The sequence below is a fragment of the Streptomyces formicae genome, from assembly GCF_002556545.1.
Taxonomy (GTDB): Bacteria; Actinomycetota; Actinomycetes; order Streptomycetales; family Streptomycetaceae; genus Streptomyces; species Streptomyces formicae_A.
The window spans coordinates 4,671,199-4,728,129 of sequence record NZ_CP022685.1 but is presented as its reverse complement, the minus strand read 5'-3'; the positions used below and the strand labels follow the sequence as shown (position 1 = coordinate 4,728,129).

Here is a 56,931-nt window from a genome sequence, read left to right as displayed (position 1 = left end):
GACGATCCAGGAGATCCGTACGGCGATCTTCGCCCTCCAGCAGGGCCCTGCCGAGGCCCCGTCCGGGCTGCGTACGCGGGTGCTCCGCGAGATCAACATGGCCGCGGTGCCGCTCGGCTTCAAGCCCTCGCACCACTTCGTGGGGCCCGTCGACACCGTGGTCGGCGAGCTCGCGGGCAAGAACCTCATCGCGGCCCTGCGGGAGGCGCTGTCCAACGCGTTCCGGCACGCGCGGGCCGCCCGCATCGACGTCGTCGTCGACTCCTCGGTGATCCTCCCCGACGGGCAGCAGGGGGTGCGCCTGACCGTCGCCGACGACGGCGTGGGCATCGCGGAGGGCGGCCGGCGCAGCGGCCTGAAGAACCTCAAGAGGCGGGCGGAGTCGCTGGGCGGCGACAGTTGGTACGGGCCCGGCATCGGCGAGGACGGCGGCGGCACGACGGTGGTGTGGCAGGCGCCTTACTGAGTCGCGCCTCTCCGTAGTGCCGAGTGGAGCCTGTTCGGCGGTATGCGCGTGGGCCGTACGGGGCACCGTGCCCCCCGAGTGCACGAGTCGCGCAGGAACCATGCCGCCAGGGCGGGCAACGATCCCTGACATGCCCTTGAGCCCCCCGAGCCGCCACCGCCGTCCGCACCCGCTCCTCAGCGTGTCGGTGCTGCTGTGCGCGCTGCTGGGCCTCACGACGCCCGCCGCCGCGTCCGAGGGCCCGAGCACGAGCGCCGAGGTGGCACGCCTCTACGAAGAGGCGTCCGCCGCGACCGCCCGCTACGAAGAGGGCCGTCGGACAGCCGGTCTGCAACGGGCGAGGATCCGGAGACTGGACCGGCTCCTCGCCGACGAGCGGCACGACGTGGCCGTGCTCCACGGCGATCTGGGCCGGATGGCCCGCGCCCAGTACCGCTCCGGCGGCGGCCTGCCCTACACCGCCCAACTGCTCCTCGCCGACAGCCCCGACGACCTGATGCGCGGCAAGCAGGCCCTGTTGCAGGCGGATCTCGCCGTGAACAGCGCCGTCGCCAAGACCCGGCGGGCCGCGGCGAGGCTCGCGGTCGCCAAGCGCAGGGCGGACCGCGCCAAGCGCTCCCTGGACCGGCGCAACGTACGCCTCGCGCGGCTGAAGCGCGGCATCGAGGCCAAGCTGGAGTCGGCGCGCTGGACCCTCCAGGGCGAGGCCGACCGGTCCGTCACCGCGGGCAAGTGCCGGGGCGCCGTACGCATGGAGCAGCCCGCGACACGTCCCACGCGCGCGTGGGTGACGCCCGTGGAGACGTACGAGCTCTCCGCGGGCTTCGACAGCGCGGGCGAGCGCTGGGCGCACCGGCACACGGGGCAGGACTTCGCGGTCGGCATCGGCACGCCCGTGCGGGCGGTCGGCGCGGGCCGGGTGGAGAGCGTGTCGTGCGGCGGGGGCTTCGGGATCGAGATCGTGGTGCGGCACAAGGGCGGCTACTTCACGCAGTACGCCCACCTCGCGGCCGTCGGCGTCGACCAGGGGGACCGGGTGCGCCCCGGGCAGTGGATCGGGCAGACGGGCACGACCGGCAACTCGACGGGGCCGCACCTGCACTTCGAGACGCGGCTCACGCCCTATCTGGGCTCGGGCGTGGACCCGCGCGCGTGGCTGGCCGAGCGGGGCGTCAGGATCTAGCCGTGCCTCCGGTGTCCAGCCGGTCCACCAGGACCTAGCCGTGCCGCCGGTCCGCGAGGATCTGCTCGATGACGACCGCGACGCCGTCCTCGTTGTTGGCGACGGTGCGTCCCGACGCGGCGGCGACGACGTCCGGGTGGGCGTTGCCCATCGCGTACGACGTGCCCGCCCAGGTGAGCATCTCGATGTCGTTCGGCATGTCTCCGAAGGCGACGACTTCCTCGGGCGTGATGCCGCGCTCCGCGCAGCACAGCTCCAGGGTGCTGGCCTTGGAGACGCCGGGGCCGCTGATCTCCAGGAGGGCGCTCGGGCTCGAACGGGTGACCGTGGCGCGGTCGCCGATGGCCGCGCGGGCGACGACCAGGAACTCGTCGGGCGCGAGCTCCGGGTGGTGCGCGAGGACCTTCAGGACGGGCTGGTCCGCGACGGCGGAGTCGTCCGGGTCCGCCGCGAGCAGCTTCTCGGCGGGCGCGACGCTCTCGCCGGGCTCCATGTGCAGCGGGGGGTATGTCTCCTCGTGGTGGAGCCCGCCGGTCCGCTCGATCGCGAAGGACGTGCCGGGTGCCGCGGCCCGCAGCCGCCGCACCACGTCGAGGGCGGTCTCCCGCTCCAGTTCGCGCAGCTTCACGAAGCGGTGCGCGCCGGGGCCGCCGTGCAGATCGACGACCGCGGCGCCGTTTCCGCAGATGGCGAGGCCGTGACCGTGGACGTGGTCGCTGACCACGTTCATCCAGCGGGCCGGGCGGCCGGTCACGAAGAACACCTCGATCCCGGCCTCCTCGGCGGCCGCGAGCGCGGCGACGGTGCGGTCGGAGACCGACTTGTCGTCGCGCAGCAGCGTGCCGTCCAGGTCCGTGGCGATCATCCGGGGCCGCGGCCGCGGACCGGACGGGGCGAAGGCGTCCGGGGCGGTGGCGGCCGGGGGCTGGGGCCGAGGGGTAGCTGAGGTCACGCCACGGATTGTCCCGTACCTCTGTGCACGGTCGTGCGCTGGGGCGCACAGGTGAGTGCGGTCAGGCCGCTGTGGCGCCGCCCGACACCTGGGCGGGCGCCTCCATGGCGATCCGCTCGAACACCTTCTCGTCCGCCCCGAAGTACGTGCCGGGCAGCGGCCAGTGGATGACGATCTCGTTGAACCCCAGCTCGGCGTGGCGGCCCGCGAAGTCGACGAAGGCGTCGAAGGAGTCGAGCGGGCTGTCCGGGGTGAAGCCGGTGAGCAGGACCTTGTCGAGTTCGGCGACGTCGCGGCCGATCTCGTCGCAGGCCGCGGCGAGCTTGTCGGCCTGTCCACGGATGGCTTGAAGTGACTGCTCCGGAGTGCCGTTCTCGAAGAGCTTCGGGTCGCCCGTGGTCACCCACGCCTGTCCGTGGCGGGCGGCGAGCCGCAGTCCGCGCGGTCCCGTGGCGGCCACCGCGAAGGGCAGCCGGGGGCGCTGGACGCAGCCGGGGATGTTGCGCACCTCGCTCGCCGAGTAGTGCGTGCCGTCGTGGGAGACGACGTCCTCACAGAGCAGGCGGTCGAGGAGCGGCAGGAACTCGCCGAAGCGGTCGGCCCGCTCGCGCGGGGTCCAGGGCTCCTCGCCGCTCGGGCGCAGCGCCGTGGCGTCGAAGCCGTTGCCGCCCGCGCCGATGCCGAGGGTGATCCGGCCGTTCGAGACGTCGTCGAGCGTGATCAGTTCCTTGGCGAGCGTCACCGGGTGCCGGAAGTTGGGCGAGGTGACGAGCGTGCCGAGGCGGAGCCGCTCGGTGGCGGCCGCGGCGGCGGTCAGCGTCGGGACCGCGCCGAACCAGGGCCCGTCGCGGAAGGTGCGCCAGGAGAGGTGGTCATAGGTGTACGCGGTGTGGAAACCGAGCTCTTCCGCGCGCTGCCAGCGTTCCCTGCCGCCCTCGTGCCAGCGGAGTACGGGAAGGATCACGGTGCTCAGGCGCAGGTTCATGTGTCCGAGCGTAAGTCCGCCGGTGGCGTGCCCGCTCAGCGGACCCTGGCGCTGAGCCACGGTGTCAGGGTGACCATCGGGATGAACTCCTTGTACGTCTCGTCGCCGGGCAGCGGCACGATGAAGTAGTAGCCGGGCGGGAAGCGCCTGCCCTTGACGTGCGCGAGGCCGGAGAGGACAGACCGGACGAAGGCGGGCACGGAGTCGCGCGGGATGTCGTGGCACGCGACGTGCTCCACGGTGATCAGCGCGTCGGCGTCGTCCCCCGAGCCCTCGCCCGAGCCGTCCCCGGAGCCGTCGCCGGGGTAGAGCCGCACCGAGATCCGGGGTGATCCGGTGAACTCCACGTACGCCTCGTGGGGCAGCGAACCGTCGGGGTCGGCGGTCACGCCGATGCCCGCGGCACCGCGGCGCGAGGTCTGGTCGGCGCCGATGTCGTGCGTGACCTCGATCTCCCTGTCGTACTCACGGGCGAGTTCGCGCAGGGCGTTGAGGGCGGCCTCGGTGCTGTGCAGATGCTCCATGCGGCCGATCATGCCCGCTCGGTAGGGGCCGGGAAAGCGCGGCTAACCTTCCGTTCCTTTTCGATCGCCCACTTTTCATCCGGCAATTTCAGTCCACAGGTTTGATCCACAGCCAAGTCCAGTTATCCACAGGCTACTTGGCGATTCTGTGGACAACTCACAGACGATAGGCGGCATTTGGCCAACTTACTTCTGTTCTCGGTGATTTGCCGCAAGTGCGTCCAATGTCCTGGCCTGGACCTCCCGTTCGGCGGCCGCTGAGATGAACGCCGGGGTGTTCTCCTCGCCAACCAATGCCTGAACAGCCCGCATTGTGGCGGCCGGCAGGGCCACGTTCTGCGGCAGATCCGCGTACTCGGGCGGACGCTCGGGGTCGAGGTGGCGCCGCAGATGCAGGGTGGCGAACAGACGCATGGCGCGCGCCAGTTCGGCATCGACTGTCTGCTGGGCCAGGGGCCGCAGTCGCCGTACGAGAGCGGCCGCCTCGGCCGCGTCCGCCTCTGTCGGCGGGTGATGGCCGAGATAACGCGCGAAGACGTGCTCGGTGGTGAACTCGAGGAAACGGGAGGCGATGTGCTCGACCTGCCCCCTCAACTCCCGCAAATGCCCCGAGATCGCGGAAAGGGGAACTCCCGCCGCGTACAACTCGACGGCCACCGCCAGCTCCTGAGGGCTCGGCACGAGGAATTCGTCGTCGCTTCCCTGCACGGGTTCGAGGACACCGAGCGCGATGGCGTCCGCGACGGCCGCCTCGTCCGGAGTGCCGCCGAAGGCCGCGTCGAGCTCGGCGCGGGTGATCCGGTCGGCCTTCTCGTCAGTCCAGGGGCCGTCGACCTCGGCGGCGAGACCGAGGACGCCGCCGAGCCCCCGGCCCGCGTCCCAGGCCTCCAGGAGCTCCTTGATGGAGGCCAGGGTGTAGCCACGGTCGAGCAGGTCGGCGATCTGCCGCAGCCGCGCCAGGTGCGCGTCCCCGTACACGTTGGACCGGCCGCGGCGCTCCGGGCGGGGGAGCAGCCCGCGGTCCTGGTAGGCGCGGATCGTGCGGACCGTGGCGCCGCTGTGGTGCGCCAGGTCCTCGATCCGGTACTCCAGCCGGAACCGCTCCGTGGGCTCGGTGTACTCCACGCTCCCCGCCCTCCGTGTTGCCTCGTGCTAGGCGATGGCCGCCCGGCCCACCGCCGCGGCCGCGGCACGTGCCGCGGGTGACTGCGCCAGATACTCGACGGCCTTGCGCAGCGAGCCTTCCTGCGAGGGATGGTACGACCGCCGCAGGTAGCGGGGTACGGCCGTGCCGAGCTCGCGCCAGGTGGGCAGCAGGCCCTTGCCGACCGCCTTGTTGTGCTCGGCCAGTGAGTACCGCGCACGCCCCGCGAGTTGGGGATCGTGACGGATCAGATAGGCGGTGCCCCAGACCCACAGGTACAGCATCACGGGCGCCGTGACCGCCATGCCCGCGATCCTGCGGGCGTACCGGGAAGGGCCCGTGCCGCCGCAGTGCTGGTACATGTCGAAGGCGACCGCGCGGTGTTCGACCTCCTCCGCGCCGTGCCAGCGCAGCAGGTCGAGCATGACCGCGTCGGCTCCGGCGCGGTCCAGGCCCTCGGCGTGCAGCACCCAGTTCCCCAGGACCGCGGTGAACTGTTCGATCGCGGCGATGACGGAGAGACGGAAGCGCAGCCACTCCTGCGTGGGGATCGGCGCTCCCCACGGCGGCTGCTCGCCGAGGAGCTTCTCGAAGAGGAAGTCCACGTACTTCGTGAACGCCGCGGTGTCCAGGCGCTGCGCGGCCAGGTGGTCGAGCACGTGCGCGTGCTGCACGCTGTGCGTGGCCTCCTGGCCCATGAAGCCCTTGACGTCCTTCAGGAGCGCCGGGTCGGTGACCAGCGGAAGGCCCTCCTTGAAGACCTTCACGAACCACCGCTCCCCCGCGGGAAGCAGCAGATGCAGGACGTTGATGACGTGGGTGGCGGTCGGCTCGTCCGGTATCCAGTGCAGCGGCGTCTCGTCCCAGTCGAACGAGACCCGGCGCGGAAGGATCCTGTAGTGCTCCTCGGCGTGCGTGTCGGCGTTCTTCTCCGTGCTCACAACGGCGGCTCCAATCGGGCTATCGCGCGCAGGGCCTTGGGAGTGAAGCGGGACATGAGGTGGGCGCCGCGGGCCTCGGGGGTGACAGGGACCACCGCCTGGTTCTTCACGACGGCGCGCAGGACGGCGTCGGCGACCTTCTCCGGCGGGTAGTTGCGCAGTCCGTAGATCCGGGAGGTCCTCTTCTGGCGGCGCTTCTCCTCCTCGGCGTCGACCCCGACGAAGCGGGACGTCGCCGTGATGTTCGTGTTCACGAGGCCGGGGCAGATCGCGGAGACGCCGATGCCCTGGTCCGCGAGCTCGGCGCGCAGGCACTCGCTCAGCATCAGGACGGCCGCCTTGGAGGTGCTGTAGGCGGGCAGCACCTTGGAGGGCTGATAGGCCGCAGCCGACGCGGTGTTGACGATGTGGCCGCCCTGGCCGCGCTCGGCCATCTGCTTGCCGAAGAGCCGACAGCCGTGGATGACGCCCCACAGATTGACGTCCAGGACCTTCTTCCAGTCCTCGGCACTGGTGTCGAGGAAGGAGCCGGAGAGGCCGATGCCCGCGTTGTTCACCAGGACGTCCACCACGCCGTACTCCGTGGCGACCTTCTCGGCGAGCTTCTCCATGGCCTGCTCGTCGGTGACGTCGACCGTCTCGCCCCAGGCCGCGGGGGCGCCTATCAGACGGGACATCTCCGCCGTGCGGGCCGCGCTCTCCGCGTCCCGGTCGACGGCGACCACGCGCGCGCCCGCCTCGGCGAAGGCGAACGCGGTGGCCCGCCCGATGCCGCTGCCCGCGCCGGTGACCAGGACGAGCTGTCCGCCGAACCGGTCGGCGTGCTTCCCCGTGGCCACGCTGTTCTTGGCGGGCAGGCCGTCCTCGTTGGCCGTGACGAAGTCGCCGATCCAGGCGGCCAGTTGGTCGGGGCGGGTGCGCGGGACCCAGTGCTTGGCGGGCAGCGTGCGGCGGATCAGCTGCGGGGCCCACAGTTCCAGCTCGTCGTAGAGCCGCTCGGACAGGAAGATGTCTCCGGAGGGCGTGATGAGCTGCACGGGCGCGTGCGCGTAGGCGTCGGCACGCGGCCTGCGCAGCCGCGCGCGGACGTTGTCCCGGTAGAGCCAGGCGCCGTGCGCGGCGTCCTGGGGCAGCGAGGACGTCGGGTAGTCGCCGGAGGGCACCTTCTCGACGCGCTCCAGGATCTTCGGCCACCGCTTGCCGAGCGGGCCGCGCCAGGCGAGCTCGGGGAGTACGGGGGTGTGCAGCATGTACACGTACCAGGACTTGGCGCCCTGGCCGAGGAGTTGACCGACCTTGCGCGGCGTCGGCCGGGTCATCCGCTTCTTGATCCAGTGCCCGAAGTGGTCGAGCGAGGGGCCCGACATGGAGGTGAAGGACGCGATGCGCCCCTCCGTGCGCGTGACCGTGACGAACTCCCAGGACTGCACCGAGCCCCAGTCGTGCCCGACCACGTGCACCGGCCTGTCCGGGCTGACCGCGTCGACGACCGCCAGGAAGTCGTCGGTCAGCTTCTCCAGCGTGAAGCCGCCGCGCAGCGGCCGCGGAGCCGTGGACCTGCCGTGGCCCCGCACGTCGTAGAGGACGACGTGGAACTGGTCCGCGAGGCGCTCGGCGACCTCGGTCCACACCTCCTTGGAGTCCGGATAGCCGTGCACGAGCAGGACCGTGGGCCGCTCCGCGTCGCCCAGCTCCGCGTCGCCCAGCTCGGCGACGCACAGCTCGACGCCGCCCGTGCGCACCCAGCGCTCGCGTGCGTCCTTCCAGACGCCGCCGGTGCTCTTGTGGATGTCTGCGGTCGTCATGCGGCGGCCCTTTCCTCAGCCCAGCGCCGCACGTGCGGCAGGTCGTCGTCCAGCCAGAACGCGCTCTGTTCGGGGTCCTTGGAGTCGGTGACGACCAGGATCTCCTCGAACTTCGCGCCCGTACCCCGGAATCCGAGGTGCGGCTCGACCGCCCAGAGCCCCTGCCGGGGAGGGTGGTCGGAGAACTTGTAGGGGGACCACAGCGGGGACCAGCCGTCCCGGTGGCCGTGGATCGCGTCGCTCGCCAGGCCCTTCAGCGACTGCGTGCCGAACCCGAAGAGGTGCGGCGTCAGGCGCCGCTCCTTGACCCGGTCGACCTTGTGCGCGATGACGCCGAAGGGGTAGGCGCGATGGCGGTTGGCGTAGCCCTGGCGGACCATGAGGCGGTCCACGTCCTCGTATATCTCGCGCAGCGGGCGGCGCTCGCGCACCTCGCGCAGGATCAGCTCGCGGTGCGCCTCCAGATCGGCGAGGAGCTTGTCGTGCACGGGATGGAGGCCCAGGCAGCCCGAGTAGCCGATGTCGGCGGTGAACCCCTTGTAGACCGGGGCCATGTCGAGGATGAAGGGCATCCCCGGCTCCAGCTTCCTGTTGGTCGGGAAGAACTGCAGGGGGATCCGGAAGTTCACGAACGCCGTGCGGTCCCCGAACCAGGCGAAGGGCAGGTGGAACCAGTCGCGCACACCGCGCTCGCGCAGCCAGTCGCGCTGCATCCGCGCTGCCTCGCGCTCCGTCACACCCGGCTTGAGCTGGGCGGCGACCGCTTCCGCGCATGCGTACGCGAGGGTCTGCACTTCCCTGAACCCCCGCAGCTCCGCGGAGAGTTCGCCTGCAACTGCTGAGGTCATGCCACCGTCCGTCCCGTGTCCGGCCCGATCCCGCCGGGCCCCTGTCCGGTCCATCGCTGTACGCGCTCGTAACTTGACACTGATGAATGTGACAATGACCGGCGGCTACGTCAATAGTTCGGCCCAACCCCGCGGGACAGGTCCGGGAGAACCCCCAGGGGTCGACTTCAGGACGACCCTTACGGGCCCGTAATACTCCAGAGTGAGGTCGGGTCAAGCCCGTGGTCTGACGACGGGTGTGCTCTGCGCCACTAACTTCGAAGCGTGACTGTGATCGCGACCGAAAGCCTGAGCAAGCGGTTCCCGAGGGTGACCGCGCTTGACCGGCTCTCCATGGACATCGGGCCCGGTGTGACCGGACTCGTCGGAGCCAATGGAGCCGGCAAGTCCACGTTGATCAAGATCCTGCTGGGCCTGTCCCCCGCCACGGAGGGCCGCGCGTCCGTGCTCGGCCTCGACGTCGCCACCAGCGGCGGCGAGATCCGCGAACGCGTCGGATACATGCCCGAGCACGACTGCCTGCCGCCCGACGTCTCGGCCACCGAGTTCGTCGTCCACATGGCGCGCATGTCCGGACTCCCGCCCACCGCGGCCCGCGAACGCACCGCGGACACCCTGCGGCACGTGGGTCTCTACGAGGAGAGGTACCGCCCCATCGGCGGCTACTCGACGGGCATGAAGCAGCGCGTGAAACTCGCGCAGGCCCTGGTGCACGACCCGCAGCTGGTCTTCCTCGACGAACCGACCAACGGCCTCGACCCGGTCGGACGCGACGAGATGCTCGGCCTGATCCGGCGCGTCCACACCGACTTCGGCATCTCGGTCCTGGTCACCTCGCACCTCCTCGGCGAGCTGGAGCGCACCTGCGACCACGTCGTCGTCATCGACGGCGGCAAGCTCCTGCGGTCCAGCTCCACCACCGACTTCACCCAGACCACCACGACGCTCGCCGTCGAGGTCACCGACACCGACGCCCACCCCGACGGCACCCGCGCGCTGCGCGACGCGCTACAGGGTCACGGCATCGACACGGAGGCCGGTGGCGAACTGCCCGGCGCGGGACACACCATCCTGCTCACCGCCGAGGGCGAGGAGACCTACGACCTCGTGCGCGACCTCGTCGCCGACCTCGGCATCGGCCTGGTCCGGATGGAGCAGCGCAGGCACCACATCGCGGAGGTCTTCAAGGACGAGCCGCAGGAGGAGCCCGTATCCGAGCGCGCGGCCGCCTGGGCGGCCACCGCGGCCACCGCACAGCAGAAAGGAGGCGAGCGATGAGCACGGAATCCACCCGGATCCACAACATCGGGTACCGCGACTACGACGGCCCCCGACTCGGCCGCGCCTACGCCCGCCGCTCGCTCTTCTCCCAGAGCCTGCGCGGCGCGTACGGTCTCGGGCGCTCCGCCAAGTCCAAGGTCCTGCCCATGGTCCTCTTCGCGGTGATGTGCATGCCCGCCGCGATCATGGTCGCCATCGCCGTGGCCACCAAGGCCGACGACCTCCCCGTCGACTACACGCGCTACGCGATCGTCATGCAGGCCGTCATCGGCCTCTTCCTGGCCTCGCAGGCGCCGCAGACCGTGTCGCGCGACCTCCGCTTCAAGACCGTGCCGCTCTACTTCTCCCGGCCCATCGAGCGCGGTGACTACGTGCAGGCGAAGTTCGCCGCGATGAGCTCGGCCCTCTTCATCCTCACGGCGGCCCCGTTGCTCGTGCTCTACGTAGGAGCGCTGCTCGCCAAGCTCGACTTCGCCGACCAGACCAAGGGATTCGCCCAAGGACTCGTCTCCGTGGCGCTCCTCTCGCTGCTCTTCTCCGGCATCGCGCTCGTCATCTCGGCGATCACACCCCGGCGCGGCTTCGGCATCGCCGCCGTCATCGCGGTCCTGACCATCACCTACGGAGCGGTGTCCACGGTCCAGGCGATCGCCTTCGAGCAGTCGAGCACCGGCGCCATCGCCTGGCTCGGACTCTTCTCGCCGATCACCCTCATCGACGGCGTACAGACCGCCTTCCTCGGCGCGACCTCGGCCTTCCCCGGCGGGGAGGGCCCGTCCACGGGCCAGGGCGTCCTCTACGTACTCGTCGTTCTCGGCCTCATCGCGGGCTGCTACGGCGCCATGATGCGCCGCTACCGGAAGGTCGGCCTCTGATGACGATGATCAACATCGACCACACGTCCCGCTGGTTCGGCAACGTGGTGGCGGTCAACGACATCACCATGAACATCGGCCCGGGAGTCACGGGGCTCCTCGGTCCGAACGGCGCGGGCAAGTCGACCCTCATCAACATGATGGGCGGCTTCCTCGCCCCCTCCACGGGCAGCGTCACGCTCGACGGCAAGCCGATCTGGCGCAACGAGCAGATCTACCAGGACATCGGCATCGTCCCCGAGCGCGAGGCGATGTACGACTTCCTCACCGGCCGCGAATTCGTCGTCGCCAACGCCGAGTTGCACGGGCTCGACGAGCGGGCCGCCAAGAAGGCGCTCGCCACGGTCGAGATGGAGTACGCGCAGGACCGCAAGATCTCGACGTACTCCAAGGGCATGCGCCAGCGCGTGAAGATGGCCTCCGCCCTGGTCCACGAGCCGTCCGTGCTGCTGCTCGACGAGCCCTTCAACGGCATGGACCCGCGCCAGCGCATGCAGTTGATGGACCTCCTGCGGACCATGGGCGACCAGGGCCGCACGGTCCTGTTCTCCTCGCACATCCTCGAAGAGGTCGAGCAACTCGCCTCGCACATCGAGGTGATCGTCGCCGGGCGGCACGCGGCGAGCGGTGACTTCCGCAAGATCCGCCGCCTGATGACCGACCGGCCGCACCGCTATCTGATCCGTTCCAGCGACGACCGTGCCCTGGCCGCCGCGCTGATCGCCGACCCGTCGACGGCCGGTATCGAAGTCGACCTCAAGGAGGGCGCGTTGCGCATTCAGGCGGTCGACTTCGGCCGGTTCACCACGCTGTTGCCACAGGTCGCCCGTGAGCACGGCATCCGACTTCTGACGGTCTCGCCATCGGACGAGTCCCTCGAGTCGGTCTTCTCCTATCTCGTCGCGGCCTGAAGGGAGCCACCGTGTACGACCCCACTGTCGCCCGGCTCACCTACCGGGCCCTGCTCGGCCGCCGCCGCGCTCTGATCCTCTTCGCCCTGCCCGTCCTGCTCATCGTGATCTCCGCGGCCGTCCGCGGCTTCAGCGGTGCCGACGACCAAGTGGCCGTCGACGTCCTGGGCGGATTCGCGCTCGCCACGATGGTGCCGATCATCGGCGTCATCGCGGGCACGGGCGCGATCGGCCCGGAGATCGACGACGGCTCCGTCGTCTACCTCCTGTCCAAGCCGGTCAAGCGGCCCACGATCATCTTCACCAAGCTGATCGTCGCCGTCGCGGTCACCATGGCGTTCTCCGCGATCCCGACGTTCATCGCCGGAATGATCCTGAACGGCAACGGCCAGCAGATCGCCATCGCGTACACCATCGCGGCGCTGGTCGCCTCGATCACCTACGCGGCGATCTTCCTGCTGCTCGGCACGGTCACCCGGCACGCCGTGGTCTTCGGACTCGTCTACGCCCTGGTCTGGGAGGCCCTCTTCGGCTCCCTGGTCGCCGGGGCGCGCACCCTCAGCGTGCAGCAGTGGTCCCTCGCCGTGGCCCAGAAGGTCGGCGAGGGCGATCTGATCACCTCGGACGTCGGCCTGCCCGCGGCGACGATCCTGCTGGTCGCCGTCACGGTCGCCACGACGTGGTACGCGGGCCAGAAGCTGCGGACGCTGAAGCTGGCCGGGGAGGAGTAGGCCCCCCCCCCCCGCGGTCGCTCTGACGTCGCCGTTGCTTTCACCCTCCCATCAGCAGGCTGGTGGGAGGGTGCGCCGTTTTATTCGGTGGCGGTGAACTCGCCGTGTGGGCAGAGTAGTTGGTGTCACCGCGCCAGCAACTGGCGCTCACCTTCTGGGAGAGGAGCCGACGTGTCCGTCAGAACGAGTCCGTCGAGTTCCCACCAGGGCAGCCCGCGGCAGGCTCCGGAGTAGTTACTCACTCCGTAGGAGCCCCGCCCACGGGGGAGCTGCCCGGGGCGGCCGCTTCGAGCGCGCGGATGTCATTCCGCGCGGGCCGCCCACCCGGAGGATTGGCCGAGTGGTAAGGCAGCGGCTTGCTAAGCCGTCGTCGGGGTCGAAAGCCCCGCGCGCGTTCGATCCGCGCATCCTCCGCTGCACTTGGCTGAGCGGTTGGCGTTGCTCGGCACCGGGGCCGGTGTCGTCACCGGCTCCGCCGAGTTCGTCCTCAAACGCCGGACGGGCTGAAATTTTCCCCCCGGACGGGATGAAAGTCCCGGCTCAGCGCCCGGCTCACGCGCCCAGCAACCGCTCAAGCACCACCGCGATGCCCTCCGCCTCGTTCGACGTGGTCACCTCGTCGGCGATCGCCTTGAGTTCCTCGTGGGCGTTGGCCATGGCTACGCCGTGGGCCGCCCAGCCGAACATCGGGATGTCGTTGGGCATGTCGCCGAAGGCGATCGTGTCCGCCGCCTTCGCGCCCAGGCGGCGGGCCGCCAGGGAGAGGCCCGTGGCCTTGGAGAGGCCGAGGGGCAGGAGTTCGACGATGCCTTCGCCCGCCATCGTGACGCCGACCAGGTCGCCCGCCACCTGACGGGCCACGTCCGCGAGGGCGTCGTCGCTGAGGCCGGGGTGCTGGACGTACACCTTGTTCAGCGGGGCCGCCCACAGGTCGGCGACGTCCGTGAAGGGGATCACCGGGAGCGGGCCCTCCTGCACCCCGTACCCGGGGCCGACCAGGACCTCGCCGTCGATGCCGTCGCGGCTCGCGGCGAGCGCCAGGGGGCCGATCTCCGCCTCGATCTTGGCCAGCGCGAGACCGGCCAGCTGCCGGTCCAGCGTCACCGACGTGAGCAGCCGGTGCTCCCCCGCGTGGTAGACCTGCGCGCCCTGCCCGCACACCGCGATGCCCTCGTAGCCGAGGTCGTCGAGGATGTGGCGGGTCCAGGGCACCGCGCGGCCGGTGACGATGATGTGCGCCGCGCCCGCCGCGGTGGCCGCGGTGAGCGCCTCGCGCGTCCGTTCCGAAACCGTGTCGTCGGGCCGCAGCAGCGTCCCGTCCAGGTCGGTCGCGACCAGCTTGTACGGGAAGGAGGGCGTGACCGGAGCAGGGTGGCTCACTTGGCGATGGGCTCCAGGATCTCTCGTCCCCCGAGGTACGGACGCAGCACCTCGGGCACCACCACGGAGCCGTCGGCCTGCTGGTGATTCTCCAGGATGGCCACGATGGTGCGCGGGACGGCGCACAGCGTGCCGTTCAGCGTCGCGAGCGGCTGGACCTTCTTGCCCTCGCGCATGCGCACCGAGAGGCGGCGGGCCTGGAAGCCGTCGCAGTTCGAGGCCGAGGTGAGCTCGCGGTACTTGCCCTGGGTGGGGATCCACGCCTCGCAGTCGAACTTGCGCGAGGCCGAGGAGCCGAGGTCACCGGTGGCGACGTCGATCACCTGGAAGGGCAGGCCGAGGCCGGTCAGCCACTGCTTCTCCCACTCCAGGAGGCGCTGGTGCTCGTTCTCCGCGTCGGCCGGGTCGACGTACGAGAACATCTCGACCTTGTCGAACTGGTGCACACGGAAGATGCCGCGGGTGTCCTTGCCGTACGTGCCCGCCTCGCGGCGGAAGCAGGGCGAGAACCCGGCGTACCGCAGGGGCAGCTTGTCGGCTTCGATGATCTCGTCCATGTGGTACCCGGCGAGGGCCACCTCGGAGGTGCCGACCAGGTAGTAGTCGTCCTTCTCCAGGTGGTACACGTTGTCCGCGGCCTGGCCGAGGAAGCCGGTGCCCTCCATGGCGCGCGGGCGCACCAGGGCGGGCGTCAGCATCGGGACGAACCCGGCCTCCGTCGCCTGCGCGATCGCCGCGTTCACCAGGGCGAGCTCCAGGAGCGCGCCGACGCCGGTGAGGTAGTAGAAGCGCGAGCCCGAGACCTTCGCGCCGCGCTCGACGTCGATGGCGCCGAGCGCCTCGCCGAGCTCCAGGTGGTCCTTCGGCTCGAAGCCCTCGGCCGCGAAGTCGCGCGGGGTGCCGATCGTGTCGAGGACGACGAAGTCCTCCTCGCCGCCGACCGGGACGTCCGTGTGGACGATGTTGCCGAGCTTCAGGAGCAGGCTCTTGGTCTCTTCGTCGGCCTCGTTCTGAGCGGCCTCCGCGGCCTTGACGTCGACCTTGAGCTGCTCGGCCTTCGTCAGGAGCTCGGCGCGCTCCTCGGGCGTGGCCTTGGGGATGAGCTTGCCGAGCGACTTCTGCTCGGAGCGCAGCTCGTCGAAGCGGACGCCGGACGACCTGCGCCGCTCGTCGGCGGAGAGCAGGGCGTCGACGAGCGCGACGTCCTCTCCACGGGCGCGCTGGGAGGCGCGAACACGGTCGGGGTCCTCACGGAGCAGGCGAAGGTCAATCACCCCTCAAGGCTACCGTCGCGCGGTTCCGGCCCACGACTCGATATTCCATTGTGTACGTTATGCCCGGTTTGCTAGGAAATGAATTCCTGGTTCGATCCCGGTTCGATCCTGGTTCGAGGTGCGCTTAATCAAGATCGATTCGGCCGGAAAGGATCCATCCCGCAGGCGTCGGCGGCCGGTCAATAGAAAAGGTGCCAATCCCCGAAATGGGGCAGAGTGCCCCCGCCACCTTGACCCGAACCCCTTGCGGGAGGCGGGACTTGGGGCGTGGGCGTGCCCCTGTTGTCCACAGGAATGAAGCCCTCCGAAGAGTTATCCACAGGGTGTGCGAAAGATCTGTGGATGCCGGAAGTAGTCATTCCCAAAGCCGCGTGCGGGGCGAAGGATTCCCTTCCCAAACCACACCCATCCCCACTTTCGAGTGGAAATGGTTCGCTCCAAAGAGTTGATCAATGGAAAAGAGTGGACGAGGGGTGACGTGCGGGACTGTGGACGGAGTTGGGTCCTGTAGGCAGATTTGTCGACCATGTCGTGCTTCGTTGTCGACTTGTCCCCAGGTCGAGACGCACACCTGTGGATAACTTCTGTGGACAACGTAAATCTGCAGGTAGGACTGGGTCGGTTGGCTGGAAACGGCTAGAAACGGCCGTCCTGGCTGCGCGCCAGCCAGTCCGCCGCCGCCATGAACGCCTCGTCCGACGTGCCGGGCCGCAACGTCCGCACGTCCGCGGGAGCCACTCCGGCCCGCGGGTACGAGCCGAGGAAGCGCACCTGGGGGCAGATCCGCTTCAGGCCCATCAGGGCCTCGCCGACCCGGCGGTCGGTGATGTGTCCCTCGGCGTCCACCGAGAAGCAGTAGTTGCCGATGCCCCGACCGGTCGGGCGCGATTCGATCCGCATGAGGTTGACGCCGCGCACGGCGAACTCCTGGAGCAGTTCGAGCAGGGCGCCGGGGTGGTCGTCGCCGAGCCAGATGACGACGGAGGTCTTGTCGGCGCCCGTCGGTGCGGCGGGCCTGGCCGGGCGGCCGACCAGCACGAAGCGCGTCTCGGCGTTCGCCGCGTCGTGGATCTCGCTGACCAGCGGCACGAGCCCGTACGTCGCCGCGGCGAACTCACCCGCGAAGGCGGCGTCGAAGCGGCCCTCCTGGACCAGGCGCGCGCCGTCCGCGTTCGACGCGGCCGACTCCCACAGGGCGTCGGGCAGGTGTGCGGAGAGCCAGTTGCGCACCTGGGGCTGGGCCACCGGGTGGCCGGTCACCGTCTTGATGTCCGTGAGCGCGGTGCCCGGGCGCACGAGCAGCGCGAAGGCGATCGGCAGGACCACCTCGCGGTAGATCATCAGGGGCTCGCCCTTGGCGAGCTCGTCGACGGTGGTGGTGACGCCGCCCTCGACCGAGTTCTCGATGGGCACGAGCGCGGCCGCGGCCTCGCCGTTCCGCACCGCGTCGAGCGTGGCCGGTACGGACACCATCGGGACCAGCTCCCGTGCGGCCGCCTCGGGCAGCGTGCGGAGAGCGGCCTCGGTGAAGGTGCCTTCGGGGCCGAGATAGGTGTAGCGCGTCGCCGACATACCGTCACCCTAATGGCCCGTACGTGGCCTGGCTCACGCGTCTCACAGGGCGACCCCCGCCCCACGGCGGAACGCGCGGGCCCCGCCGCACCCGGGCACCCCGCTCACCCCTCCAGCAGCCGCTGCCCCACGTACTCGCCCTTCGCCGCCCCGCCCGGCACCGCGAAGAGCCCGCTCGACTCGTGCCGGACGAACTCCGACAGGGCGTCGCCCCGGTCGAGCTTGCGCTGTACGGGGACGAAGCCGCGGACCGGGTCCGCCTGCCAGCAGACGAAGAGCAGCCCGGCGTCAGGATCGCCCTTGCCGTCGAAGCCGTCGTGGTACGAGAAGGGGCGGCGCAGCATCGCGGCGCCGCCGTTCTGGTCGGGCCGCGAGATGCGGGCATGGGCGTTGACGGGGATGACGAGCGTGCCGTCGGCGCCCGTCTTCTCCAACTGCGGCTCGGTGGTCTCCGTGCCGCCGGTCAGCGGCGAACCGTCCGACTTGTGCCGCCCGATCACCGCCTCCTGGTCCTTGCGGCCGAGCTTCTCCCAGTCGTCGAGGAGCATCCGGATCCGGCGCACCACCACGTATGAGCCGTCCGCCATCCACGCGGGATCGCCGTCGGCGGGCACGAAGACGCGCTCGTCGAAGTCCTTGTCCGACGGCTTCGGGTTGTTCGTGCCGTCGACCTGGCCCATCAGGTTGCGGGTCGTCATCGGGTGCGCGGTGGCGCCGGGCGAGCGGTTGAAGCCGTTCATCTGCCAGCGCACGCGCGCCGCCCCCGCCGCGTCCCGCTGGATCGCCCGCAGCGCGTGGAAGGCGACCAGCGCGTCGTTCGCACCGATCTGCACCCACAGATCGCCGTTGCTGCGCGCCTTGTCGAGCCGGTCGGACGAGAAGTGCGGCAGTGGATCGAGGGCGTCGGGGCGCTGCTTCGCCAGTCCCGTACGGCCGAAGAAGCTCGCGCCGAAGCCGAACGTGACGGTGAGGGAGGAGGGGCCCGCGTCCCGGGCGACCGATGTGTCGTCGCCCTCCACGGGCTCGCCCGCCATCAGCCGCGCGGCAGTGCCCGACCAGCGGCGCAGCAGGGCCGCCGCCTCCTTGCGGCCCGCGCCCGCCGTCAGGTCGAAGGCGACGAGATGGCCCCGGGCCTGCGTGGGTGTGGTGATGCCGGGCTGATGTTTCCCGTGAAACATCACCTCGTCCGTGCCGAGCGACGCGAGCGCCGCCTTCGACCCGTCCGAGGACGAGCCCGAGCCCGAGGAGGCCGCGGCATAGCCGACCGCGCCGCCCCCCGCGCCGAGCGCGAGGCCGGTCGCGCCCGCGGTGCCGAGCAGCCGACGCCGCGAGATCCCGTTGTCCGCCATGGTGGTTCCGTTCAGCCGATCTGCGCGTTCTTCTTCACGGTGACCTGGTCGATGTCCGAGGTCCGCACGGTCACCGCGATCTTCCAGTCGCCCGCCATCGGGATCTGCACCCCGCTCGCACTCCAGTGTCCGGTGGCGATGTGGTCGGGAGCGACGGGCAGCGGTCCGACGTCCTTCGACTCCAGCGTGAAGGAGACCTTCACCTCGGGGATGTCGAAGGCGCTGCCGTTGGGCCGCTTCACGTAGATGTGCAGGTCGTTGCTGCCGGTGCGGCCCGGGTCGAGGTCGAGCTGCACCGTGCCCCTGCCGTCCTGGCCGCCCGTGTCGAAGGGCACCTTGAGGGTGAGCGGGCCCGAGCGCTGCTGCGCCGCCGCGGAGGTGGCCTTGGCGGCCTCCTCCTCCGTGCGGCCCGGCTCGGTGGTCGTCAGGATCGTGGTGACGGCGAGCAGGACGACGGCGATGCCCGCCTCGGTGAGCACCGAACGGCGCAGTCCTGAGCGGTGCGGGTCGGCGTCGCGCACGCGCTTCTCGCGGGCGCTCGCCATGGCCGCCCGCTGGCGGGCGAGCTGGGCGGAGCGCCGGGCGTCGGCGCCGCCGGACGGCACCGTGACGGGCTTCTGCGTGCGCTGCTCGACGACCACGGCGGCACGCTGCTCGACGACCACGGCGGCCGCGGCCTCCGGGGCGAGCCCGCCCGCCTCGGCGGCGATGCGCCCGGTCCAGCGCCGCGAGATGGAGGCGACGCCCACCAGGACGACGACCAGGCCGACCTTGACGAGCAGCAACTGCCCGTACGACGTGCCGGTCAGGGCCGACCACGAGCCGACCTGCCGCCACGACTGGTAGAGGCCGGTCGCGGCGAGGACGACGACGCTGGTGAAGGCGAGCCGCGAGAACCGCCGCACGGCCGCCTCCTCCACCGACGGCGTGCGGTAGAGCGCGACGAGGAGCGTCGCGAGCCCGCCGAGCCAGGCGGCTACGGCCAGCAGGTGCAGCACGTCGACGGGCATCGCGAGCCCCGCCTGGAGGCCGGTCGAGGCGTGCTCGGCCATCGCCCAGGTCGCCGCGATCCCGATGGCGACGACGCTGCCGCCGATGGCCAGCCCGAAGGTGAGGTCCTTCTTCTCCTTGGGGTCCGTCCGCTTCTCGTATGCCCCGAAGAGCACCGCGATGAACAGCGCGGCGGCGGCGAGCAGCAGCAGCCGGGAGACCAGGGCCGCGCCGGTCTTGGTGTTGAGGACGTCGCCGAGCTTGCCCATGTCGAAGGCGTCGGCGAGCTTGCCGGAACCGGTGTAGGGGGCGCGCAGCAGGAGGAGGGCGAGTGTGGCGCCGGTCAGCGTGACCCAGCCGTACGTCACCAGGCGCTGGACGGGGCGTACGCCCGCGCCGCGCGGCCAGCAGCCGAGCACGAAGGCGGCGCCGCCGACGACCAGGATGAACCCGGCGTACGAGAAGTAGCGCGCGATGTCGTAGAGCACGCCGACCAGGCCGCCGCCCGCTTCCTGGTCGGGGAGCGCGACCTTGGTGTCGGAGGGCGCGCCGATGGAGAACGTGAAGGCGCCGGCGACGGGGTGGCTGTCGGCGGAGACCACCTGGTAGGCGACGGTGAAGGTGCCGTCGGGCAGGCCGGGACGGAGCTTCACGCCGTAGGTGTTGGAGCCGAGGTCGGTGGTCTTCTTGGTATCGGCGCGCTTGCCGGACGGGTCGAGCACCCGCACGGAGCCGTCCGACATGGCGACCTTCTCGGAGAAGGTGAGCTTCACCTGGTCGGGCGCCTTGGGGACCACCGCTCCCTGCTTCGGGTCGCTGCCCGTCAGCGCGGCGTGCGCGGAGGCGGGTGCGGCACCGGCGAGGAACGCGCCGGTCGCGGCGACGATCACCAGGAGGAGCCGCAGGAGGCGTGGCATACCGGTCCGGGCGCGGCGAGCGGTCCTGGAGCGGGGAGCGATGGTCTGCATCAACGGTCCGTCCCTCAGTGCGACGTGTGCGAGCCGTGTGCCGACTCGCCCTGCTGCTCGGGGTTGTGCGTCGCTTCCTTGACCGGCACCTCGACCTTGATCGGGTCCGACTTCTGGAAGTGCAGTGTCACGGCCACCTTGTCGCCCTGCTTCGGCTTGCGCTTGAGCTTTTCGAACATCAGGTGGTTGCCGCCGCGGGTGAAGTCGAGCTCGCCGTCGGCGGGCACGGCGAAGGAGTCCTGCTCCTTCATCGCGCCGCCCTTGGAGCTGTGCAGCGTGACGTCGCCCGCGATGTCGCTGGTGGCGGAGGTCAGCTCGTCGGCGGCGCCCGTGTTGTCGATCTTCAGGAAGCCCGCGGCCATGTCGTCCATGGTGGGCTCGGGGATGAAGGCCCCGCTGACCTTCAGTTCGGGCTTGTCGGCCGAGTCCTTGGAGTCGGAGTCGCCGCCGCAGCCCGCCAGGGTCAGCGCCGCGGCCAGCGCTATGGCGCCGCCCGCGAGGGCGCGGCGGTGGGTGGTGGTGCGGTGGTTCACGGAGTCTCTCCCTTGATGAGCTTGGGGAGATCCCTGGTGTAGTCGGCCGCGGTGGCCTTCTCGCCGTACAGGACGTATCCCTTGTCGGTCTTGGGCGAGTACGCGATGACCGACGTGCCGTGCATCGAGACGAGCTTGCCCTTCTTGTCCTTCTTGGTCGGCTCGACGCTGATCGCGACCTGGCTGGCCCCGGCCTGGATGGTGGCGAAGTCGCCGGTCAGGCCGACGAAGTCGGAGTCCACGCCGTCCAGCCACTCCTTGAGGTGGGCGGGAGTGTCGCGGTCGGGGTCGGTGGTGACGAAGACGACCCGGAGCTTGTCCCGCTCGGCCTTGGAGAGGCCGGACTTCTCCAGCTCCTTCTTGGCGACCGCGATGTTGCCCATCGTCAGGGGGCAGGCGTCGGGGCAGTGCGTGTAGCCGAAGTAGAGCAGGGTCGCCTTGCCCTTGGTCTCCTCGCGCAGGTCGTACTTCTTGCCGTTCACGTCCTTGAGGACGAGGTTCGGCTTCTTGTACGGGTTGTCCAGGACCGTGGCGGCCTTGCCCGAGTCCTTCTCCACGGAGACATCGGCGACGGGCTTGTCGTCGCCGCCGCTGCCGCAGGCGGTCAGCGTGAGGGCGGCCGCGCTCAGCAGGGCGGCCGCGGCGAGTGCCCTGCGGCGGCCCGTGCGGACGGTGGCGGCTCCTGCCGCGGTCCGTGCGTCAGTGCGTGGTTCAGTGCTGCTGTCAGTGCTCTTCGAGCTCTTCGTGCGCATACGAAAATGTCCCAGATGTGAGGGGGCCGGGGTGCACCGGGGCAGGCGTGTGCCGGACCGGCGCACCCCGAAGGGTGGTTCTGCCGGAGGATCAGGCGGCGGTGCGGCGACGGCCGGCCAGCACGCCGAAGGCGACGCCCGCGGCACCCACGACGATGCCCACGATGCCGAGGACCCGGGCCGTGGTGTCGCTGCTGTCGGAGTCGTCGGACGCGGCGGCCTTCTCGGTACCGGCCTTGGCGTCGTCCTTCGCGGCCGCGCCGCCGTGCTCGTCGGAGGCGGCGGTCAGCTCGAGGGTGGGCGCGGGGTGCTCCGGCTCCTCCTGGCCCTTCTGCTGCGGCTCGATCCAGCGGACGACGTCCTTGTTGTCGTACGTCTGGATGGCCTTGAAGACCAACGCGTCCGCGTTCTCGGGCAGCTGGCCCATGGAGACGGGGAACTTCTGGAAGGTGCCGGGCTGGATGCCCTTGCCGTCGGCGGTCCAGGTGACCTTGGAGACGGCCTCGTCGATCTTCTCGCCGTGGATCTCCAGCGGCTTGTCGAGCTTGGCCTTGGTGACCTTCACGTTCCAGCCGGGCACGGGCTGGGTCATCACCGAGGCGAGCGGGTGGTCGCCCGGGAAGGAGACCTCGACCTTGGTGGTCGAGGCGTCGTCCTGCTCGTTCGGCACCCTGAAGTTGACCGTCGCGTACCCGCCCTTGGCGGCCTCGCCCTCCGGCGAGACGCTGACGTGCGCGAAGGCGGGCGCGGAGAGGACGAGCACGGCGGAGGCGGCGACGGTGGCCGCGGCGGCGACGCGTGACTTGGCGTTCATGGAGGCACTCCACATTCAGCAGGGGTGGTCACGACGGTGACCACAGTGGTGATCAGTACGGAGGGTGGCGCGCGGCAGAGCGGGCACGCGCGCGTGCGTGCCGACGGCACCTCTCCGTGCTGGGGAGTGCGGTGCGTCAGGCAGCGAGTGCGACGTCCTGGGCGGCCGGTGGGCCGCGCCTGATCACCGTGTCCTCCAGGGCGACCGTCCGGGGCTTGGCCGGCGGGAGCGGCGCGGTGCGCGCGGTCCGCGGTCCGGCCGTCAGGTCCGCGCCGGGCAGTCCGGCCCGCAGGGCGCGTACGAGGGTGAGGGCAGAGCGCAGCGAGCGTACGAGCGCCCCTTCGGCGAGCCCGGTCGCGCCGTCGGCCGAGAGCCGGACGAGACGGAACAGGGCGATGTCGCCGCGGCGCAGCAGCCAGCCCGCGGCGAGCGCCGCGAGGACGTGCGCGATCAGCATGGGCAGCGAGGGCATCAGCGACATGCCGCCCATACCGCTCATGCCGCCCATGCCGTGCAGGGAGGTCATCGAGTCCACCGCGGTGTCCGCCGCAGCGGCTGCCGACTGCCCGTGGTGGTGCATGGCGGTGTGGTCCACGCCGCCCACGCTGCCCGCGGCGCCGGTGCCGCCCGGCTGGAGCCCCGCCGTGCTGAGGATCCGCCGGGCCTGCGCCGGGCTGATCGTCGCGGCACCCGCCCCGCAGACCAGGCGCGCGGCCCGCTCGACGAGGGAGGCGTCACCGTTCGCCGCCGCGGCGGCCGAGCCGTGCTGGCCGAGGCCGAACAGGGCGTGCAGGCCGAGCTGGCCCGCCGTGAGCAGCGCGGCGATGCCGGGCAGCGAACGCTCGCGCCCGGCGAGCGGCAGCGTGACGGCGAGAACGGCGACGAAAGCCACCGCCAGCGTCCACAGCGGGACGGCGACGCAGGAGGCGAGCACATGACCCCCGGCGGACAGCACGACGCAGACCGCGGCGAACATCGCGGCCCTGAGCAGCCGGAGATCGGCTCCGGCGCGCGGCTGGCGCTGGTGGGGGGCAGTCATGGCCGGGCCATCATCGCACTGGACTTACCCCTCGCATACGGCAGGTCCGCTAGGTCCGGTTCGCGCGGATGAGTGCCGCTTCCGCGCTGCTGTGGTCCCCTCCTCTACACCGAGCCGAGAAGCCCGCGCATCCGCCGTATGGGCGGCATCACGTCAACTGGGCGCTTATCCACGGGCGCTTGCGGCAATACGTATCGGTATGTCGAGCCGCGGCCAGGAGGCTGGAGCATGAGCATCTGGTGGTCTCTCCATTTGCGGCGCGAAGCCGCGAGCGTTCCGCTCGCCCGTCGTCTGCTCATCGGTGCGATGGACACGGCGGGCGTGGATCCAGAAATTTCCTACGATTTGTCGGTAGCCCTCAGCGAGGCGTGCGCCAACGCCGTGGAGCACGGCGGCGCCACCGCGCACGGGGGAACGAGCGGGGCGTACCGCGTCACCGCGTACCTGGACGGCGAGAAGTGCCGCATCGAGGTGGCCGATTCGGGCCCCGGATTCCCGGGCGCCCAGGGCCACGCGGCGGCCGCTCCCTCTGCCGGGTCCGTGACGCGCGGCCGTCCCGCGCCGCCCAGGCCCCCCGCGTCCGATACGGACGAGCACGGCCGGGGCCTGTGGCTGATCAGTGAGCTCGCCGACCACGTTCAGCTCGGCACCAGGCCGGGCAGGGGCGGTGCGGTGATCAGCTTCGACAAGATCCTCAAGTGGCGTGAGGACGCGCCGCTGATGACGGCCTGACCCTGCGGTCGGCGGGATCCCCCCGCTCGTCCGGCGGCAGCGCGCGGCACAGCGCGTCGACCGCCGCCCCGTAGGCGTGTTCCGAGGGCGTCGAGTAGCCGACGACGAGGCCGTCCGTGGCCGCCATCGTGGCCTGCGGATGCCGGAACTGGGCGAGGCCCTCCAGGGCGATGCCCTGCCAGGCCGCCGCCTTGACCACGGACGCCTCCGTGCCGGGCGGCAGCCGCAGCACCGCGTGCAGACCCGCCGCGATGCCGGTGGCCGTGATGTGCGGTGCGCGTTCGGCGAGGGCGGCGACGAGCCGGTCCCGGCGGCTCCGGTAGCGCTGCCGCATGCGGCGGACGTGCCGGTCGTACTGCCCGGAAGCGATGAAGTCGGCGAGCGTGAGCTGGTCGAGGACGCTCGCCCACGCCTCGCGCTCCCCCTTGGCGGCGAGCACCCCGTGCACGAGGTGTTCGGGCAGCACCATCCAGCCGATGCGTACGGCGGGGGACAGGCTCTTGCTCACCGAGCCCAGGTAGATGACGTGCTCGGGGTCGAGGCCCTGCACGGCGCCGACGGGCTCGCGGTCGTAGCGGAACTCCCCGTCGTAGTCGTCCTCCAGGATCAGGCCGCCGTGCGAGCGGGCCCAGTCGACGGCCGCCGCGCGCCGCGAGGGGTGCAGCGGGCCGCCGGTCGGGAACTGGTGTGCGGGCGTGAGCAGCACCCCGCGCACCCGGGGCCCCGATGCCAACTCCTCGATCCGGGCGCCCTGTTCGTCGAGGCCGAGCGGAACCGTCCGTACGCCCGCGTTCGCCAGGATCTCGCGATGGAACCCGAGGCCGTACGACTCCACGGCAAGGGGGTATCCCCCGCTCGAACGAAGTCGAGAGCTCGGGGAAGGCCCGTGCAGCACCGCCCCGCCGAACAGCAGCCGCAGCGCGTGCGCGAACCCGGAGCACACCACGATCCGTTCGGGACTGACGCGCACCCCGCGCGCCCGCGTCAGATAGTCGGTGAGCGCCCTGCGCAGCTCGATCCTGCCGCGTGGATCACCGGGCCCGAAGGCCTCGTTGGGCGCGGCGCCGAGCGCGCGACGGGCGGACGAGAGCCAGGCCGTGCGGGGGAAGGAGGTGGCGTCGGGGGTGCCCTGGAGCAGGTTGTACGCGGGGGTGGCGGGCTTGGCGGGGGCGGGTTTCGGCAGCCGGGGGCGCTTGGGCGGCGCGGTTCGCTCGGCGACCCGGGTGCCCGATCCCTGCCGTGCCGTCAGCCACCCCTCGGCGACCAGTTCCGCGTAGGCGTCGGCGACGGTGTTGCGGGCCAGGCCCAGGTCGGCGGCGAGCGAGCGGTAGGGCGGAAGCCGGGTGCCGGGAGGCAGGCGTCCCTCGCGCACGGCGTCGCGGAGCGCGCGGATGAGGACGGCCCTGCGACTGCCGGGACCCGACAGGTCCACGTGCAGGTCGATGCCGATGCGCTCCGCCGAATTGACCCATGATTCCGGCATGGAAATGCACCCTATACGAGGTCTATCTGACGCCTAGATTCATGGTCATGACGAACGACACGAACGCCACCGCCGCTCCCCGAGTCAACTTCGCCAAGGCCGCCCCCAAGGCGTTCAAGGCCCTCATCGGCTTCGACGCCGCCGCCCGCGACGGCCTCGACCCGGCCCTCGTCGAGCTGATCCAGATCCGCGCCTCGCTCCTCAACGGCTGCGCGTACTGCCTCCACATGCACACCTCCGACGCCCGCAAGGCAGGCGAGGACGAGGCGCGGCTGCACATGGTCGGCGTGTGGCGCGAGGCCCGTCACTTCTTCACGGCCAAGGAGCAGGCGGCGCTCGCCCTGACCGAGTCGGTCACCCTCGTCTCGCAGGGCAGCGTCCCTGACGACGTCTACGGAGAGGCGGCCCGGCACTTCGACGAGTCGGAGCTGGCCCGCGTCCTCGCCCTGATCTTCACCATCAACACCTGGAACCGCATCGCCCTGAGCACCGCCAAGGTCGCGGGCGAGGACGAGCGGGTGGCCCACTGATGGCCACTCTGAAGACGGCGGCCGGGCACGTCCCGGCCGCCGTGGCCCCCGCCGCCATGCGCGGGTGACTCAGCCCTTGACGCGCGCCATCCACGCCTCGACGTCGTCCGAGGTGCGCGGCAGCGAGGCCGAGAGGTTCCGGTTGCCGTCGGCGGTGACGAGGATGTCGTCCTCGATCCGGACGCCGATGCCCCGGTACTCCTCCGGCACCGTCAGGTCGTCCGCCTGGAAGTACAGGCCGGGCTCGACGGTCAGGCACATGCCGGGCTCGAGCGTGCCGTCCACGTACGACTCACGGCGCGCGGCGGCGCAGTCGTGGACGTCCATGCCGAGCATGTGGCCGGTGCCGTGCAGCGTCCAGCGGCGCTGGAGACCCAGTTCGAGCACGCGCTCGACCGGACCCTCGACGAGGCCCCACTCGACCAGCTTCTCGGCGAGCACGCGCTGCGCGGCGTCGTGGAAGTCGCGGTACTTGGCACCCGGCTTGACGGCCGCGATACCGGCCTCCTGGGCCTCGTACACCGCGTCGTAGATCTTCTTCTGGAGCTCGTCGAAGCGGCCGTTGATCGGCAGCGTCCGCGTGACGTCCGCGGTGTAGTACGTGTGCGTCTCCACACCGGCGTCGAGCAGCAGCAGCTCGCCGGAGCGCACGGCGCCGTCGTTGCGCACCCAGTGCAGGGTGGTGGCGTGCGGGCCCGCGGCGCAGATCGAGCCGTAGCCGATGTCGTTGCCCTCGACGCGGGCGCGCAGGAAGAACGTGCCTTCGATGTAGCGCTCGCTCGTCGCCTCGGCCTTGTCGAGGATCTTCACGACGTCCTCGAAGCCGCGGGCGGTCGAGTCGCACGCCTTCTGGAGCTCGCCGATCTCGAACTCGTCCTTGACCAGACGGGCCTCGGAGAGGAAGACGCGCAGCTCCTCGTCGCGCTCGGCGGTGACCTTGTCGGTCAGCGCCGCCTCGATGCCCGCGTCGAACCCGCGGACGACGCGGACGGGACCGGTCGCCTCGCGCAGGCTGTCGGCCAGCTCGCGCACGTCGGACGCGGGGATCCCGTACAGCCGCTCGGCCTCGGTGAGCGAGTGACGGCGGCCGACCCAGAGCTCGCCCTGGCCGTCCAGCCAGAACTCGCCGTTCTCGCGGTCGGAGCGCGGCAGCAGGTAGATGGTGGCCTCGTGGCCGCCGTCCTTCGGCTCCATGACCAGGACGCCGTCCTCGGTCTGGTTGCCGGTGAGGTAGGCGTACTCGACGGAGGCGCGGAAGGCGTACTCGGTGTCGTTCGAGCGGGTCTTCAGGTTGCCCGCGGGGATCACCAGGCGCTCGCCGGGGAAGCGCGCGGAGAGCGCGGCGCGGCGGGCAGCGGTGTTCTCGGCCTGTGCGATCGGCTGCAGGTCGTGCAGCTCGGTGTCGGCCCAGCCGGACTTCATGCTCTCGGCGAGCTCGTCGGAAACGCCCGGGTACAGCCCGTTCTTGCGCTGCTTGATCGGCTCTTCTTCGGACTCGGCTTCCGGGGTCTCCGGGTTGAGCGCCTCCGACACGATCTGCCTCCTATGTACGACACTGGACCACCCTCCATCGTACGGCCGTACGGAAGGGGGCCCAGGGGCGTAGGACCACTTACAGCGCGTGCCCGGCACCTCACTCGGCCCGGGCGGACTACGCGAAGCGCGCCGCCAGGATCACCACGTCCTCGTCGCTGTCCACGGCGTCGAGCCCGTCGGGCAGCACGGTGTGCAGCACGTGGTCGGCGATCGCCCCGGGGTCGTCCCTGATGCCCTTGGGCACGCTCGCGGCCGCCGCGTGCAGCCGCGCGAAGGCCCGGTCCATCGGGTCGCCCGTGCGGTGCAGCAGGCCGTCGGTGTACAGAAGCACCGTTTCTCCGGGCTCCGGACTGATCTCCACGCTCGGCGCCTCCCAGCAGGCGAGCATCCCGAGCGGCGCCGAGAGGGAGGTCTCCACGAACTCCGTGCGCCGCTCCCCGACGATCAGCGGCGGACTGTGCCCGGCGCCCGCGAGCACGACCTTGCGCAGCGCGGGCTCGCAGTACGCGAAGAGCGCCGTCGCCGACCTGGCGGGCTCGGTCAGGCGCAGCAGCAGCTCCAGATCGGACAGGACGGCGACGGGGTCCTCGCCCTCCATCACGGCGTACGCCCGAAGGCTCGCCCGCAGCCGCCCCATCGCGGCCACCGCGCTGGGTCCTGAGCCGGTCACGGAACCCACCGCGAGCCCGAGCGCGGCGTCCGGCAGCGGCAGTGCGTCGTGCCAGTCGCCGCCGCCGCGCGGCCCGGTGCGGTGCCGCGCGGCGAGCTGCACCCCGGCGACCCGGGGCAGCCGCGAGGGCATCAGCTCCTCGCGCAGGGTGTCGACGGTGGTGCGGGCGCGGTCGAGTTCGATGAGCCGCGCCAGGTGCTCGGCGGCGTGGCGCGCGTAGAGGCCGACGAGGTGGCGCTGGCGTTCGGTGGGCTCGGCGGGTTCGTCGTACAGCCAGACCGCGGCGCCGATCCGGCCCGCGTCCTCGGCGGCGAGGGGCAGGGCGTAGCTCGCCGCGTAGCCGATGCGGGCGGCGACCTCGCGGTGGCGCGGGTCCAGTCCGTCGTCGGCGAGCAGGTCGGGCTGCGCGATCTCGGCGGGCGGGTCCTGGCTGCCCGCGGCGTCCAGGATCCTGCCGTACGAGGTGGCGCCGCGCGGCACGGTCTCGATGTGCCCGAGGTCGGCGCGCGCGAGGCCGAGACCGACCGTGGTGGCGGGGCCGAGTCCGTCGGCCGGTTCGATGACGACGAGTCCGCGCCGGGCGCCGACCAGCGCGGAACCGGCGCGCAACAGCTCGCGCAGCGCGTCGTCGAGCCCTGCCGTGCGGGTCAGGCGCTCGGTGAGTTCGTGCAGCGTGGTGAGATCCGAGACCCAGCCCGCGAGCCGGTCCTGGATCAGTGCGCCGGGCGGGGCCGGTACGGGAGAGTCGTCCGCTGAGGGTGGGACGGCTGCGCTGGGCGCGACAGTGTGCGCGGGCGACGGAACAGTGGAGTCGATTCCGGCCACTTTCGGAAGGTGCGGGGCGTTCATGGCTGACGGCTTTCCGGCCGGTGCGTAATGCTCGATAGCATCGCAAACCCCCATGTCATTCTGCGCCGCTAGCAATGTCTCCAGATGTACACGCACTGGTGAGGGGATGTCCAGCATTGTCCTGCTGGGATTCCTGGTGTCCGTGGTAATTCGGTGAACTACTGACGATCTTGAGAACTTGGCCGAAAACCGTGCCAGGGAAGGGCATATTGCGGTCGACTGAGGTTGTTCGGCAGAGCGTTACAGCGGTCGTGATGGGTACGTACTCGGTGATGGCCAGGGGCAGTTGGGATCCGTCCGGAACCTGGCGAACGACCGGGGCGTCTTAACTCACGACGACCGTGCCCCATCCTCCCGTGGCGGAGGCGGCAGAAATATCGCGGGACGGCAAACGCCAGGCGCCGCCACCCCACGCCACGTCAACGCTCGGTTCAGAGTGGTTCCCCATGCCGCAGGCTGGGATCGGATGTGCCAGTTCGTACGTACAGCGAAGTGATCCACACATGGTGTGATGTGGCCCGCAGTCTCCCCGGCGTAAACGCCGGCGTGCAACGGAAAGGAACGAGCGCTCATGCGCGAGATCCTCGGAAGGCGACGCAGGCTCCTGTCCTGGCGAACGGGAAGGAAGCCCGGCCGTAGCGCAGGACAACTCGGCGCGGCCCTGACCTTCGCGACCGCATGGCGGTGGCCCGTACTGCCCGGCGTCGGACTCGACCGACGCGACGGCACCCGGTGCGCCTGCCCCGACCCCGACTGCGTGGTGCCCGGCGCGCACCCCCTCGACCCCGGCCTCCTCGCGGCCACCACCGACGAGCGCATGGTGCGCTGGTGGTGGACCAACCGCCCCGGCGCCCCCGTCGTGCTCGCCACCGGCGGCAGCGCCCCCTGCGCCGTCAGCCTGCCCGCCGACGCGGGCCTGCGCGCCCTCGCCGCACTCGACGAGGCGGGCATCAGGCTCGGCCCCGTGGTCGCCACCGAGGCCCGCGTCCACGTCCTCGTCGCCCCCTACTCCATGGCCCAGTTGGGCGAACTGCTGTACGCCAAGGACTGGGTCCCGGGATCCCTGCGCTTCCACGGAGAGGGCGGCTACCTCGCGTTGCCCCCCTCCGGCACGGGTCAGGGACAGGTCCGCTGGGAGCGCGCGCCGCTGCCCGGCTCCGCGGCCCCCTGGGTCCCCGACGTCGAAGCGGTGGTGGACGCCGTCGTGGACGTCCTCACTCGTACGGGTGTGAGCGCGCCCGAGTTGTAGGGGAAATGGGCGCGCGGCGGACGGACCGCGCGCCAACTGTCGTTATCTTCGGGCCATGCAACCCCGCCTCATGGTGCTCCTGGGCGTCGTGGCCGTCGCGGCCCTCCTGCCGCTCGCCGGCGCCGCCGCGGGGCCGGTGGGCGACGGTGACGCGAAGTCGCCCCCTTCCACCCCCTCGACCGCCCCCTCGGCGCCCCCCACGCCGTCGCCGTCGGCGAGCCGCGCACCCTCGCTGCTCGCCGGACTCGGTGTCGCCACGGCCGCCCGCTGCGGCCCCGAACTCTCCTCGCCGGACGGCGTCGAAGCCCAGACGTGCGTCCTCAGACAGGGCCACGACACCTGGGCGCGTACCTATTACCGCAACGCCACCGGAGAACAGCTCGCGGCCGTCCTGACCGTGATGGGCCCGGCCGGACGCACCGTACAGATGCACTGTGCGGTGGGTACGGAGGACGAACCCGCAGCGTGCGAGACGCCGCGCGAGCGGTCGGCGGGAGCGGCCGCGGAGTACTCGGCGGTGGCGGAGTTCGCGGCGGGGGACTCGGGCTCGCTGCTGCTGCGCTCGGGCAGCAACTCGGCGGCGCCTCAAGGCAGTTGAGACCTGAACCGGTCCCGGACATGGAAGGGCCCGGTTGCTGGCGACGGGGGATGCACCAGCAACCGGGCTACCTGAACGGTAACAAGAGATCGGCTCCTGGCAAATTCGATCTCAGTTATCCGGACAGTGATTCACCTGCTGCTACGGGGAGTTGTGACAGGAGTCACGCGTTCCTCACCGACTGACTGGTGGGTCAGCCGCGGACGGGCGTCCCGGCTGACCCGGGGGTCAGCTGAGCGTCACCTGGCGGTTGGTGAGACCGCCGCGCGCGCGGCGCTCGTCGGCCGTCAGCGGGGCGTCGGTGGCGAGCGCCGCGGCGAGCCGCTCGGCGAACTCGGCCGCGGGCTTCTCGATGTCGTCGGCGCCGACGCCGCTCGGCAGGTCCCACACCGGCACGGTCACGCCGTGCGCCCGGAAGGAGCCGACCAGGCGCGTGCCCTCACCGAGGCTCGACGTGCCCGCCGCGTGCAGCCGCGCGAGCGCGTCGAGGAGCTGCTCCTCGGGGTGCGGCATGACCCAGCGCAGGTGGTTCTTCTCCGGCGTCTCGCACCAGTAGGCGGCGTCCACACCGGTGAGCTTCACCGTCGGGATGGCCGCGGCGTTCGCCCGCTCCAGGGAGGCGGCGACCTCCGGCGAGGCGTTCTCCGAGTCCGGCACCCAGAACTCGAATCCCGCGTGCACGACCGGCTCGAAGGCGCCCTCGGGGTCGAGGACGTCCTGCAGCCTGGGCCCGTCGGCCGGCGCGCGGCGGGCCTGCACCGGCGTACCCGGCTCGGCATCGAGGGCGCGCCGCAGGGTGTCGGCGAGGTCGCGGCTGATGTCGCCGGACGAGGTGTCGTTCTGCAGACCGAGCAGGACCGAGCCGTCGTCACGGCGCAGCGCGGGCCAGGCCATCGGAAGGACCGTCGCGAGGGACACCGAGGGCACGCCCTCCGGGAGCCCGCCCTTGAGGGGCAGTGCGACAGTGGCCGCGGGCACCAGCTCGCGCAGCGCGACCCAGTCGCACTCGCCGGGCAGGCCCTCGAACGGGCGCTGCACCAGCTCGGTCACCGCGTGCGCGGCGCTCCGGCCGTGGCAGGCCTTGTAGCGGCGGCCCGAGCCGCACGGGCAGGGCTCGCGGGCCCCGACCACGGGGATCTCTCCGTCCCTGAGCTGCGGCTGCTGCTTGCCCTTGGTCTGAGGGCGCTTCTTGGCCATCTTGGGTGTCTCCCGGCTACGGCTCTCTTGCGTGTCTCTTGCGTACGGCCGCGAGCCTAGCCGTTGGCGCCGGGGCCGCCGGGACGCAGTCCAGGTCGTCGAACGGGATTCAGTCCAGGCCGTCGGACGGGATTCAGTCCAGGTCGTCGAAGGGGTCCGCGAAGGCGAGCTCCGGCAGCGCGGCCGCCGAGGGGGCCGCGACGCGCGTAGCGAAGTCCTCGTGCCGGTGCCCCGCGTGGACGACCACCCAGACCGTGACCTCGCCGTGCACGTCGTCGCGCACGCCCCAGGCGTCGGCGAGCGCCGTGATGATGTTGAGCCCGCGGCCGCCGCGCGCGGTGACCGACGGGGTCGCCGGCACCGGCCGCGTCGGACCGCCGCCGTCCGTCACCTCGACCGTCAGCCTGCCCGTCTTGTCGACGTGCCAGGCCGCTCGCACGTCGCCGTCGCCGACCAGGCCCCGGCCCAGCGGCCTGCCGTGCCGGTAGGCGTTGCTGAGCAGTTCCGACAGAACCAGTACGGCATCGTCGATGACCGTCTCCGACACCCCGCGGACGCGCAACTGATCACGCATCCGGTGTCTTGCTTCCCCCACGCCCGCAGGGCCATGGGGTACGGCCATGCTCGACGACGTGGGCACCTCCTGTGCCACCACCAACGCCACCCCCGAGACCTCCTTCGCCCCACGCCACGGTGTGGATGCCCCAATGGACTGGACCGGAAACCGGCCAATCCACGTGCGGTGACGCACTCGTAACGATCGAATACGGACCGAACGCGCCGGTGCACTCCCTGTAACGGAAGTCAGCGGTGTCCCAGCTGTGACAGCTGGGACAGGATTTGCTTGGGGCGGTTGGTGATGATCGCGTCGACACCCAGTTCGGCGCAGAGCTCGACGTCCTCCGGCTCGTTCACGGTCCAGACGTGCACCTGGTGGCCCGCGCGCTTCAGTTTGGCCACGTAGGCGGGGTGGTTGCGGAGGATCCGCATGCCGGGGCCCGCGATTCCCACGCCCTCGGGCAGCCGCCCGTCGCGGTGGCGCGGCAGGACGAACTGCATGAGGAAGACGGTCGGCAGGGTCGGCGACGCGGCCCGCACGCGGTGCAGGGAACGCGCCGAGAAGCTCATGACGCGTACCGGCGAAGGCCCCTGCGCGGGCGGCGCGTCCAGGCCGAAGCGCTTGAGGAGCAGCAGGAGGCGCTCCTCCACCTGACCCGCCCAGCGCGTGGGGTGCTTGGTCTCGATGGCGAGCTGTACGCGGCGCCCCGACGCATTACTTTCGGCCACCAGCTCCAGGAGCCGCTCCAGCGTCAGGACGGAGGTGACCTCGTCGCCTGCCGAGCCCTCCCAGTCCGGGCCCTCCCCCTCCGCGACCTCGTCGTGGTCCTTCTTCCAGGAGCCGAAGTCCAGGGCGGCGAGCTCGGCCAGTTCGAGTGCGGAGACGGCTCCTCGGCCGTTCGACGTACGGTTCACCCGTCGGTCGTGGACGCAGACGAGATGGCCGTCCGCGGTGAGCCGGACATCGCATTCGAGTGCGTCGGCGCCGTCCTCGACGGCCTTCTTGTACGCGGCCAGCGTGTGTTCGGGAGCGTCCTCGGAGGCTCCGCGGTGGGCGACGACCTGGATCCGGTGCTGTCGTGCGAAGGTCACCGCGTCATCGTGCCATCACGCGGCACCCTCGGGCTCGCCCGAGGGGGGCGTCCCGGGACGCCGGACACACAGGATCGGCTTATGGTGCCCTGACAGCCCATGGGAAAAGCTGACTGCAGACAGATGCACAGTCGGCACAGCCAGGCCGTGACCGAGAACGGCAGTAACGACAGCATGGACCGAGGAGAAGAGCTGTGAGCACCGAGAACGAGGGCAACGAGGCCAACGCGGTACCTCCGGCCCCGTCCGCGCCTCCCGTGCCGGTGGACACTCCCGCTGCTGCTTCCGCCGAGTCCGCTCCCTCGGGGGATCCGTACGGCGAGCCTGTCCGGGATCCGTACGCGGCGCCCGCGGGGAACGCGCCAGGAGAGGTGCCCGCGGCTCCCGCGGCGCCCCCGGCCACCGGGGCGCACCCCGTCGCGGCAAGCGCCCCCGCGCACCACGAGGGCGCTCCGGCGCACGCCGCGCCCGCGGCGGGTTCGGGGAGCTGGCCGCCTCCGCAGCCGCCCGCCATGCCGTCGTACGCGTCGGGGGGCGGATCCGGCTCCGGCTGGGGCGCCTCGTACCACCCCGAGGAGCCGAAGCCGGGCGGCAGGCGCGGCGGACTCGTCGCCGCGGTGCTCGCGGCCGCGCTGATCGCCGGCGGGGTCGGCGGCGGCATCGGCTACTGGGCGGCGGAGCGGAACGACGACGACACGGGGTCGACCACGGTCTCCGCGTCGGACATGCCCTCCGACCTCAAGCGCGAGCCCGGTTCGGTCGCCAACATCGCCAACAGCGCGCTGCCGAGCGTCGTCACCATCGAGGCGCAGAGCGGCGGCGGCGAGGGCGGCACGGGCACCGGCTTCGTCTACGACACCCAGGGCCACATCCTCACCAACAACCACGTGGTGGCATCGGCGGCCGAGGGCGGCAAGCTCCAGGCGACGTTCTCGAACGGCAAGAAGTACGCCGCGGAGGTCGTCGGCAGGGCCGAGGGCTACGACGTGGCGGTCATCAAGCTCAAGAACGCTCCCGAGGGCCTCAAGCCGCTGAAGCTCGGCAACTCCGACCGGGTGGCCGTCGGCGACTCCACGATCGCGATCGGCGCCCCCTTCGGCCTCTCGAACACGGTGACGACGGGCATCGTCAGCGCCAAGAACCGCCCGGTGACGTCGAGCGACGGCGGGCAGAGCGGCAAGAGCTCGTACATGAGCGCCCTGCAGACCGACGCGTCCATCAACCCGGGCAACTCCGGTGGCCCGCTCCTGGACGCGCGCGGCGCGGTCATCGGCATCAACTCCGCGATCAAGCCCGCCGACAGCGGCGGCGGCCTCGGCGGCTCGGGCCAGTCGGGCTCCATCGGCCTCGGCTTCGCGATCCCGGTGAACCAGGCGAAGAACGTCGCGCAGCAGCTGATCAAGACGGGCAAGCCCGTCTACCCGGTGATCGGCGCCTCGGTCGCCCTCCAGCAGGACGGCACGAACGGCGCGACGATCCCCGAGGACGGGACGAACGGCTCGGCCGCGGTCACTCCGAACGGCCCCGCGGACAAGGCGGGACTCAAGCCCGGCGACGTCATCACCAAGCTGGACGACACGGTGGTCGACAGCGGCCCGACCCTCATCGGCCAGATCTGGACCCACAAGCCGGGCGACAAGGTCAAGCTCACCTACGAGCGCGGCGGCAAGGAGCACACCGTCGAGGTGACCTTGGGCGAGCGCAAGGGCGACAGCTGACCCGCTAGTCTTGTCCCCGCGCCGTCCCGGATCTCCGGTGGACGGCGCGGGGTGGGTTGCCCGAGCGGCCTAAGGGAACGGTCTTGAAAACCGTCGTGGCGCGAGTCACCGTGGGTTCAAATCCCACACCCACCGCAGCAGGTCAGCGTATGGGCTGGTCAGAAGGGTGTCTCTCACTGAGAGGCACCCTTTTTCGTGGGCGGCTGTCTCACCTTGATCCGCGTCTGTCACGCCGTGGATCAGCGTGTGTGGACCAGGTGTGGACCGAGCTCGCCCCCTGAAGGAGGACTCTGACCAGGGGTTTCGGACCAGTGGGTGTACGTCGCTCGTTGCTTACCGCGCGAGGTTGCTACACGTGGGGCCCCTCGTCACTCTCACGCGGTTTCCACCACGCAACCACAGCCCCCTCCTTGCCGCGGCCCCTGGCAGGCCGTCCGTCTCTGGTTCATAGAAATCCTTCCCAAAGGCGGGTCTTTCCGGTCACATTGGATGAGTGGTGGACGGAACGGCGCTCTTCAGTCTCATCAGTGGAATCGGCGGGGGGCTCGTCGGCGGCGTGGCTGGGGTATATGGCCCTGGGCGCATCGACAGCCGACGCCGTCGGCACGAGGTTCGACTCGATGCTGAGCGAAGGCGTCGCGAGGACGGCCTCCGGCGGGGCGACGTCGCCGTCGAGTCCCTTGCGGCGCAGGCGGCGGCGTCAGTGTGCGTCCAGGACTGGTGCCGCCTCATAACATGGACGGTCCAGGACCTTGAGGCGGGCGCCGCTGTGGATGTGGCCACGTTCGACGAGAGGGCTGACGAGGCGCTCAAGGCCGTCGTCAAGGCTGTCTCGTTGGTGAACCGTGACCCGCGGCTCACCTCCTCGGGCGCCTACGCCGCCCGACGACAGATGCGCTGCGGCGCTGGCGCGTCATCCGCCTCCGTGAGGATGCACGATGTTACTCAAGAACTACGGGGGCACGTCCTTGCCTCAAGCTCCGCCTTCGACATGGCACGGATCACCGCCCGGGCGAAGGACATCCGCGACTCGCTTCTTGACTTCCTACTCGTCGAACGTGGGTTGCTCGTCGACATGCGTGGCTTTATGAACGTCGGTGGCTTCGAGGCCACGTTGCGCGTGGACGGCAGCCCGTCACGTGAACTGGGGGCCGCAGGAGATGGAGACGGCGGGGGACCGGAACCTAGCGGTTAGAGAGTGAGGCCATCATGGATGGAGCTAGGTGCTGGAGTTGGCTTACGCTCCTTGCTGAACATAGCGCTCAAGCTGCGGACCAGGCCCAGTGCCTAGCGGATCTGAAGGTGATAAACGCTGCTGCTGGCCTGGCTGTGGGTTCCGCCTTGCGGGCAGGTGGATTGATCGAGATAGGGGCCGAACCACAACCCCTGACACCTTTTGCACCAACGCCAGCCAGCTTGGTGACTCTCTGGTGTGGGTGAGGCGTCGAGAGCCAGCGCGTAGTTGCTGCTATCGGACTTTGAGTGCTTGCCGCCTTGCGGGCAGGTGGATTGGTCAAGGTAGGGGCCGAACCACAACCCCTGACACCTTTTGCACCAACGCCAGCCAGCTTGGTGACCCTCTGGTGTGGGTGAGGCGTCGAGAGCCAGCGCGTAGTTGCTGCTACCGGACTTTGAGTGCTTGCCGCCTTGCGGGCAGGTGGATTGGTCAAGGTAGGGGCCGAACCACAACCCCTGACACCTCTTGCACCATGCCCAGTTCGCTTGGGCCGGCCACGGTAGAGCGTCCTCGGCGTGAGCGTCGCCTTGCTGAGCGTGGGAGATGAAGGATCGGCAGCGTCGCTGCGGAGGCAGGGCAAGCCATGCGACGTAGACTCCTGCGACCGTCGCCATCGTGGCGACGGCCGTGACCAATAAGTTCACCCATTCCACAGTGTCAGGCTAGAGCCACTCTTCCGATCACATGCCTGATCGGGGAGAGCTGCGTCTATGGCGCCCACCAGGAGGCGGCAGCCGAGCACAGAGGGGTGATCACTGTGACCGCGCACAGGGCCGTCATGACGATGACGCGGGTGCGCTCACTCACCTCGCCGGATCCGGGCAATGTGCATCGCACGGAACAACGCCGTGACCTCGGCCACGTGCCTGCACTGCGTCCAAGCCTTCACTCTGTTCGGGCCGCCTCGACTCTCCGGCAGAACCTGCGTCAGGCCGTCAGCCAAGGTGCGCTCGGCGATGAGGTAGTCCCGTACCCGGCGGGCATCAAAGGCGGAGTGCGGGCGCTCCACCTCCACGAGGACCTTGAGGGCGCCGAGCATGCGCCGCATGTGCGCGAGGCTGTGATCCCGGGGAGGGACCTCGAACACGACGCGGCGCGCCCACGCGATGTCGTTGGCGGTCAAGCTCAGGTCCAGCTCGTAGCCCGCATCTGCCGCACTCGCTCTCTTCGTCATGTCCCCTCCGGGCCAAGGGGGTTGCCCCTCGGCAGGCAGTCGGCGCCGGTCCGTGCTCATGCGGAGAAGCATCGGACCGACCGATAGGACGTAGGAACCACCACGGATTCCCACTTTGGGACGTCCCGCGTCGGGTAAAACGTCCCTAGTGCCGTCCCGAGAGTCAGAGGGAAACTCATGCGGAACGAGAGACTACGTGCCGTCATGGCGGCCGGAGGCTGGACGTACGCCACCCTCGCGAAGGAAGTCGAGGTCGACCCCAAGTCCGTTGAGCGATGGGCGAATCTGGGCCGTACTCCGCGCCGTGCCACAGCCTTGCAGGCGGCTGAAGCACTAGGAGAAGACGTGCACGCACTCTGGCCAGCACTTCGGCAGGCCCGCCCCGCTCGAGCGATCAGTCCGGAACTCGTTGCCCTCCACGAGCAGCGCGCAGACATCCCCGTGTCCACGTTCGTGGAGATGATGACGCAGGCCAGCAAGCAGATCGACGTGTTGGTCTACGCGGCCGTCTTCCTGCACGAGGCGTACCCCCGACTCAACGATCTACTGCGCGAGCGAGCTGCCGAAGGCTGCGCCGTTCGTATCGCGGTAGGTGACGCCGACAGCTCGAACGTCCAGGCGCGCGGCCAGGAGGAGCAGTTCGGCCACGGCATCGAATCCCGGTGCCGACTGGCCCTGATGCACTACCGCCCTTTGATCGGCGTCCCGGGCATCGAGATAAGGACGCACCAAACGACGCTCTACAACTCCTTGTACCGCGCCGACGACCAGCTGTTGGTCAACGCTCATGTCTGGGGAGTCAACGCGTACGGTGCCCCCGTGTGGCATCTCCGCCGCAACGGGGAAGGCGGCATGTTCGACACCTACGCCGCGAGCTTCGACGCGGTATGGGAGACAGCAGAGCCAGTACAGCAGGAAGGGTGACCATGGCACGGACCGAGTACTACGACGATCCGAACGCACCCAAGCCGAACAGCATGGTCGTCGCGGCCTCAGCGGTCGTCACCGACGATCAGGGGCGCATCCTGCTCCAGCGCCGCCGGGACAACGATCTGTGGGCGCTGCCAGGAGGCGGGATGGATCTCACCGATTCCTTGCCCGGCACGGCGGTCCGCGAGGTCAAGGAAGAGACCGGCCTGGACGTGGAGATCACGGGGTTGGTCGGCACGTACACCGACCCGAAGCACATCATCGCGTACACGGACGGCGAAGTCCGGCGACAGTTCAACGCCTGCTTCACCGCCCGGATCGTCGGTGGTCGGCTCGCGATCTCCGACGAGTCGACCGAACTCCGGTTCGTCCGTGCGGACGAGCTTGAGGAGCTGCCGATGCACCACACCCAACGGCTCAGGATCGGGCACTTCCTGGAGCATCGCGAGCGGCCGTATCTCGGCTGATGAGGGCGGGGTGCGAACCGGAGCCAGTGGACCAGGTGTGGACCACCGAGGCTCCTGGCCCCAGCCGCAGGCAGCGTTTCGGCAGGTCAGAGTGCCTACCCGGCCGAAGAGGCGCACGGTCTTGAAAACCGTCGTGGCGCGAGTCACCGTGGGTTCAAATCCCACACCCACCGCTGGTAGTTCGGCTTATTGGCTGGTCAGAAGGGTGTCTCTCAGTGAGAGGCACCCTTTTTCGTGGGGGCGTGGGGGCGGGGTGGATCAGTCACCGGGCGCGCTGTTCGCCCGCTCGGGCAGGCGAACATCAGGGCCCACAGCAGGGCGAGAAGGCCGCCGACCCACCACAGCACGTCGATGAACGCGTCGCGGTTGAGTCCGGCGTCGGGCGAGCCGTCGGTGGTGGCGAAGAAGACCAGGGCGGTCAGCGCGGTCCCGAGGGCGATGCCCAGGTGCATGGCGGTGTTGAACAGGCCCGAGGCGGAACCGGCGTCCTGGTGCGGGACGCGGGCGAGCGACATGTCGGCGAGCGGGCCGCTGACCATGCCGAGGCCGAACCCGATCAGTACCACCGGGGCGGTCATCGCCAGCAGGGTCAGGTCCGCCCGCCCCGCGTCGGCCTGGAGCCCGTAGGCGGCCATCGCGGCGAGCGCGATGAGGGACCCGGCCTGGGGGAGGCGGCGGGCGAAGCGTCCGGCGCTCTTCGCGGCGAGCGTCGCTCCTGCCAGCTCTCCGAAGGAGAGCAGCACGAAGGCCAGGGCCGCGTGGAAGGGGCTCATGCCCAGTCCGCGCTGGAGGTAGAGGGTCCAGGTCATGAAGAACAGCCCGCAGAGCAGGCCGTGCATCAGCTGCGCGGCCACGCCGCCGGAGAACTGCCTGCTCCGGAACAGGGGCAGGGGTACGAGGGGTGACCTGCCCTGCTTGAGGTGCTGGTGTCGCAGGAGGACGCCCAGCGCGACGAGACCGGCGGCGAGCATGGCGAAGCACCACAGCGGCCAGTGGTGGAGATGTCCCTCGGTGAGCGGGAAGAGGATCAGGACGACGGCCAGCGCGGACAGCAGTACGCCGGTCAGGTCGAGCCGGTCGGCCTTCCGGACGGTCGATTCGGGGACGAACCTGCGTCCCAGGAGGAGCACGGCGAGGCCGACCGGCACGTTCACCAGGAAGATCGGCCGCCAGGACAGCCCGAACAGATCTGCCTCGGTGAGCAGACCGCCCATCACCGGGCCCAGCACGTTGGCGAGCGAAAGGACCGCTCCGTAGAGCCCGAACGCCTTGCTGCGGTTCTGCCCCGCGAAGGTGACGTGGAGGGTGGCCAGGACCTGCGGGATCATCAGGGCCACTCCCACGCCCTGGAGCACGCGGGCGCCGATCAGTACGCCGGGTCCGGTGGCGAGGCCGCACAGCAGCGAGGCCGCGGTGAACACGACGGTGCCGACGAGGAGGATCCTGCGGCGGCCGTGGAGGTCGCCGAGGCGCCCGCCGGTGATCAGGCCGACGGCGACGGGCAGTGTGTAGCCGGTGGTCAGCCACTGCACCGCGGCCGGTCCCGCGCCGGTCGACTCCTGGATCGCGGGCAGGGCGGTCAGGACGACCGACTGGTCGAGGATGTCCATCAGCTCGGCGACCAGCAGCACCAAGAGGGCGATCCGGGCCGCCAAGGCCGTTCTCGGGGACGGGTGGTGGGGTGCGGGGCGGTCCGGACGCTGGTCGGTGTGCTGCGACTCGTTGCCGAGCGCGGAGGAAGACACGACGGGAACTCCTGATCCAAGGGAATCGGGGAACCCTGCCGACAGCCGCACCGGTGCCGGAAAACACGGAGCCCGGGGCAGACGGCAGAGCTGCACCCGGGAGAAGACAGAGAAAAACGGGGGTGACGCAACTCAGGCCAGCGCGACGTCCGCCCCCGGAAACGTGCGACACGACAGCACGCGGGGAACGCGGACGACTACATGGCCTGGTTGATAGGACGTCACCTCAAGATCGACAGCGCAGGAACGGGAACGCGGGCCGCCACCGAGACCTCCGGCGCGGAAGCCTGACCACGGTATGACATCTCGTGGCTCTTCGTACATCGGATAACGAGGGCCGGGGACGGCGGAGCCCGTGCGGCAGGAAGGGTGACCGTGGCGCGGACCGACGATCAGGGGAACATGCGGCTCCAGCGCCGCAGGGGCGGTCGTGAAGCCAGCTCGATCAGATGGCCGGTTCCCGATCTCGACCATGATCGAGTCGTGTGATGGGGTCGGTTGAACGGTGGCCCTCCTGGTCCACGCCGCGGTGCCACCGCGACCCCGCACACCGCTGCCCGGTCGTTCCGCGACCGGCACCTGCCCAAGGAGCGTCCGTGTCCCTCAACCCTCTTTCCGAAGCCACGAACAAGGCGCTGGTCACGGCCCTCGACAACCTCAACGTCGTGGGGGCGGGCCAAGGGGCCGTCCCGAGCGCCGTGTCGGCCCTCGGGCACGCCGAGCGGGTCGCTTCCGCTCCGATCCGTCTCAGTGAGGCGCAGCTCGACAAGGTCGTCCACCTCGTCCGCAGCCATGGCTACGGCGTCACCGGGCCCCAGGGCACTCTGCCGCCGCTCGATTAGGGTCCGGCGGCGGCCCCGCGGCGCTACTTCACATCGCCCATCAGCGCCACGATCGGCTTCCGGAAGGCGAAGATGCCGACGCCCGCGAGCACCGCGAGTGTGGCCTGGAGGGCGAAGTACGTGCCGCCGCCCGTCGCGTCGCCCATCAGCTGCTGGATGATCGCGGCCACGCAGTCGCCCGCGGTCACCGCCAGGCACCACACGCCCATCATCTGGCTCGCGTACTTGCGCGGTGCCAGTTTCGTCGTCGCCGAGAGCCCGACGGGAGACAGGCACAGTTCGGCGACCGCGTGGATCAGGTAGACCGTGGCCAGCCACATCGGGGTGACCCGCTCGCCACCGGCCGCGGCCGCCTGCGCCGCCACCATGACGAAGAACGAGGCGCCGACCGCGACCAGCGCCATCGCGAACTTCACCGGCACGCTCGGGTTGCGGCTGCCGAGCCACTGCCAGAGCATCGCGGCCACCGGCGCCAGAGCCATCACGAACACCGGGTTCATGGACTGGAACCAGCTCGTCGGGAAGGTCCAGCCGAGGACGGCGTTCTCGGTGTTGTCGTGGGCGAACAGGTTGAGGACCGAGCCCGCCTGGTCGTAGATCATGAAGAAGGCGGCGGCCGCGACGAAGATCCAGATGAAGCCCGTCATCTTGGACTGCTCGTCTGCGGTGAGGTCCTTGTCGCGCTTGATCCGCGCGAAGCAGGCGACCGGCAGCGCGAGCCCCGCGAGGGTCAGCGGCCACAGCACCCAGCCCACGCTCAGCGAGCCGGTCAGGCCGACGACGGCGTAGAAGGCGGCCGCGAGTACGAGCCACAGCAGGCCGTGCTTGACGAGGCGCGAGCGCTCGTCCGCCGTCAGCGGGGCGTTGACGACCGAGCTGGCCGCCGCCAGGTGGCGGCTGCCGAGCAGGTACTGCGCCAGACCGAGGCTCATGCCCACGCCCGCGAGCGCGAAGCCCAGGTGCCAGTCGACGGACTGGCCGACCGTTCCGATGATCAGCGGGGCGATGAAACCGCCCAGGTTGATCCCCATGTAGAAGATCGTGAAGCCGCTGTCCCTGCGCGGATCGGCGCGGTCCGGGTAGAGCTGGCCGACCATCGTGGAGATGTTGGACTTCATGATTCCGGCGCCGAGGGCGATGAGGACGAGGCCGCCGAAGAACGTCGCCTTGTCGGGAAGCGCCAGCAGGAAGTGCCCGACCACCATCGAGCAGCCGCCGAACGCCACGGCCTTGCGAGCGCCCCAGACACGGTCGGCGACCCAGCCGCCGGGCAGCGCGAGGAGATAGACCATGGCGTTGTAGACGGAGAAGATCGCGGCACCGGTGGCGGCGTCGAAGCCGAGCCCGCCCTTGGACTCGGGGGCCACCAGGTAGAGCACCAGCAGGGCCCGCATCCCGACGAAGCTGAACCGCTCCCACATCTCCGTCATGAAGAGCGTGGCCAGGCCGCGAGGGTGTCCGAAGAACGTGGCGCCGCCGGGGGCCGGGGCGTTCGGTGACGGGGGTGCCCCGTCGTTCTTCGTCAGGGATGCGGTCATGATCAGGTCCTTTGGTGCCGGGCAGTCCAAGCAATTGGAACGGCGTAAAGTCGCCCACTTGCGCGGCAAAGGTCCTGAAACGGACATCCAAAAGTCCTGAACCGGACGGACGTTCCGCATGTCCGGACTTACTTCAGGGGCTCGCTCCGGAGGCTCACCCCAGGGGCTTGCCCCACAGGCTCGCTCCGGAGGCTCACTCCAAGGGCTTGCCCCACAGACTCGCTCCGGAGGCTCACGCCAGGTCGTGGCCGCCCCTCGCGTGCCCGGTGAGCCGCGCCGCGGAGGCGATCGTCGAGTGGGCCTCGCGGTCGGTGAGACCGACGTGGAGCGCGGCGTCGACGAGCTGGGGGGCCAGCGTCTCGCCGATGCCGTTCTCGTAGGCGCGGCAGGCGGCCCAGAACAGGCGGGTGTTGCGCTGGCCCTCGTGCGCCGCGAGGACGAACTGGACCAGGCCCTGGCCCTGGGGAGCGGGCGGCCTGTCGGTCGGGGCGGGCGCGGCGTGTCGGGCGCGTGGCGGGGGCGTGAGCAGGCGCAGCAGGGCGGGTGGGCAGGGGGCGGGCGGGAGGTGGGCCGTGCCGGGCACGGTGCCGTAGACGCCGTGCTCGGTGCGTGAGCCGGGGCCGACGAGATAGCCGCCCGCGCCACGGATGTCGATGCCGGGGGCGAGGCGGCCAGCCGAGTTGGGGATCACGGCGTCGGGCGGGCCCGCCAGCCAGATGTGGCGGCCGCCGCTCGGCGTGGTCACGACGACGGTCTCGGGGATCGTGAAGAGGTGGCGCAGCGCCAGTTCGCGCAGGGCGGCCGAGGCGTCGGCGCCCGACTTGGTGTCCAGGTCGATGCCGATCAGATGGTGCGGGGGCAGCCCGCAGGCGATGCCGTACCCGGTGGCCCAGGGAGCCGCTCCGAAGAGTTCGCGGATGCGCAGCGGGTCGGTCGACGCGTCGTACACGCCGTGGCCGGGTCGGCCGCATGCGCCGTGGCAGGGGGCGGGCGGCGGATCTTCGTGGTGGGGGGAGCGCAGGGCGGGGAGCTTGGCGCGGGACAGCGGGATCACCGCGAGACCGCGCTCGGCGGCGGACAGAGCGTGGGCGAGCGCCAGGGCCGTGGCATGGCGGTCGATGGTGGCCATGACTTCAGTTTCGTACAGGTGTTCGAAGAAGGGAAGGGGGCGTGCCGGGGGCGGCTTCCGTGGGCCCGGTCCTGCGGGGTGTCGACGGGGGCGTCGCGAAGTTCTGCCGGAACGCTTCACCTCTTGCGGCGCAAGGGTTCTTTCGGGTTCGACCGGGCAGAAAGGGGCTGAGCTGGTCTTTTGGGGGCGTGAAGATTGTTTATCGACATGTCATCACACTTGAGGGGGAATTGGGCCTTCCGGGCTGGTTCGCCGGGGATTCGGTGGGCAACTCTGGAGTCGCGACGTCGAGCAGAACTCCAAGGCGGTCGGCCAACTGCCTTGGGAAAAGCCGTACTTCCGGGTACTTCCGGCTCAGCCGGTGCGTACCACCTGTTCTGGAGGAATTGACATGGCAAGCATCCGTACCGCCCGCGTCATCGCCGCCGCCGCGGCCCTGCCCCTGGCCGCCGCGCTCTTCTCGGGTGTCGCGATGGCCGACAACGGCTCTTTCGCGGACAACGGATCGAACGCGGGTGTGGCGACGGTCAACGGCAGCGGTGTCGGTGGCAACAACCACGGCAACTCGAACACCACGCAGCAGCAGGCCGTCGGCAACGGCGCCTCGAACCAGAACAACAACGCTCAGGTGAACGGCTCCGGCTTCACCGCGATCGACCAGTCGAACGAGAACATCGCGGTGAACTTCACCGAGCTCTGGTGAGCCGACGGGGCCTCCGGGAGCTTGGGACGGCTCCCCGGGGCTGACTCTGTGGGGTGTGACGGCCTGCGCGGCGGTACTTCGGTGCCGCCGCGCAGGCCTTTGCGCGTGCGAGCCTCGGGCATGGGGTGATCTCTTGACACCGGTACGGTTTCTGACGGACAGTCAGAAAAACTTGTCGGTACGAGACGGAGAGGCCGCCCCGTGCACCTCGCCCCCACCGAAAGCCAACAGCGCCTGCGCGCCGAACTGCGCGCCTACTTCCGGGACGTGATGCCCGCGGGCCCGCCCGACAGCGCCGACGTGACGGGACAGCGCAGGCTGCTGCGCAGGATCGGCGCCGACGGCATGCTCGGGATCGGCTGGCCCGTCGAGTACGGCGGCCAAGGGCGCGGCGCGGACGAGCAGTTCGTCTTCTTCGACGAGGCGTATCGCGCGGGCGCGCCCGTGTCGATGGTCACCCTGAACACCGTCGGGCCCACCCTCATGAAGTACGGCACCGAGGAGCAGAAGGCCGCCTTCCTGCCGAGCATCCTCAGCGGTGACACCGTCTTCGCGATCGGCTACAGCGAGCCGTCGGCGGGCACGGACCTGGCCTCGCTGCGGACCCGGGCGGTCCGCGACGGCGACGACTGGCTGATCGACGGCCAGAAGATCTTCACCTCCAACGCGCAGAACGCCGACTGGATCTGGCTGGCCTGCCGCACCGACCCCGAGGCCCCCAAGCACCGGGGCATCTCGATCATCCTCGTCCCCACCGGCGCCCCCGGCTTCTCCTGGACGCCGATCGAGACCGTCGGCGGGCTGACCACGACGGCGACGTACTACGACGGGATCCGGGTCCCCGCGGGAAACCTCGTCGGCGAGGAGAACGGCGGCTGGGGCCTCATCACCAACCAGCTCAACCACGAGCGGGTCGCGCTCGCCGCGATCGGCATGCAGGCCGAGGACTTCTACGCGGCCGCGCTGGCCTCGGCCCGTACACCCGATCCGGTGACGGGCGAGCGTCGGATTGACGCCCCGTGGGTCCGCTCGAGGCTGGCGGAGGCACATGCCCTGCTCGCGGCAACGCGCCTGCTCAACTGGCGTTTGGTGGGCGATGTGGGGGCCGGGCGGCTGGCGCCGGGCGATGCGAGCGGCGTGAAGTTCGTGGGAACCGAATCGGCGGTCGAGGTGTATCGAATATGTCAGGAGATCGCGGGTGAGCCGGGGCTGGTGCGGGCCGGTTCGCCGGGTGATCTCGGGGGTGGCGATCTCGAGCGGATGAACAGGGCCGCGCAGATCAACACGTTCGGGGGCGGGGTGAGCGAGGTGCAGCGCGAGATCGTCGCGACGATGCGGCTCGGCATGCGGAGGGGGCGTCGGTGAAGGACATCGCATACGAGGAGTTGAAGGTCTTCGAGGGCAGGGCCGCGGAGGAGACGGGGCGCGGCAAGGACCCGGTCAACAGGCCGATGATCAGGCACTGGTGCGAGGCGATGGGCGACACCCACCCCGCGTACACGGGCGCCGACGCGGTGGCGCCGCCGACGATGCTCCAGGCCTGGACGATGGGCGGCCTCTCGGCCAACGGCGGGCGGTTCGTCGCCCACGACGAGCTGTTCGCGCTGCTCGACGGCGGTGGCTACACCTCGGTGGTGGCCACCGACTGCGAGCAGGAGTATCTGCTGCCGCTGCGGCCCGGCGACGAGATCACCTTCGACGCGGTGATCGAGTCGGTCTCCGAGCGCAAGACGACCAAGCTCGGCACGGGCCACTTCATCACCACGAGAATGGACGTCAGAGCGGGCGGAGAGCTCGCGGGGACCCACCGCTTCCGGATCCTGAAGTACGCGCCCGCGCAGCGGAAGCCGAAGGGCGAGCGCCCGCGCCCCGTCATCAACCGGGACAACGCGAGGTTCTGGGACGGCGTGGCCGCCCACCGCCTCCTGATCCAGCGCTGCGCAGGCTGCGACACCCTGCGCTTCCCCTGGCTCCCGGGGTGCAACGCCTGCGGCTCCGCCGAGTGGGACACGGTCGAGGCGAGCGGCGAGGGCACCGTCTACTCGTACGTCGTGATGCACCACCCGCCCTTCCCCGCCTTCGACCCGCCCTACGCCGTCGGGCTCATCGAGCTGGCGGAGGGCGTGCGGATCGTGAGCAACGTGATCGGGGTGCCGTACGACAAGGTGCGGATCGGAATGCCCGTCCAGCTCGAATTCCAGCGCGTCGACGAGGAGTTGGAGCTGCCGATGTTCCGGGCCGTGGACGTCTCCGTGGACGCCCCGGTGGACGGTTCGGCAGGGGGCGAGGGCTGACATGGACTTCACGCCCACGGAGGAGCAGGCGGCCGCGCGCGACCTCGCGGCAGAGATCTTCGGCGACCTGGCCACGCCCGAGCGGCTCGCGGCGGCGGGGACCGGGTCGGACGCGGAGCTGTGGAAGGCGCTGTGCGCGGCGGGACTGCCCGGCGCGGTGGAGGACGTCGGGCTGCTCGGGCTCGTGCTGCTCCTCGAGGAACAGGGCAGGGTGACGGCCCAGGTGCCGTTCGCGGCGAGCTGTGTCTTCGGCCTCCTCGCGGTCGCCGCGCACGGTACGGACGCGCAGCGGTCCCGGCTGCTGCCCGCGCTGCGCGACGGCACATCGGTCGCCACCGGTGCCTTCCCCGCCCGGAGCTCGGTGGTGGCGGACGAGGCGGGGGCGCTGAGCGGCACGGTGCCGTGGGTGCCCTGGCTGAGGGACGCCACGCACGTCCTGGTGGCGGCGGCCGACGCAACCCTGTGGCTGGTGCCGGTGGCAGCCGCGCGGGTGGAGCCGGTCGAGCTGACCGCGCCCTGGTCCGCCGGGCGGCTTGTCCTCGACGGGGCCGAGGGGGAGCGGATCGGCGGGCAGACGGCCTACGAAGACGTACGGGCGACCGCGCGCACGGCCTTCGCCGGGCTACAGGCCGGGGTGTGCGCGGGATCGGTGGCCCGAGCCGTGGCCCACACCAACGAACGGGAGCAGTTCGGCCGCCCGCTTGCCGCCAAGCAAGGGGTCCAACTCCGCGCCGCCGACGCGTACATGGACACCGAGGCGATCAGGGTCACGGCCTACGAGGCGGCCTGGCGCCGCGACGAGGGCCTGGCGTACGGGACGCACGCGCTGACCGCCGCCTGGTGGGCGTCGGAGGCGGGCAAGCGCGTCGTGCACGCGGGCCAGCATCTGCACGGGGGCATGGGCGCCGACCTGGACCACCCGGTGCACAGGCACTTCCTGTGGGGGCGCCAGTTGGACGCGTATCTGGGGTGCGGGAGCGAAGTCCTGGAAGAGCTCGGCCAACTGATCGCAGGTCAGGACGAGACCGCCGGGCAGCAGGGCCCGCCCGAAGATTCCGCGCACGGAGAGCTGAAGGAGGGGACGGCATGAGGGCCGGTGACGCGCTGCCGCCGCTGGAGATTCCGATCACCCGCACCCTGATCGTCGCCGGGGCCGTCGCGTCCCGCGACTACCAGGACGTGCACCACGACGTGGAGCTGGCGAAGACCAAGGGCTCCCCCGACATCTTCATGAACATCCTCACTACGAACGGCCTGGTGGGCCGGTACGTCACCGACCACTTCGGCCCCACCGCCGTCCTGCGCAAGGTGGCGATCCGGCTGGGGGCGCCCAACTACCCGGGGGACACCATGGTGTTGACGGGCTCCGTCGAGCACGTCGAGGACACCGCTCCCGGCGGACGGACGTCCACGGCCACGGTCAAGGTCGTCGGGGCCAACGGCATCGGCAAGCACGTCACCGGCACGGTGACGGTGACGGTCACCGCGCCCGTCACCGCCTCCGTCACCGCCCCCGAGGGAGGTGCCGCATGAGTGTCCGCGGGCGCGACACCCTGGGCGGGCGGGCGGCGATCGTCGGCATCGGGGCGACGGAGTTCTCCAAGGACTCGGGACGCAGTGAGCTCAAGCTCGCCGTGGAGGCCGTGCACACCGCGCTCGACGACGCCGGGCTGACCCCCGCCGACGTCGACGGCATGGTCACCTTCACCATGGACACCAACCCGGAGATCACGGTCGCGCAGGCGGCGGGCATCGGAGAGCTGTCCTTCTTCTCCCGCGTGCACTACGGCGGCGGCGCGGCCTGCGCCACCGTCCAGCAGGCGGCACTCGCCGTGGCGTCCGGAGTCGCCGAAGTCGTCGTCTGCTACCGCGCGTTCAACGAGCGTTCGGGGCGTAGGTTCGGCTCGGGGGTGCAGCGGCGCGAGCCGTCAGCGGAGGGCGCCGCGCTCGGCTGGAACCTGCCGTTCGGCCTGCTGACCCCCGCCTCCTGGGTGGCGATGGCGGCCCAGCGCTACCTCCACGCGTACGGCCTGACCCCCGACGCCTTCGGCCACGTCGCCGTCCTGGACCGGAAGTACGCGGCGACGAACCCCGCGGCCTACTTCCACGGCAAGCCGATCACGCTCGCCGACCACGAGGCCTCGCGCTGGATCGTCGAGCCGCTGCGGCTCCTGGACTGCTGTCAGGAGACGGACGGCGGCCAGGCCGTCGTCGTCACGACCCCGGAGCGGGCCCGCGACCTTCCGCACCCCCCTGCGGTGATCACGGCGGCGGCGCAGGGCGCGGGCCGGGCGCAGGAGCAGATGACCAGCTTCTACCGGGACGACCTCAGCGGACTGCCCGAAATGAGCGTGGTGGCAAGGCAGTTGTGGCGGACCTCCGGACTCGCCCCCGCGGACATCGACGTCGGCATCCTGTACGACCACTTCACACCGTTCGTGCTGATGCAGCTGGAGGAGTTCGGCTTCTGCGGTCCCGGGGAGGCGGCGGACTTCGTCGCCGAGGAGCGGTTGCCGATGAACACGCACGGCGGGCAGCTCGGGGAGGCGTATCTGCACGGGATGAACGGCATCGCCGAGGCCGTGAGACAGCTGCGCGGGACCTCCGTGAACCAGATACCCGGCGCTTCGCGGGCGCTGGTCACCGCGGGCACCGGTGTCCCCACATCGGGGCTGATTCTGGGGTCGGACGGCTGAACGCGGCGCGTCTGTCGGGCCTGTCGCGGGCGCGGGCCCGTTCACTCGCCCTATGCGTCTGCGAAGGATGATCATTGGACTTGTCCTCGCCCTTGCGGCGGTGACCACCCTGGCCCCGGGCCCGGCCGGGGCCGCGGCCGGGGGCGGCACGGTGTCGACGTTCAGCGGCTGGGCCTTCGACACCTGTCTGACCCAGTCGCTCGACACCATGAAGCGCTGGCGGCACTCGAAGTACCGGGCGGTCGGCATCTACTACGGGGGCCGCGGCAGGGCCTGCAAGCGCCAGCCGCACCTCGACCGGGGCTGGACGCGCGCGGTGCAGCGGATGGGCTGGCGGCTGCTGCCGGTGTACGTCGGCTCGCAGTCGCCGTGCGTCATCGCGAAGAACAAGAAGCACGTGCGGATCGGAAAGCACCCCCTGAGGCAGGGGAAGAGGGAGGGACACGACGCGGTACGCAAGGCGAAGGCACTCGGCATGAAGCGGCGCAGCCCGCTCTATCTGGACATGGAGGCGTACACCTACCGCGAGAAGCCGTGTGCGCGCACCACGCTCTCCTTCGTCAGGGCCTGGGACCGCGAGGTGCGCAGGCACGGGTACGTCCCCGGGTTCTACAGCAGCGCCGACTCCGGCGTACGGCACATGGAGCAGGCGCGGCGGGCGGGCGTGCGGGATCTGCCCGCGGTCCTGTGGTTCGCGCGCTGGCACACCCGGCCCCACCTCTACGCGGAACGCGAGATCGCGCGGCACGCGTGGCGTCCCGCCCGGCGCATCCACCAGTACGCGGGGAACGTGAAGGAGCGGCACGGAGGACGCACCCTGGTGATCGACCGCAACCTGGTGCACGCCCCGGTGGCCCGCGTCCGGTAGTGCCTCCGATAGCGCGTCCGGTAGTGGTCCGGGCGGTGTCGACGGCTGTGGGGCGGTGGGGGTCCTGGGGGTGAACCCTCAGGGATGTGCTCCGCCCCCTCCACCTGTAGGAGGTGGAGCCAGCACCACTCGTACAACCTGAGGCGGACACCGCTTAGGGACCTGCGGCCGATCCGGAGAAGTAGGGGGCGCTTCTAGCGTGGAGCCATGACCGCATCCATGGTGTCCGTGTGCACCAGCGCATCGAAGGCCGCGACGCGGGGCACGGGTCCGGCGCGGGCCAGCGTGCCCTCGGCGTACCCGTCGTTCGCGTCCTACGTCCGGGCCCGCCAGCCCGTACTGCTGCGCACCGCCCGCTCGCTGACCGCGAATCCGAGCGATGCCGAGGACCTGCTGCAGACCGCGCTCACCAAGACGTATGTCGCGTGGGACCGGATCGAGGACCACCGCGCCCTCGACGGTTACGTGCGCCGCGCGCTGCTGAACACGCGTACGTCGCAGTGGCGCAAGCGCAAGGTCGACGAGTTCGCGTGCGACGAGCTCCCGGAGCCCGACGTGGTGCTTGCCGGGGACCCGGCCGAGCAGCAGGTGCTCCGTGACGCGATGTGGCGCGCGATCATGAAGCTGCCGACGCGGCAGCGGGCGATGGTCGTCCTCAGGTATTACGAGGACCTCAGCGAGGTGCAGACCGCCGAGGTGCTCGGCGTCTCGGTCGGCACGGTCAAGAGCGCGGTGTCGCGTGCGCTCGGCAAGCTCCGCGAGGACCCGGAGCTCACCCCGGTGCGCTGAACGACCCCCGTCTCCGGCGCGGGCGATGATCGATCATCCCCGTGAGTAGTGACATACCAAGCGGTATGCGCGCAGAATCAGCGCAACCCTTGACTGCCGCGTAGGCGATGTTGCCCCAGGAGGACGCCGTGCTGAGCACGATGCAGGACGTACCGCTGACCGTCACCCGCATCCTCCGACACGGGACGACCGTGCACGGGACCTCACAGGTCATCACCTGGACCGGCGAAGGAGCCCCGCAGCGCCGCAGCTTCAGCGAGCTCGGCGAGCGCACGGCCCAGCTCGCCCACGCCCTGCGCGAAGACCTCGGCGTCACCGACGACGAGCGGGTCGCCACCTTCATGTGGAACAACGCGGAACACGTCGAGGCGTACTTCGCCGTGCCGTGCATGGGCGCGGTGCTGCACACCCTCAACCTGCGGCTGCCCGCGGACCAGTTGACGTGGATCGTCCAGCACGCCGCCGACCGCGTCATCATCGTCAACGGCTCCCTCATCGGTCTCATCGCGCCGCTGCTCCCGCGGCTGACGAGCGTCGAGCACATCGTGGTCTCGGGCGCCGGTGACCGCTCGCTCCTGGCGGGTGGCCACGCGCGGGTGCACGAGTACGAGGAGCTGCTCGCCGGGAAGCCCACCAGCTACGACTGGCCCGAGCTCGACGAACGCGCCGCGGCCGCCATGTGCTACACCTCGGGCACCACCGGCGACCCCAAGGGCGTCGTCTACTCCCACCGTTCCATCTACCTGCACTCCATGCAGGTCAACATGACGCAGTCCATGGGTCTCACGGACGCGGACACGAGCCTGGTCGTCGTACCGCAGTTCCACGTCAACGCCTGGGGCCTGCCGCACGCCACCCTGATGACCGGCGTGAACATGCTGATGCCGGACCGTTTCCTGCAGCCCGCGCCGCTCGCCGAGATGATCGAGTCGGAGCGGCCCACGCACGCGGCGGCCGTGCCCACCATCTGGCAGGGCCTCCTCGCCGAACTCACCGCGAAGCCGCGTGACGTCAGCTCCCTCGGCCAGGTCACGATCGGCGGCTCGGCCTGCCCGCCCTCGCTGATGGCGGCGTTCGACAAGCTCGGCATGCGGGTCTGCCACGCCTGGGGCATGACGGAGACGTCCCCGCTCGGCACGGTCTCGCGCCCCCCGGCCCACGCGATCGGCACCGAAGAGGAGTTCGGCTACCGGCTCACGCAGGGCCGCTTCCCCGCCGGGGTCGAGGGCCGACTGGTGGGCCCCGGCGGCGAGCACCTGCCCTGGGACGGCGAGTCCGCGGGCGAGCTGGAGGTGCGCGGACCCTGGATCGCGGCCTCCTACTACGGCGGCGCGGGCGGCGAGACCATCAAGCCGGACGACAAGTTCAGCGAGGACGGCTGGCTGAAGACCGGTGACGTCGGCGTGATCACCTCCGACGGCTTCCTGACCCTCACCGACCGGGCGAAGGACGTCATCAAGTCCGGCGGCGAGTGGATCTCCTCGGTCGAGTTGGAGAACGCCCTGATGTCCCACCCGGACGTCGCCGAGGCCGCGGTCGTCGCCGTGCCCGACGAGAAGTGGGGCGAACGCCCGCTGGCCGCCGTCGTACTGCGGGAGGACGCCACCGCCGAGTACACGGCCCTGCGCGACTTCCTCGCGGAGAGCATCGCCAAGTGGCAGCTCCCCGAGCGCTGGGCGATCATCGACGCCGTACCGAAGACGAGCGTCGGCAAGTTCGACAAGAAGGTGCTGCGCAGGCAGTACGCAGCGGGGGAGCTGGACGTCACGAAGATCTGACGTCACGAAGATCTGACGTCACGAACTCTCACATCGGCTCGGGCGGCCCGCCACATCCGGCGGGCCGTCCGTCAGTTCGTGCCGATCTTCGCGAGCAGGTCGACGATCCGGCTCTGCACCTCGCCGCTGGTGGAGCGCTCCGCGAGAAACAGGACCGTCTCCCCCGCCGCGAGGCGCGGCAGCTCCGTCTCGTCGACGGCGGCGGTGTAGACGACCAGCGGCGTGCGGTTCAACTGCCCCTGCGCGCGCAGCCAGTCGATGATCCCCGCCCTGCGGCGGCGGACCTGGAGCAGGTCCATGACCACCAGGTTCGGCCGCATCTGGGCCGCGAGGGTGACCGCGTCCGCGTCGCTCTCGGCCCGCGCGACCTGCATGCCGCGCCGCTCCAGCGTGGCGGTCAGCGCGAGCGCGATCTCCTCGTGCTCCTCGATCAGCAGGACGCGCGGCGGGTGCTGCTCGCTGTCGCGCGGCGCGAGGGCCTTCAGGAGGACGGCGGGGTCGGCGCCGTACGCGGCCTCGCGCGTCGCCTGGCCGAGGCCCGCCGTGACCAGGACGGGCACCTCGGCGGCCACGGCGGCCTGCCGCAGCGACTGGAGCGCGGTCCGCGTGATCGGCCCGGTCAGCGGGTCCACGAACAGCGCGGCGGGGAACGCCGCGATCTGCGCGTCGACCTCCTCGCGGGAGTGCACGATCACGGGCCGGTAGCCGCGGTCGCTCAGCGCCTGCTGCGTGGTGGCGTCGGGCGCGGGCCACACCAGGAGGCGGCGCGGGTTGTCCAGCGGCTCCGGGGGCAGCTCGTCGTCCATCGGCTGCGGCTGGGGCCGGTTGGAGATCTCGACGGCGCCGCCGGGACCGTCCAGCGGCTCGGGACCCTCGTCGGCGTCCTCGTCGGGGGCGCCGATCGCGTACGACCTGCCGGTGCCCTCCGTGGCGGCGGCGATGCGCGACTGGGGGTGCGCGGGCGCGGACGGCTGCGGGTGCGGCCGCGCCGCCGCCTCGGGACGCTCCTCGCCCGCGGGCTCGGGCGTGGGCGAGGGCGGCGTGGCCAGCCTGCGCCGACGCCCGGAACCACCGAGCGTCTGCGACGAGGACGGCGCGGGACCGGCGGCCGTGGCGGGCTCGCCGGACGACGGCTGCGGCATCGGACCGGGGCCCGGGGCGATCCCGGCGCCCGTGGCCTCCTCCTGCGGACCCGCCTGAGCGGGCTGATGAGGTTGCCGGGGCTGAGCGGGCTTCGCGGGCCGGGGCGGCAGCGGGGGCTGCGGCGACTGCGGGATACGCGCGTTCCGCGGCGGCTGCTGCCCCGGCTGGCCCGCCTGGCCCTGCGGCGGGGGCGCGGAGGCGGACGCACCCTGCTGACGGCGCTGCTCCTCCGAGATCTGCTGTCCGAACGGCACGCCCTGCCCGAGCGTACGCACGCTGATCGCGCGCCCCTGCGTCGAGTTGGGGTCGCCGGGCGCGGCCTCCGCGGGCAGCGGCTGGGCGGCCCGCGGCTGCTGCCCCGGGCTCTGCGCACCGCGCTCGGGCGGCAGTGCCGTGCCCCCGCCGGGCGTCGGGGTGCCCGGGGCCGGGGTCTCGGGCCACGGCTGCGGCTGCGGCGCGGGCAGCGGTCCTGGCTCCGCGTCGGCCGACGGGCGCGAGCGGCGGCGGCCCGTCGGGGCCGTGGCCGGATGCGGCTGCGACGGGGTGTGGTCGTCGGTCGGGTCGTGCGGAGCCGATGCGTGCTCGGTGGTGCCGTTGGGCTCGGCGGGGGGCTCCTGGCCGGGTTCGGGGGCGGCAGGGGCGGCCGGGGCGGGCGGCAGGGCGAAGACGCGCCCGTTGTTGGCCTCCTCGGCGGCGGCCCGCTCCTGAGCGGCGGCCAGCGCACGCCGGGCACGCCGACCCGTGCCGGAAGTGCCGGACGTGCCGAGCTGCCCCGCCTCCGAAGGCGCGGGCCCGGAAGCCAGCGCGGGAAGGGCGGGCAGCGCGGCCTGTTCATCGGTCCGCCGCGCGCGACGGCCCGTTCCGTCGGCGGGTACGGGGACGCCCTGCGGCGGCACCGTCTGTCCCAGCCCCAACGCGGCCGATCCCGCGGCGTGTTCGGCCGCCGTCATGACGGCGCCCTCGGCGGGGCTCGGCCGCCCGCGCCGACGCCCCGTACCGCCCGTGGCACCTCCGGCGCCGCCCGCGGTGTCACCGGCAGCCGGGTCGGACGCCACCTCGGCGTTCGCCGCGTCGCCGATGGTCTCCGGGGAGCCGGCCTCGGCCGCGCGCCGTCCCCTGCGCCGTCCCGTCCCGGTCGGCGCGGGCTCGGCCGCCGCCTCGGGGGCCACCGGCTCACCGCCCCCGCTCTCCAGGAAGGAGTCCACGGAGGGCCGCCGGGCCCGCCGACGCCCACCACCCGACGTACCCGACGTACCGGACGCCTGCTCGGGCACGACAACGCTCGCACCGGCACCCGCACCGGAAGCGAGACCGGAACCGGAATCGGAACCGGAACCGGAACCGGAAGCCCCAGCCCCCGCGATCCCCGCAACCCCCGCCCCGATCGGCACCTCAAGAACGTACGCACTGCCGCTCATCCCCGGCACCTCGTGCGTCTGCAGCACGCCCCCGTGCGCCCGCACGATGCCCCGGACGATCGGCTCGTGCACCGGGTCGCCGCCGGAGTAAGGGCCCCGCACCTCGATGCGGACGACCTCGCCGCGCTGGGCCGCCGCCACGACGATGGTGGAGTCGACGTAGCCGCCGGCGGGAGCGTTCGCGCCGACGCCGGGGCGGGTGTTGCCCGTGGAGTCGATGCCCGCGACGTCGGCGATCAGGTGGGCCAGGGCGGTGGCGAGCCGTTCGGCGTCCACCGTGAACTCGATCGGCGGCGCGTGCACCGCGAACTGCGCGCGCCCGGGACCGATCAGCTCGACCGCGCCCTCGACGCCCGCCGCGACGACCGCGTCGAGCGTGACCGTCGTACGGGAGAGCTGTTCGTCGCCCGAGTCGAGCAGTTGGAAGCCGAGGACGTTGTCGACGAGGGTCGTCATCCTGGCGTAGCCGGCCGACAGGTGGTGCAGGACCTGGTTGGCCTCGGGCCACAGCTGACCCGCGTCGTCCGAGGCGAGCGCGTTCAGTTCGCGGCGCAGCTCGTCGAGGGGACCGCGCAGGGACGAGCCGAGTACGGCGAGGAGTTGCTCGTGCCGCGCGGCCAGCGCCTCGTACCGCGCCTTCTCGCTCTCGGC

At 71.0% G+C, this 56,931-nt stretch carries 51 protein-coding genes and 3 tRNA genes (2 of these 54 cut by a window edge); 27 read left to right on the top strand and 27 right to left on the bottom strand.

Annotated elements, in window-relative coordinates; translation table 11 throughout:
- Both KY5_RS20285 and KY5_RS20280 read left to right on the top strand, forming a co-directional pair.
- On the top strand, positions 1-466 hold the 3' portion of the coding sequence (locus KY5_RS20285; RefSeq protein ID WP_098243583.1) for a GAF domain-containing sensor histidine kinase. Its footprint begins 1,271 nt before the window's first position; the window shows 466 of its 1,737 coding nt (coding positions 1,272-1,737); the start codon falls outside the window, past its left edge; its stop codon occupies positions 464-466.
- Positions 467-596: 130 nt separating this feature from the next.
- On the top strand, positions 597-1,649 hold the full coding sequence (locus KY5_RS20280) for a murein hydrolase activator EnvC family protein (protein WP_098243582.1): 1,053 nt from the start codon (positions 597-599) through the stop codon (positions 1,647-1,649).
- Between the two features lie 34 nt (positions 1,650-1,683).
- Here KY5_RS20280 and KY5_RS20275 read toward each other — a convergent pair whose 3' ends face one another.
- The 7 genes from KY5_RS20275 to KY5_RS20245 all read right to left on the bottom strand — a co-directional run bounded on the left by KY5_RS20275 (position 1,684) and on the right by KY5_RS20245 (position 8,848).
- Positions 1,684-2,601: a Cof-type HAD-IIB family hydrolase gene (locus tag KY5_RS20275; protein ID WP_418952801.1), complete on the bottom strand. Its 918-nt coding sequence runs from the start codon at positions 2,599-2,601 to the stop codon at positions 1,684-1,686.
- Positions 2,602-2,662: 61 nt separating this feature from the next.
- Entirely contained in the window at positions 2,663-3,586 is a 924-nt protein-coding gene (locus KY5_RS20270; RefSeq protein WP_098247373.1) for an LLM class flavin-dependent oxidoreductase, read from the bottom strand.
- A 35-nt stretch (positions 3,587-3,621) separates the two neighbouring features.
- Positions 3,622-4,122: a hypothetical protein gene (locus KY5_RS20265; RefSeq protein ID WP_234362792.1), complete on the bottom strand. Its 501-nt coding sequence runs from the start codon at positions 4,120-4,122 to the stop codon at positions 3,622-3,624.
- Positions 4,123-4,296: 174 nt separating this feature from the next.
- Positions 4,297-5,235 (bottom strand): MerR family transcriptional regulator, encoded by a 939-nt coding sequence (locus KY5_RS20260; RefSeq protein WP_199843166.1) that lies wholly within the window; start codon positions 5,233-5,235, stop codon positions 4,297-4,299.
- Positions 5,236-5,262: 27 nt separating this feature from the next.
- Complete coding sequence (locus tag KY5_RS20255; RefSeq protein WP_098243580.1) at positions 5,263-6,195, bottom strand: metal-dependent hydrolase; 933 nt, start codon at positions 6,193-6,195, stop codon at positions 5,263-5,265.
- Complete coding sequence (locus KY5_RS20250; protein ID WP_098243579.1) at positions 6,192-8,000, bottom strand: SDR family oxidoreductase; 1,809 nt, start codon at positions 7,998-8,000, stop codon at positions 6,192-6,194. Before KY5_RS20250 ends, KY5_RS20255 begins: the two co-directional genes overlap by 4 nt.
- A complete protein-coding gene (locus tag KY5_RS20245; protein WP_098243578.1) occupies positions 7,997-8,848 on the bottom strand; it encodes a M24 family metallopeptidase in 852 nt (283 codons plus the stop codon). Before KY5_RS20245 ends, KY5_RS20250 begins: the two co-directional genes overlap by 4 nt.
- Positions 8,849-9,118: 270 nt before the next feature.
- On the opposite strand from KY5_RS20245, the gene KY5_RS20240 reads away from it, so the two are divergent.
- The 5 genes from KY5_RS20240 to KY5_RS20220 all read left to right on the top strand — a co-directional run bounded on the left by KY5_RS20240 (position 9,119) and on the right by KY5_RS20220 (position 13,060).
- A complete protein-coding gene (locus KY5_RS20240) occupies positions 9,119-10,126 on the top strand; it encodes an ABC transporter ATP-binding protein (protein ID WP_098243577.1) in 1,008 nt (335 codons plus the stop codon).
- On the top strand, positions 10,123-11,004 hold the full coding sequence (locus KY5_RS20235; protein WP_098243576.1) for an ABC transporter permease: 882 nt from the start codon (positions 10,123-10,125) through the stop codon (positions 11,002-11,004). The genes KY5_RS20240 and KY5_RS20235 overlap by 4 nt, the downstream gene beginning before the upstream one ends.
- A complete protein-coding gene (locus tag KY5_RS20230) occupies positions 11,004-11,915 on the top strand; it encodes an ABC transporter ATP-binding protein (protein WP_098243575.1) in 912 nt (303 codons plus the stop codon). The genes KY5_RS20235 and KY5_RS20230 overlap by 1 nt, the downstream gene beginning before the upstream one ends.
- Positions 11,916-11,926: 11 nt before the next feature.
- Positions 11,927-12,646 carry an ABC transporter permease gene (locus KY5_RS20225; RefSeq protein WP_098243574.1) on the top strand — a complete coding sequence of 240 codons (720 nt, stop codon included), beginning with the start codon at positions 11,927-11,929 and terminating at the stop codon, positions 12,644-12,646.
- Positions 12,647-12,972: 326 nt separating this feature from the next.
- Positions 12,973-13,060 (top strand) — tRNA-Ser (locus KY5_RS20220).
- A 138-nt stretch (positions 13,061-13,198) separates the two neighbouring features.
- On the opposite strand, the gene KY5_RS20215 is transcribed toward KY5_RS20220, so the two are convergent.
- The 9 genes from KY5_RS20215 to KY5_RS20175 all read right to left on the bottom strand — a co-directional run bounded on the left by KY5_RS20215 (position 13,199) and on the right by KY5_RS20175 (position 23,317).
- Entirely contained in the window at positions 13,199-14,026 is an 828-nt protein-coding gene (locus tag KY5_RS20215) for an HAD family hydrolase (protein ID WP_098243573.1), read from the bottom strand.
- Complete coding sequence (gene serS, locus KY5_RS20210) at positions 14,023-15,300, bottom strand: serine--tRNA ligase (RefSeq protein WP_098243572.1); 1,278 nt, start codon at positions 15,298-15,300, stop codon at positions 14,023-14,025. Before serS ends, KY5_RS20215 begins: the two co-directional genes overlap by 4 nt.
- Before the next feature lie 636 nt (positions 15,301-15,936).
- Positions 15,937-16,872 (bottom strand): prephenate dehydratase, encoded by a 936-nt coding sequence (gene pheA, locus KY5_RS20205; protein ID WP_098243571.1) that lies wholly within the window; start codon positions 16,870-16,872, stop codon positions 15,937-15,939.
- Positions 16,873-16,976: 104 nt separating this feature from the next.
- Positions 16,977-18,236 (bottom strand): iron uptake transporter deferrochelatase/peroxidase subunit, encoded by a 1,260-nt coding sequence (efeB, locus tag KY5_RS20200; protein ID WP_418952872.1) that lies wholly within the window; start codon positions 18,234-18,236, stop codon positions 16,977-16,979.
- Positions 18,233-20,128, bottom strand: a complete 1,896-nt coding sequence (locus KY5_RS20195; protein ID WP_234362791.1) for a copper resistance CopC/CopD family protein — start codon at positions 20,126-20,128, stop codon at positions 18,233-18,235. Before KY5_RS20195 ends, efeB begins: the two co-directional genes overlap by 4 nt.
- A gap of 65 nt (positions 20,129-20,193) precedes the next feature.
- Positions 20,194-20,712, bottom strand: coding sequence for a copper chaperone PCu(A)C (locus KY5_RS20190; protein ID WP_098243568.1), 519 nt, complete (start codon positions 20,710-20,712; stop codon positions 20,194-20,196).
- Positions 20,709-21,464, bottom strand: a complete 756-nt coding sequence (locus tag KY5_RS20185) for an SCO family protein (protein ID WP_098243567.1) — start codon at positions 21,462-21,464, stop codon at positions 20,709-20,711. The genes KY5_RS20190 and KY5_RS20185 overlap by 4 nt, the downstream gene beginning before the upstream one ends.
- Before the next feature lie 91 nt (positions 21,465-21,555).
- Positions 21,556-22,278 carry a YcnI family protein gene (locus KY5_RS20180; protein WP_098243566.1) on the bottom strand — a complete coding sequence of 241 codons (723 nt, stop codon included), beginning with the start codon at positions 22,276-22,278 and terminating at the stop codon, positions 21,556-21,558.
- A 136-nt stretch (positions 22,279-22,414) separates the two neighbouring features.
- On the bottom strand, positions 22,415-23,317 hold the full coding sequence (locus KY5_RS20175) for a hypothetical protein (protein WP_098243565.1): 903 nt from the start codon (positions 23,315-23,317) through the stop codon (positions 22,415-22,417).
- A 228-nt stretch (positions 23,318-23,545) separates the two neighbouring features.
- Here KY5_RS20175 and KY5_RS20170 point away from each other — a divergent pair, with 228 nt between their 5' ends.
- A complete protein-coding gene (locus tag KY5_RS20170; protein ID WP_098243564.1) occupies positions 23,546-24,049 on the top strand; it encodes an ATP-binding protein in 504 nt (167 codons plus the stop codon).
- On the opposite strand, the gene KY5_RS20165 is transcribed toward KY5_RS20170, so the two are convergent.
- On the bottom strand, positions 24,012-25,532 hold the full coding sequence (locus KY5_RS20165; RefSeq protein ID WP_098243563.1) for a PLP-dependent aminotransferase family protein: 1,521 nt from the start codon (positions 25,530-25,532) through the stop codon (positions 24,012-24,014). The two genes, KY5_RS20170 and KY5_RS20165, sit on opposite strands and share 38 nt — an antisense overlap.
- Positions 25,533-25,579: 47 nt before the next feature.
- Between KY5_RS20165 and KY5_RS20160 the strand changes: the two genes are divergently transcribed.
- Positions 25,580-26,062, top strand: a complete 483-nt coding sequence (locus KY5_RS20160) for a carboxymuconolactone decarboxylase family protein (RefSeq protein ID WP_418952800.1) — start codon at positions 25,580-25,582, stop codon at positions 26,060-26,062.
- Positions 26,063-26,131: 69 nt separating this feature from the next.
- Here KY5_RS20160 and KY5_RS20155 read toward each other — a convergent pair whose 3' ends face one another.
- Together KY5_RS20155 and KY5_RS20150 are read right to left on the bottom strand one after the other, a co-directional pair.
- Complete coding sequence (locus tag KY5_RS20155) at positions 26,132-27,595, bottom strand: aminopeptidase P family protein (RefSeq protein ID WP_199843164.1); 1,464 nt, start codon at positions 27,593-27,595, stop codon at positions 26,132-26,134.
- A gap of 118 nt (positions 27,596-27,713) precedes the next feature.
- Positions 27,714-29,234, bottom strand: a complete 1,521-nt coding sequence (locus tag KY5_RS20150; protein WP_098243561.1) for a PP2C family protein-serine/threonine phosphatase — start codon at positions 29,232-29,234, stop codon at positions 27,714-27,716.
- Positions 29,235-29,688: 454 nt separating this feature from the next.
- Here KY5_RS20150 and KY5_RS20145 point away from each other — a divergent pair, with 454 nt between their 5' ends.
- Positions 29,689-30,366 (top strand): bifunctional DNA primase/polymerase, encoded by a 678-nt coding sequence (locus KY5_RS20145; protein WP_098243560.1) that lies wholly within the window; start codon positions 29,689-29,691, stop codon positions 30,364-30,366.
- Between the two features lie 55 nt (positions 30,367-30,421).
- Positions 30,422-30,964: a hypothetical protein gene (locus KY5_RS20140; RefSeq protein ID WP_098243559.1), complete on the top strand. Its 543-nt coding sequence runs from the start codon at positions 30,422-30,424 to the stop codon at positions 30,962-30,964.
- Between the two features lie 228 nt (positions 30,965-31,192).
- Here KY5_RS20140 and KY5_RS20135 read toward each other — a convergent pair whose 3' ends face one another.
- The 3 genes from KY5_RS20135 to KY5_RS20125 form a co-directional block, all read right to left on the bottom strand.
- Positions 31,193-32,161 carry a DUF5926 family protein gene (locus KY5_RS20135; RefSeq protein WP_098243558.1) on the bottom strand — a complete coding sequence of 323 codons (969 nt, stop codon included), beginning with the start codon at positions 32,159-32,161 and terminating at the stop codon, positions 31,193-31,195.
- A gap of 133 nt (positions 32,162-32,294) precedes the next feature.
- Positions 32,295-32,912, bottom strand: coding sequence for an ATP-binding protein (locus KY5_RS20130; protein ID WP_098243557.1), 618 nt, complete (start codon positions 32,910-32,912; stop codon positions 32,295-32,297).
- A 53-nt stretch (positions 32,913-32,965) separates the two neighbouring features.
- The gene (locus KY5_RS20125) at positions 32,966-33,811 is read right to left on the bottom strand and encodes a glycerophosphodiester phosphodiesterase (RefSeq protein ID WP_098243556.1); all 846 of its coding nucleotides are present in this window, start codon (positions 33,809-33,811) and stop codon (positions 32,966-32,968) included.
- Between the two features lie 194 nt (positions 33,812-34,005).
- Between KY5_RS20125 and KY5_RS20120 the strand changes: the two genes are divergently transcribed.
- The 3 genes from KY5_RS20120 to KY5_RS20110 all read left to right on the top strand — a co-directional run bounded on the left by KY5_RS20120 (position 34,006) and on the right by KY5_RS20110 (position 36,724).
- Complete coding sequence (locus KY5_RS20120; protein WP_098243555.1) at positions 34,006-35,529, top strand: S1C family serine protease; 1,524 nt, start codon at positions 34,006-34,008, stop codon at positions 35,527-35,529.
- Between the two features lie 50 nt (positions 35,530-35,579).
- A tRNA-Ser gene (locus tag KY5_RS20115) sits at positions 35,580-35,664 on the top strand.
- Positions 35,665-36,022: 358 nt separating this feature from the next.
- On the top strand, positions 36,023-36,724 hold the full coding sequence (locus tag KY5_RS20110; RefSeq protein WP_159072562.1) for a hypothetical protein: 702 nt from the start codon (positions 36,023-36,025) through the stop codon (positions 36,722-36,724).
- Between the two features lie 841 nt (positions 36,725-37,565).
- Here KY5_RS20110 and KY5_RS20105 read toward each other — a convergent pair.
- Entirely contained in the window at positions 37,566-37,940 is a 375-nt protein-coding gene (locus KY5_RS20105) for a hypothetical protein (RefSeq protein WP_098243553.1), read from the bottom strand.
- Between the two features lie 177 nt (positions 37,941-38,117).
- Between KY5_RS20105 and KY5_RS20100 the strand changes: the two genes are divergently transcribed.
- The 3 genes from KY5_RS20100 (at position 38,118) to KY5_RS41840 (ending at position 39,507) form a co-directional block, all read left to right on the top strand.
- Positions 38,118-38,864, top strand: coding sequence for a helix-turn-helix transcriptional regulator (locus tag KY5_RS20100; RefSeq protein WP_098243552.1), 747 nt, complete (start codon positions 38,118-38,120; stop codon positions 38,862-38,864).
- A 2-nt stretch (positions 38,865-38,866) separates the two neighbouring features.
- The gene (locus tag KY5_RS20095) at positions 38,867-39,337 is read left to right on the top strand and encodes an NUDIX domain-containing protein (protein ID WP_098243551.1); all 471 of its coding nucleotides are present in this window, start codon (positions 38,867-38,869) and stop codon (positions 39,335-39,337) included.
- A gap of 92 nt (positions 39,338-39,429) precedes the next feature.
- Positions 39,430-39,507, top strand: a tRNA-Ser gene (locus tag KY5_RS41840).
- A 42-nt stretch (positions 39,508-39,549) separates the two neighbouring features.
- On the opposite strand, the gene KY5_RS20090 is transcribed toward KY5_RS41840, so the two are convergent.
- The gene (locus KY5_RS20090) at positions 39,550-41,082 is read right to left on the bottom strand and encodes an MFS transporter (protein WP_098243550.1); all 1,533 of its coding nucleotides are present in this window, start codon (positions 41,080-41,082) and stop codon (positions 39,550-39,552) included.
- A gap of 596 nt (positions 41,083-41,678) precedes the next feature.
- On the opposite strand from KY5_RS20090, the gene KY5_RS20085 reads away from it, so the two are divergent.
- Positions 41,679-41,924, top strand: a complete 246-nt coding sequence (locus tag KY5_RS20085) for a hypothetical protein (RefSeq protein ID WP_098243549.1) — start codon at positions 41,679-41,681, stop codon at positions 41,922-41,924.
- A 23-nt stretch (positions 41,925-41,947) separates the two neighbouring features.
- Here the strand turns inward: KY5_RS20085 and KY5_RS20080 are convergent, their stop codons facing one another.
- The gene (locus KY5_RS20080) at positions 41,948-43,462 is read right to left on the bottom strand and encodes a peptide MFS transporter (protein ID WP_098243548.1); all 1,515 of its coding nucleotides are present in this window, start codon (positions 43,460-43,462) and stop codon (positions 41,948-41,950) included.
- A 232-nt stretch (positions 43,463-43,694) separates the two neighbouring features.
- The gene (locus tag KY5_RS20075) at positions 43,695-44,591 is read right to left on the bottom strand and encodes a bifunctional DNA primase/polymerase (protein WP_098243547.1); all 897 of its coding nucleotides are present in this window, start codon (positions 44,589-44,591) and stop codon (positions 43,695-43,697) included.
- Between the two features lie 391 nt (positions 44,592-44,982).
- Here KY5_RS20075 and KY5_RS20070 point away from each other — a divergent pair, with 391 nt between their 5' ends.
- From KY5_RS20070 to KY5_RS20030, 9 genes are all read left to right on the top strand, one after another.
- The gene (locus KY5_RS20070) at positions 44,983-45,294 is read left to right on the top strand and encodes a hypothetical protein (protein WP_098243546.1); all 312 of its coding nucleotides are present in this window, start codon (positions 44,983-44,985) and stop codon (positions 45,292-45,294) included.
- Positions 45,295-45,495: 201 nt separating this feature from the next.
- Entirely contained in the window at positions 45,496-46,659 is a 1,164-nt protein-coding gene (locus KY5_RS20065) for an acyl-CoA dehydrogenase family protein (RefSeq protein WP_098243545.1), read from the top strand.
- A complete protein-coding gene (locus tag KY5_RS20060) occupies positions 46,656-47,588 on the top strand; it encodes a bifunctional MaoC family dehydratase N-terminal/OB-fold nucleic acid binding domain-containing protein (RefSeq protein ID WP_098243544.1) in 933 nt (310 codons plus the stop codon). Before KY5_RS20065 ends, KY5_RS20060 begins: the two co-directional genes overlap by 4 nt.
- 1 nt (position 47,589) lies before the next feature.
- Positions 47,590-48,678, top strand: a complete 1,089-nt coding sequence (locus KY5_RS20055; RefSeq protein ID WP_098243543.1) for an acyl-CoA dehydrogenase family protein — start codon at positions 47,590-47,592, stop codon at positions 48,676-48,678.
- Positions 48,675-49,121, top strand: a complete 447-nt coding sequence (locus KY5_RS20050; RefSeq protein WP_098243542.1) for a MaoC/PaaZ C-terminal domain-containing protein — start codon at positions 48,675-48,677, stop codon at positions 49,119-49,121. The genes KY5_RS20055 and KY5_RS20050 overlap by 4 nt, the downstream gene beginning before the upstream one ends.
- Positions 49,118-50,284 carry a lipid-transfer protein gene (locus tag KY5_RS20045; protein ID WP_098243541.1) on the top strand — a complete coding sequence of 389 codons (1,167 nt, stop codon included), beginning with the start codon at positions 49,118-49,120 and terminating at the stop codon, positions 50,282-50,284. Before KY5_RS20050 ends, KY5_RS20045 begins: the two co-directional genes overlap by 4 nt.
- 52 nt (positions 50,285-50,336) lie before the next feature.
- On the top strand, positions 50,337-51,152 hold the full coding sequence (locus KY5_RS20040; protein ID WP_234362790.1) for a DUF1906 domain-containing protein: 816 nt from the start codon (positions 50,337-50,339) through the stop codon (positions 51,150-51,152).
- 207 nt (positions 51,153-51,359) lie between these two features.
- Positions 51,360-51,941 (top strand): SigE family RNA polymerase sigma factor, encoded by a 582-nt coding sequence (locus KY5_RS20035; protein ID WP_098243539.1) that lies wholly within the window; start codon positions 51,360-51,362, stop codon positions 51,939-51,941.
- A gap of 128 nt (positions 51,942-52,069) precedes the next feature.
- Complete coding sequence (locus KY5_RS20030) at positions 52,070-53,719, top strand: long-chain fatty acid--CoA ligase (protein WP_098243538.1); 1,650 nt, start codon at positions 52,070-52,072, stop codon at positions 53,717-53,719.
- Between the two features lie 71 nt (positions 53,720-53,790).
- Here the strand turns inward: KY5_RS20030 and KY5_RS20025 are convergent, their stop codons facing one another.
- Positions 53,791-56,931 carry the 3' portion of a PAS domain-containing protein gene (locus tag KY5_RS20025; protein ID WP_098243537.1) on the bottom strand. The gene runs 981 nt beyond the window's last position, so 3,141 of the gene's 4,122 nt are visible here — the last part of the coding sequence; its start codon lies off the right edge, out of view — the gene reads right to left on this strand; its stop codon occupies positions 53,791-53,793.

Bases quoted from the DNA above. Each gene is read 5' to 3' on its own strand.
- KY5_RS20185 (WP_098243567.1), bottom strand. From the start codon at position 21,464: ATGCGCACGAAGAGCTCGAAGAGCACTGACAGCAGCACTGAACCACGC.
- KY5_RS20080 (WP_098243548.1), bottom strand. From the start codon at position 43,462: ATGACCGCATCCCTGACGAAGAACGACGGGGCACCCCCGTCACCGAAC.
- KY5_RS20280 (WP_098243582.1), top strand. From the start codon at position 597: ATGCCCTTGAGCCCCCCGAGCCGCCACCGCCGTCCGCACCCGCTCCTC.
- KY5_RS20235 (WP_098243576.1), top strand. From the start codon at position 10,123: ATGAGCACGGAATCCACCCGGATCCACAACATCGGGTACCGCGACTAC.
- KY5_RS20250 (WP_098243579.1), bottom strand. From the start codon at position 8,000: ATGACGACCGCAGACATCCACAAGAGCACCGGCGGCGTCTGGAAGGAC.
- KY5_RS20105 (WP_098243553.1), bottom strand. From the start codon at position 37,940: ATGACGAAGAGAGCGAGTGCGGCAGATGCGGGCTACGAGCTGGACCTG.
- KY5_RS20180 (WP_098243566.1), bottom strand. From the start codon at position 22,278: ATGAACGCCAAGTCACGCGTCGCCGCCGCGGCCACCGTCGCCGCCTCC.
- KY5_RS20270 (WP_098247373.1), bottom strand. From the start codon at position 3,586: ATGAACCTGCGCCTGAGCACCGTGATCCTTCCCGTACTCCGCTGGCAC.
- KY5_RS20265 (WP_234362792.1), bottom strand. From the start codon at position 4,122: ATGATCGGCCGCATGGAGCATCTGCACAGCACCGAGGCCGCCCTCAAC.
- KY5_RS20195 (WP_234362791.1), bottom strand. From the start codon at position 20,128: ATGCCACGCCTCCTGCGGCTCCTCCTGGTGATCGTCGCCGCGACCGGC.
- KY5_RS20140 (WP_098243559.1), top strand. From the start codon at position 30,422: ATGCAACCCCGCCTCATGGTGCTCCTGGGCGTCGTGGCCGTCGCGGCC.
- KY5_RS20045 (WP_098243541.1), top strand. From the start codon at position 49,118: ATGAGTGTCCGCGGGCGCGACACCCTGGGCGGGCGGGCGGCGATCGTC.
- pheA (WP_098243571.1), bottom strand. From the start codon at position 16,872: ATGTCGGCGACGCGCTACACCTATCTCGGCCCCGAAGGCACCTTCACC.
- KY5_RS20175 (WP_098243565.1), bottom strand. From the start codon at position 23,317: ATGACTGCCCCCCACCAGCGCCAGCCGCGCGCCGGAGCCGATCTCCGG.
- KY5_RS20170 (WP_098243564.1), top strand. From the start codon at position 23,546: ATGAGCATCTGGTGGTCTCTCCATTTGCGGCGCGAAGCCGCGAGCGTT.
- KY5_RS20095 (WP_098243551.1), top strand. From the start codon at position 38,867: ATGGCACGGACCGAGTACTACGACGATCCGAACGCACCCAAGCCGAAC.
- KY5_RS20230 (WP_098243575.1), top strand. From the start codon at position 11,004: ATGACGATGATCAACATCGACCACACGTCCCGCTGGTTCGGCAACGTG.
- KY5_RS20245 (WP_098243578.1), bottom strand. From the start codon at position 8,848: ATGACCTCAGCAGTTGCAGGCGAACTCTCCGCGGAGCTGCGGGGGTTC.
- KY5_RS20135 (WP_098243558.1), bottom strand. From the start codon at position 32,161: ATGGCCAAGAAGCGCCCTCAGACCAAGGGCAAGCAGCAGCCGCAGCTC.
- KY5_RS20035 (WP_098243539.1), top strand. From the start codon at position 51,360: ATGACCGCATCCATGGTGTCCGTGTGCACCAGCGCATCGAAGGCCGCG.
- KY5_RS20165 (WP_098243563.1), bottom strand. From the start codon at position 25,532: ATGCCGGAATCATGGGTCAATTCGGCGGAGCGCATCGGCATCGACCTG.
- KY5_RS20160 (WP_418952800.1), top strand. From the start codon at position 25,580: ATGACGAACGACACGAACGCCACCGCCGCTCCCCGAGTCAACTTCGCC.
- KY5_RS20055 (WP_098243543.1), top strand. From the start codon at position 47,590: ATGGACTTCACGCCCACGGAGGAGCAGGCGGCCGCGCGCGACCTCGCG.
- KY5_RS20040 (WP_234362790.1), top strand. From the start codon at position 50,337: ATGCGTCTGCGAAGGATGATCATTGGACTTGTCCTCGCCCTTGCGGCG.
- KY5_RS20145 (WP_098243560.1), top strand. From the start codon at position 29,689: ATGCGCGAGATCCTCGGAAGGCGACGCAGGCTCCTGTCCTGGCGAACG.
- KY5_RS20075 (WP_098243547.1), bottom strand. From the start codon at position 44,591: ATGGCCACCATCGACCGCCATGCCACGGCCCTGGCGCTCGCCCACGCT.
- KY5_RS20100 (WP_098243552.1), top strand. From the start codon at position 38,118: ATGCGGAACGAGAGACTACGTGCCGTCATGGCGGCCGGAGGCTGGACG.
- KY5_RS20050 (WP_098243542.1), top strand. From the start codon at position 48,675: ATGAGGGCCGGTGACGCGCTGCCGCCGCTGGAGATTCCGATCACCCGC.
- KY5_RS20070 (WP_098243546.1), top strand. From the start codon at position 44,983: ATGGCAAGCATCCGTACCGCCCGCGTCATCGCCGCCGCCGCGGCCCTG.
- KY5_RS20150 (WP_098243561.1), bottom strand. From the start codon at position 29,234: ATGCTGGACATCCCCTCACCAGTGCGTGTACATCTGGAGACATTGCTA.